At 69.9% G+C, this 56,072-nt stretch carries 54 protein-coding genes (1 of these 54 running past the window's edge); 14 read left to right on the top strand and 40 right to left on the bottom strand.

All coding sequences use genetic code 11. The features are described from left to right. A partial coding sequence (locus H7965_RS14270) for a transposase (protein WP_261394202.1) occupies positions 1–530 on the top strand: 530 nt, incomplete at its 5' end. A gap of 80 nt (positions 531–610) precedes the next feature. On the opposite strand, the gene nfi is transcribed toward H7965_RS14270, so the two are convergent. From nfi to H7965_RS14285, 3 genes are all read right to left on the bottom strand, one after another. Further along, on the bottom strand, positions 611–1,315 hold the full coding sequence (gene nfi / locus H7965_RS14275) for a deoxyribonuclease V (protein WP_186771262.1): 705 nt from the start codon (positions 1,313–1,315) through the stop codon (positions 611–613). Positions 1,316–1,330: 15 nt separating this feature from the next. Continuing rightward, positions 1,331–2,242: a metal ABC transporter solute-binding protein, Zn/Mn family gene (locus H7965_RS14280; RefSeq protein WP_186771263.1), complete on the bottom strand. Its 912-nt coding sequence runs from the start codon at positions 2,240–2,242 to the stop codon at positions 1,331–1,333. Between the two features lie 180 nt (positions 2,243–2,422). Further along, complete coding sequence (locus tag H7965_RS14285) at positions 2,423–3,178, bottom strand: hypothetical protein (protein ID WP_186771264.1); 756 nt, start codon at positions 3,176–3,178, stop codon at positions 2,423–2,425. Positions 3,179–3,389: 211 nt separating this feature from the next. On the opposite strand from H7965_RS14285, the gene pip reads away from it, so the two are divergent. Beyond that, positions 3,390–4,340: a prolyl aminopeptidase gene (gene pip / locus H7965_RS14290; RefSeq protein WP_186771265.1), complete on the top strand. Its 951-nt coding sequence runs from the start codon at positions 3,390–3,392 to the stop codon at positions 4,338–4,340. Between the two features lie 114 nt (positions 4,341–4,454). Here the strand turns inward: pip and H7965_RS14295 are convergent, their stop codons facing one another. Next, positions 4,455–4,964 (bottom strand): ferritin-like domain-containing protein, encoded by a 510-nt coding sequence (locus H7965_RS14295; RefSeq protein ID WP_186771266.1) that lies wholly within the window; start codon positions 4,962–4,964, stop codon positions 4,455–4,457. A gap of 222 nt (positions 4,965–5,186) precedes the next feature. On the opposite strand from H7965_RS14295, the gene lepA reads away from it, so the two are divergent. Next, the gene (lepA, locus tag H7965_RS14300; protein ID WP_186771267.1) at positions 5,187–6,992 is read left to right on the top strand and encodes a translation elongation factor 4; all 1,806 of its coding nucleotides are present in this window, start codon (positions 5,187–5,189) and stop codon (positions 6,990–6,992) included. 91 nt (positions 6,993–7,083) lie between these two features. Continuing rightward, entirely contained in the window at positions 7,084–8,064 is a 981-nt protein-coding gene (locus H7965_RS14305; protein ID WP_186771268.1) for a tripartite tricarboxylate transporter substrate-binding protein, read from the top strand. A gap of 121 nt (positions 8,065–8,185) precedes the next feature. On the opposite strand, the gene H7965_RS14310 is transcribed toward H7965_RS14305, so the two are convergent. Continuing rightward, positions 8,186–9,166: a Bug family tripartite tricarboxylate transporter substrate binding protein gene (locus tag H7965_RS14310; RefSeq protein ID WP_186771269.1), complete on the bottom strand. Its 981-nt coding sequence runs from the start codon at positions 9,164–9,166 to the stop codon at positions 8,186–8,188. A gap of 337 nt (positions 9,167–9,503) precedes the next feature. Between H7965_RS14310 and H7965_RS14315 the strand changes: the two genes are divergently transcribed. Further along, positions 9,504–10,388 (top strand): VOC family protein, encoded by an 885-nt coding sequence (locus H7965_RS14315; RefSeq protein WP_222440614.1) that lies wholly within the window; start codon positions 9,504–9,506, stop codon positions 10,386–10,388. 29 nt (positions 10,389–10,417) lie between these two features. Here H7965_RS14315 and H7965_RS14320 read toward each other — a convergent pair whose 3' ends face one another. Beyond that, positions 10,418–11,392 (bottom strand): Gfo/Idh/MocA family protein, encoded by a 975-nt coding sequence (locus H7965_RS14320; protein WP_186771270.1) that lies wholly within the window; start codon positions 11,390–11,392, stop codon positions 10,418–10,420. A 103-nt stretch (positions 11,393–11,495) separates the two neighbouring features. Here H7965_RS14320 and H7965_RS14325 point away from each other — a divergent pair, with 103 nt between their 5' ends. After that, positions 11,496–12,446: a tripartite tricarboxylate transporter substrate binding protein gene (locus H7965_RS14325; RefSeq protein WP_186771271.1), complete on the top strand. Its 951-nt coding sequence runs from the start codon at positions 11,496–11,498 to the stop codon at positions 12,444–12,446. A gap of 1 nt (position 12,447) precedes the next feature. On the opposite strand, the gene H7965_RS14330 is transcribed toward H7965_RS14325, so the two are convergent. Continuing rightward, positions 12,448–13,188, bottom strand: a complete 741-nt coding sequence (locus H7965_RS14330) for an enoyl-CoA hydratase/isomerase family protein (RefSeq protein WP_186771272.1) — start codon at positions 13,186–13,188, stop codon at positions 12,448–12,450. After that, complete coding sequence (locus H7965_RS14335; protein WP_186771273.1) at positions 13,185–13,841, bottom strand: enoyl-CoA hydratase/isomerase family protein; 657 nt, start codon at positions 13,839–13,841, stop codon at positions 13,185–13,187. Before H7965_RS14335 ends, H7965_RS14330 begins: the two co-directional genes overlap by 4 nt. A 78-nt stretch (positions 13,842–13,919) precedes the next feature. On the opposite strand from H7965_RS14335, the gene H7965_RS14340 reads away from it, so the two are divergent. After that, on the top strand, positions 13,920–14,876 hold the full coding sequence (locus H7965_RS14340; protein WP_186771274.1) for a Bug family tripartite tricarboxylate transporter substrate binding protein: 957 nt from the start codon (positions 13,920–13,922) through the stop codon (positions 14,874–14,876). A 15-nt stretch (positions 14,877–14,891) separates the two neighbouring features. Here the strand turns inward: H7965_RS14340 and H7965_RS14345 are convergent, their stop codons facing one another. Together H7965_RS14345 and H7965_RS14350 are read right to left on the bottom strand one after the other, a co-directional pair. Continuing rightward, entirely contained in the window at positions 14,892–15,872 is a 981-nt protein-coding gene (locus H7965_RS14345; RefSeq protein WP_229682617.1) for a hydroxymethylglutaryl-CoA lyase, read from the bottom strand. Then, entirely contained in the window at positions 15,869–16,729 is an 861-nt protein-coding gene (locus H7965_RS14350) for a CoA-binding protein (protein WP_186771275.1), read from the bottom strand. Before H7965_RS14350 ends, H7965_RS14345 begins: the two co-directional genes overlap by 4 nt. A gap of 12 nt (positions 16,730–16,741) precedes the next feature. Here H7965_RS14350 and H7965_RS14355 point away from each other — a divergent pair, with 12 nt between their 5' ends. Next, positions 16,742–17,866, top strand: a complete 1,125-nt coding sequence (locus H7965_RS14355) for an ATP-grasp domain-containing protein (RefSeq protein ID WP_186771276.1) — start codon at positions 16,742–16,744, stop codon at positions 17,864–17,866. A gap of 166 nt (positions 17,867–18,032) precedes the next feature. On the opposite strand, the gene H7965_RS30370 is transcribed toward H7965_RS14355, so the two are convergent. Both H7965_RS30370 and H7965_RS30375 read right to left on the bottom strand, forming a co-directional pair. Further along, positions 18,033–18,476 carry a thiamine pyrophosphate-dependent enzyme gene (locus H7965_RS30370; protein WP_222440615.1) on the bottom strand — a complete coding sequence of 148 codons (444 nt, stop codon included), beginning with the start codon at positions 18,474–18,476 and terminating at the stop codon, positions 18,033–18,035. Positions 18,477–18,606: 130 nt separating this feature from the next. Next, positions 18,607–19,119: a GNAT family N-acetyltransferase gene (locus H7965_RS30375; RefSeq protein WP_222440616.1), complete on the bottom strand. Its 513-nt coding sequence runs from the start codon at positions 19,117–19,119 to the stop codon at positions 18,607–18,609. A gap of 68 nt (positions 19,120–19,187) precedes the next feature. On the opposite strand from H7965_RS30375, the gene H7965_RS14365 reads away from it, so the two are divergent. After that, entirely contained in the window at positions 19,188–19,862 is a 675-nt protein-coding gene (locus H7965_RS14365; protein WP_186771278.1) for an RraA family protein, read from the top strand. Between the two features lie 70 nt (positions 19,863–19,932). Here the strand turns inward: H7965_RS14365 and tsaA are convergent, their stop codons facing one another. From tsaA to H7965_RS14405, 8 genes are read right to left on the bottom strand one after another with little or no spacing between them, the layout of a single operon-like run. Next, a complete protein-coding gene (gene tsaA, locus H7965_RS14370) occupies positions 19,933–20,394 on the bottom strand; it encodes a tRNA (N6-threonylcarbamoyladenosine(37)-N6)-methyltransferase TrmO (protein ID WP_186771279.1) in 462 nt (153 codons plus the stop codon). A 39-nt stretch (positions 20,395–20,433) separates the two neighbouring features. Then, entirely contained in the window at positions 20,434–21,666 is a 1,233-nt protein-coding gene (locus H7965_RS14375; protein ID WP_186771280.1) for a CaiB/BaiF CoA transferase family protein, read from the bottom strand. Then, the gene (locus H7965_RS14380; RefSeq protein WP_186771281.1) at positions 21,663–22,511 is read right to left on the bottom strand and encodes an FAS1-like dehydratase domain-containing protein; all 849 of its coding nucleotides are present in this window, start codon (positions 22,509–22,511) and stop codon (positions 21,663–21,665) included. Before H7965_RS14380 ends, H7965_RS14375 begins: the two co-directional genes overlap by 4 nt. A gap of 54 nt (positions 22,512–22,565) precedes the next feature. After that, entirely contained in the window at positions 22,566–22,838 is a 273-nt protein-coding gene (locus H7965_RS14385) for a hypothetical protein (protein WP_186771282.1), read from the bottom strand. A gap of 30 nt (positions 22,839–22,868) precedes the next feature. Continuing rightward, positions 22,869–23,369, bottom strand: a complete 501-nt coding sequence (locus H7965_RS14390; RefSeq protein ID WP_186771283.1) for a sarcosine oxidase subunit gamma — start codon at positions 23,367–23,369, stop codon at positions 22,869–22,871. Continuing rightward, a complete protein-coding gene (locus H7965_RS14395) occupies positions 23,362–26,172 on the bottom strand; it encodes a 2Fe-2S iron-sulfur cluster-binding protein (RefSeq protein WP_186771284.1) in 2,811 nt (936 codons plus the stop codon). The genes H7965_RS14390 and H7965_RS14395 overlap by 8 nt, the downstream gene beginning before the upstream one ends. Beyond that, positions 26,169–26,441 (bottom strand): sarcosine oxidase subunit delta, encoded by a 273-nt coding sequence (locus H7965_RS14400; RefSeq protein WP_186771285.1) that lies wholly within the window; start codon positions 26,439–26,441, stop codon positions 26,169–26,171. Before H7965_RS14400 ends, H7965_RS14395 begins: the two co-directional genes overlap by 4 nt. Position 26,442: 1 nt before the next feature. Further along, the gene (locus tag H7965_RS14405) at positions 26,443–27,717 is read right to left on the bottom strand and encodes a sarcosine oxidase subunit beta family protein (protein WP_186771286.1); all 1,275 of its coding nucleotides are present in this window, start codon (positions 27,715–27,717) and stop codon (positions 26,443–26,445) included. A gap of 86 nt (positions 27,718–27,803) precedes the next feature. On the opposite strand from H7965_RS14405, the gene H7965_RS14410 reads away from it, so the two are divergent. Beyond that, positions 27,804–28,649 (top strand): TauD/TfdA dioxygenase family protein, encoded by an 846-nt coding sequence (locus H7965_RS14410; protein WP_222440617.1) that lies wholly within the window; start codon positions 27,804–27,806, stop codon positions 28,647–28,649. Positions 28,650–28,739: 90 nt separating this feature from the next. Here the strand turns inward: H7965_RS14410 and H7965_RS14415 are convergent, their stop codons facing one another. The 3 genes from H7965_RS14415 to H7965_RS14425 are packed head-to-tail and all read right to left on the bottom strand — an operon-like array spanning position 28,740 to position 32,218. Further along, positions 28,740–29,957, bottom strand: a complete 1,218-nt coding sequence (locus tag H7965_RS14415; RefSeq protein WP_186771288.1) for a CaiB/BaiF CoA transferase family protein — start codon at positions 29,955–29,957, stop codon at positions 28,740–28,742. 19 nt (positions 29,958–29,976) lie between these two features. After that, complete coding sequence (locus tag H7965_RS14420; RefSeq protein WP_222440618.1) at positions 29,977–31,083, bottom strand: amidohydrolase family protein; 1,107 nt, start codon at positions 31,081–31,083, stop codon at positions 29,977–29,979. Positions 31,084–31,096: 13 nt separating this feature from the next. Continuing rightward, the gene (locus tag H7965_RS14425; RefSeq protein WP_222440619.1) at positions 31,097–32,218 is read right to left on the bottom strand and encodes an amidohydrolase family protein; all 1,122 of its coding nucleotides are present in this window, start codon (positions 32,216–32,218) and stop codon (positions 31,097–31,099) included. 177 nt (positions 32,219–32,395) lie between these two features. Here H7965_RS14425 and H7965_RS14430 point away from each other — a divergent pair, with 177 nt between their 5' ends. Continuing rightward, on the top strand, positions 32,396–33,361 hold the full coding sequence (locus H7965_RS14430) for a Bug family tripartite tricarboxylate transporter substrate binding protein (RefSeq protein WP_186771290.1): 966 nt from the start codon (positions 32,396–32,398) through the stop codon (positions 33,359–33,361). A gap of 22 nt (positions 33,362–33,383) precedes the next feature. Here the strand turns inward: H7965_RS14430 and H7965_RS14435 are convergent, their stop codons facing one another. Beyond that, positions 33,384–35,342 (bottom strand): elongation factor G, encoded by a 1,959-nt coding sequence (locus H7965_RS14435; protein WP_229682618.1) that lies wholly within the window; start codon positions 35,340–35,342, stop codon positions 33,384–33,386. A gap of 317 nt (positions 35,343–35,659) precedes the next feature. On the opposite strand from H7965_RS14435, the gene H7965_RS14440 reads away from it, so the two are divergent. Beyond that, the gene (locus tag H7965_RS14440; RefSeq protein WP_186771291.1) at positions 35,660–35,878 is read left to right on the top strand and encodes a hypothetical protein; all 219 of its coding nucleotides are present in this window, start codon (positions 35,660–35,662) and stop codon (positions 35,876–35,878) included. A gap of 64 nt (positions 35,879–35,942) precedes the next feature. Further along, the gene (locus tag H7965_RS14445; RefSeq protein ID WP_186771292.1) at positions 35,943–36,716 is read left to right on the top strand and encodes an SDR family NAD(P)-dependent oxidoreductase; all 774 of its coding nucleotides are present in this window, start codon (positions 35,943–35,945) and stop codon (positions 36,714–36,716) included. Between the two features lie 136 nt (positions 36,717–36,852). Here H7965_RS14445 and dnaE read toward each other — a convergent pair whose 3' ends face one another. After that, on the bottom strand, positions 36,853–40,305 hold the full coding sequence (dnaE, locus tag H7965_RS14450) for a DNA polymerase III subunit alpha (RefSeq protein WP_186771293.1): 3,453 nt from the start codon (positions 40,303–40,305) through the stop codon (positions 36,853–36,855). Positions 40,306–40,406: 101 nt separating this feature from the next. Here dnaE and H7965_RS14455 point away from each other — a divergent pair, with 101 nt between their 5' ends. Further along, complete coding sequence (locus tag H7965_RS14455) at positions 40,407–40,823, top strand: hypothetical protein (protein ID WP_186771294.1); 417 nt, start codon at positions 40,407–40,409, stop codon at positions 40,821–40,823. Between the two features lie 10 nt (positions 40,824–40,833). Here the strand turns inward: H7965_RS14455 and H7965_RS14460 are convergent, their stop codons facing one another. From H7965_RS14460 to nuoG, 15 genes are all read right to left on the bottom strand, one after another. Beyond that, complete coding sequence (locus tag H7965_RS14460) at positions 40,834–41,514, bottom strand: ABC transporter ATP-binding protein (protein ID WP_186771295.1); 681 nt, start codon at positions 41,512–41,514, stop codon at positions 40,834–40,836. Next, on the bottom strand, positions 41,507–42,760 hold the full coding sequence (locus H7965_RS14465; RefSeq protein WP_186771296.1) for a lipoprotein-releasing ABC transporter permease subunit: 1,254 nt from the start codon (positions 42,758–42,760) through the stop codon (positions 41,507–41,509). Before H7965_RS14465 ends, H7965_RS14460 begins: the two co-directional genes overlap by 8 nt. After that, the gene (gene proS / locus H7965_RS14470) at positions 42,760–44,070 is read right to left on the bottom strand and encodes a proline--tRNA ligase (RefSeq protein WP_186771297.1); all 1,311 of its coding nucleotides are present in this window, start codon (positions 44,068–44,070) and stop codon (positions 42,760–42,762) included. Before proS ends, H7965_RS14465 begins: the two co-directional genes overlap by 1 nt. A 452-nt stretch (positions 44,071–44,522) precedes the next feature. Further along, a complete protein-coding gene (locus H7965_RS14475) occupies positions 44,523–44,786 on the bottom strand; it encodes a DUF1467 family protein (RefSeq protein ID WP_186771298.1) in 264 nt (87 codons plus the stop codon). A 79-nt stretch (positions 44,787–44,865) separates the two neighbouring features. Continuing rightward, positions 44,866–46,536, bottom strand: coding sequence for a ribonuclease J (locus H7965_RS14480; protein WP_229682619.1), 1,671 nt, complete (start codon positions 46,534–46,536; stop codon positions 44,866–44,868). A 188-nt stretch (positions 46,537–46,724) separates the two neighbouring features. Continuing rightward, complete coding sequence (locus tag H7965_RS14485) at positions 46,725–47,528, bottom strand: type III pantothenate kinase (RefSeq protein ID WP_186771299.1); 804 nt, start codon at positions 47,526–47,528, stop codon at positions 46,725–46,727. Between the two features lie 6 nt (positions 47,529–47,534). Further along, positions 47,535–48,305: a biotin--[acetyl-CoA-carboxylase] ligase gene (locus tag H7965_RS14490; protein ID WP_186771300.1), complete on the bottom strand. Its 771-nt coding sequence runs from the start codon at positions 48,303–48,305 to the stop codon at positions 47,535–47,537. Positions 48,306–48,312: 7 nt separating this feature from the next. After that, positions 48,313–49,734, bottom strand: coding sequence for an NADH-quinone oxidoreductase subunit NuoN (gene nuoN / locus H7965_RS14495; protein ID WP_186771301.1), 1,422 nt, complete (start codon positions 49,732–49,734; stop codon positions 48,313–48,315). Between the two features lie 4 nt (positions 49,735–49,738). Continuing rightward, positions 49,739–51,250, bottom strand: a complete 1,512-nt coding sequence (locus tag H7965_RS14500) for an NADH-quinone oxidoreductase subunit M (RefSeq protein WP_186771302.1) — start codon at positions 51,248–51,250, stop codon at positions 49,739–49,741. 2 nt (positions 51,251–51,252) lie between these two features. Next, entirely contained in the window at positions 51,253–53,163 is a 1,911-nt protein-coding gene (nuoL, locus tag H7965_RS14505) for an NADH-quinone oxidoreductase subunit L (protein ID WP_186771303.1), read from the bottom strand. Between the two features lie 5 nt (positions 53,164–53,168). After that, a complete protein-coding gene (gene nuoK, locus H7965_RS14510) occupies positions 53,169–53,495 on the bottom strand; it encodes an NADH-quinone oxidoreductase subunit NuoK (RefSeq protein WP_390624569.1) in 327 nt (108 codons plus the stop codon). Next, on the bottom strand, positions 53,479–54,165 hold the full coding sequence (locus H7965_RS14515) for an NADH-quinone oxidoreductase subunit J (protein ID WP_186771304.1): 687 nt from the start codon (positions 54,163–54,165) through the stop codon (positions 53,479–53,481). The genes nuoK and H7965_RS14515 overlap by 17 nt, the downstream gene beginning before the upstream one ends. Before the next feature lie 43 nt (positions 54,166–54,208). Beyond that, entirely contained in the window at positions 54,209–54,697 is a 489-nt protein-coding gene (gene nuoI / locus H7965_RS14520) for an NADH-quinone oxidoreductase subunit NuoI (RefSeq protein ID WP_186771305.1), read from the bottom strand. 8 nt (positions 54,698–54,705) lie between these two features. Next, positions 54,706–55,716: an NADH-quinone oxidoreductase subunit NuoH gene (gene nuoH / locus H7965_RS14525; RefSeq protein ID WP_186771306.1), complete on the bottom strand. Its 1,011-nt coding sequence runs from the start codon at positions 55,714–55,716 to the stop codon at positions 54,706–54,708. A gap of 5 nt (positions 55,717–55,721) precedes the next feature. Next, positions 55,722–56,072, bottom strand: partial view of an NADH-quinone oxidoreductase subunit NuoG gene (gene nuoG / locus H7965_RS14530; RefSeq protein ID WP_186771307.1) — the 3' end only. Its footprint extends 1,674 nt past the window's final position; only the last 351 of its 2,025 coding nucleotides appear in the window; its start codon lies beyond the right edge, outside the window; it ends in the stop codon at positions 55,722–55,724.

Genomic DNA, 56,072 nt, shown 5'->3' on the forward strand with positions numbered 1-56,072 from the left:
ATCCCGAGAGCCGGATCATGAAGGGCCGCGACGGTTTCGTGCAGGCCTACAACGCCCAGGCCGCGGTGGACGCGACCGCGCAGGTCATCGTGGCGCACCACCTGACCAACAGCGCTGCCGACCAGGACGCCTTGAGACCGCTGCTCAATGCGGTCACCGCCAACACCGAAGCCACGCCGGCCGAGGTCTCGGCCGACAGCGGCTACTGCTCCGAAGCCAACCTCGCTGACCTCGCCGGGCGCGGCATCCGCGGCTACCTCGCCACCGGCCGCGCCAAGCACCCCGACGGCGGCGAGGAGCAGCGCCGAGGCCCATTGGTCTCGGCCATGCGCCAGCGGCTCAGACGCGCTGGCCGGCGCAGCCGCTACCGATTACGCAAGCAGGTCGTCGAACCCGTCTTTGGACAGATCAAGGCAGCACGAGGGTTCCGGCAGTTCCTGCTCCGCGGCATCAAGAAGGTGAAACACGAATGGGCGCTGGTCTGCACCGCCCATAACCTCACCAAGCTCGCCAGGGCAGCCGCTGCCTGATGCACGGCGGGCGCGCCGGCGAGGAATACCGCTCCGCCCCAGCGGCGGTCAGTCCGAAATGCGGTTACCGGGACGCGCTCCTAGCCCGTCAATGGCGGCATGGCCATTGTGGCGGCGCGGCGTGCCGCATTCGCCGCCAGATGCGCCTGCCGCGTCGGCTCCGGCAGGCGGTAGCCGGTTGCGGCCCGCTTCACCCATGCGACGGCGCCTGCCAGCGACACCCGATGGCCGACCGAGATATAGAGCGGATTGGCCCGCTGCCGGGTGCGCAGCACGGTGCCGAGCACCCTGCCCTTCCAGGCCAGCGGCACCTCGGCCCCTGGCGCCTCGCCCAGCGGCGCCTCCGGCTGTCCGACCAGCCGCGATTTGGCGACGCCGATGCTCGGGATGTCCAGCACAACGCCGAGATGCGCGGCGATGCCGAGCCCGCGCGGGTGCGCCAGCCCGTGGCCGTCCACCATCACCAGGTCGGGCTTCACCGCCAGCTGCTCCCACGCCGCCAGCAGCGCCGGCACCTCGCGGAAGCCGAGGAAGCCGGGGATGTAGGGCAGGCTGGCGCGCCGCACCGCCGAGGCGGTGGCAACCACCTCGAGTTCCGGGAAGCGCAGCACGACGATGCCGGCATAGACCCGGTTCTCCGGGTCGAAGCGGGTGTTGCTGACATCGACGCCGCCGAGCAGCCGCACCGGCCCATGCGCATCCTCCGCCACCACCCGGGCGGCGAGCGCCACCTGCGCCGCCCGGGCGGCGGCGAGATCAGGCGGGTTGAGCCAATGCTCGGGCATGGATGCGGCACGCACTCATCCTCCAAGCATGGCCGTGACCATCAGTTCCACATTGTGCCGCATCATCGCCTCATAGCCAGGCGCCGGCCCATCCGGCGCGGAGAGGGTGTCGGCGTAGAGCCGGCCACCGACCCTCACCCCGGCATCCCGGGCGATCTGGCGCATCACCATCTGGCTGCCGGGGCCTTCGAGGAATACCGCGGTGATCGACTCCTGACGGATCTGCCGGATCAGCGCCGCGACCCGGCCGGCTGCGGGCTGGGCGCCCGCCCCCATGCCCTGCGGCGCCAGCACCCGCACCCCGTAGGCGGCGGCGAAATAGCCGAATGCGGCATGGCTGGTGACCAGCACCCGCCGGGCCGGCGGCACGCTGCCGAGGCGCTCCCGCACCCAGCCATCCAGCGCCGCCAGCCGCGCCGCATAGGCTTGGCCGGCCGCCTGGTAACGCGCGGCGCCGGGCGGGTCGGCGGCGATGAGCCCGGCCAGGATCGTCTCGGCATAGGCGGCGGCGAGGCGGACATCCTGCCAGGCATGCGGGTCCGGCGCGCCTGCGGCGTGGCCGCCCGCCGCCGCCTCGGTGCGGCGTGGCGTGATGCCCTTGGTCGCCGTCACCACTACGCCGCGGTAGCCGGTGCTGCGCAGCAACCGGTCGATCCAGGGATCGAAGCCCAACCCGTTGCGCAGCACCAGGGCGGCGCCACGCAGGGCCTCGGCATCCGAGGGGCGGGGCTGGAAATGATGCGCATCCGTCTCCGGCCCGGCCAGCACCCGGACCTCCATCGCCTCCCCGGCCAACTCCCGCAGCATGTCGCCGAGGATGGAAAAGGAGGCGACGGCAAGCGGGCGGGGCTGGGCCCGCGCCCGACCTGCGGTCAGGGGCAGCGCCGCCAGCGCCAGCAGGCCGCGGCGGGGAAGAATGGAGGTCATGCGGTTTGTTATATTATAACGCCACCAAAGGCCAGATGGCTTGGAGGGTCCCTCAAAATAGGGCGCTTCCTGATGTCCTCCGCGGCTTTGCCGCAGAAGCTTTCACCGAAGCGCTGATCGGGACGGATCACCGCCCTCCCCTCTCCCCGCAAAACTGTGAAGCGGTTTTGCCGGGAGGTCTCAGCCGCGGCGCAGCCAGCGCCGCAGCTTGGCGAAGATGCCCTCCCCCTTTGCGGCGATGCGGTGATGCGCCGCATGCGGGCGCCGGGCGGGCGGCGGCAGCGCCGTTGCCACCGTGTGCCGGCCCGAATCCCGGGCGGCGATCAGCCGCTGCTCCAGCGCCACCACCTGGGCCACCGCCTCGGCCGGCTCGCTGGCGCTCAGGGTTTCGGCAGTCAGCTCGGCATCGCCCCAGGCCTCAGCCCTGCGCAGCGCGTCGATCACCCGGACGGTCTGTTCCGCATCCAGCGGCGGTCCGCCACGCCACGATGCCACCGCCTCCAGCCGCCAGTGCCGGGCGAGGTCTTCCTTGCCCAGATCATCCGCCACCCAGGCGGCGTGCAATGTCGCCTCGGCAGCGGCATGCAGCGCCCCGGTCTCCTCCAGCACATGCGCCCAGGCGAGGAAGCGGCGGGCCAGCGGCGGATAGCTGCTGTCCGCCAGCAGGGCGCGGAATGGGGCCGCCGCCACCGCCTGCGCCGCGGCCGGATGGGCCCGGGTGATATTCGGCGCGGCATAGCCGCAGCTCGGGCATTGCTGCAGCCAGCGGGCCATGGTGGAGCGGACCGGCTCGCCGGGCCGCAGATCGAGGTCCGGTGCCTGCTCCGGCGGGCTCGGCCGGAACGGCGGCTGCCGGCTGCCGGTGCCGCAGACGGCGCAGCGCGGCAGGGCATCGGTCGCGGGCGGTCGCGAACTGGCTGGAGACGGAACGGACATCGCCGCAAAGTTAGGCATCCTCGAGCCAAAGGCGAAGGGGGCAAGGCCGCTGCCGGGCAGGCCGTCACGCGATTTCGTCGCTTTCCGCCGCTTTTCATCACCTTTGCCCATGGCTGTGTCCGACGTGCCGCCGGTCGTTCCACGAAGCGTCCGTCAGGAAGTCGCAACGCGCCTGTTGCCGGAAGCGCTTCGCCTGGGGATAGTGCGACCCATGCCGCGCGGCGACCTCTTCCCCGATATCGCACCCTATGAAACGGGTTTGCTGCCCTTGTCGGGCGGCCACGTCATGTATTGGGAGCAGGTCGGCAATCCACGCGGCCAGGCGGCGCTGTTCCTGCACGGGGGCCCGGGCGCGGGTGCCGGCGCGGTGCATCGCCGCTTCTTCGACCCCAGCCACTGGCGGGTGGTGATCTTCGACCAGCGCGGCGCCGGACGGTCCCGCCCGCTCGGCGAGCTGCGGGAGAACTCCACCCCGCATCTGGTGGAGGACATCGAGGCGCTGCGCCGCTTCCTCGGCATCGAGCGCTGGCTGCTGTTCGGCGGCAGCTGGGGCAGCACCCTGGCGCTGGCCTATGCGCAGGCGCATCCGGAGCGGGTGCTGGGCTGCGTGCTGCGCGGCGTCTTCCTCGGCCGCCAGAGCGAGGTGGACTGGTTCCTGACCGGGCTGAAGCGGGTCTTCCCCGATGCCTGGGCGGCCTTCGCCGAGCACCTGCCGCCGGAGGAGCGGCACGACCTGCTGGCTGGCTACCTGAAGCGCCTGTGCCATCCCGATCCGCTGGTGCACCTGCCGGCGGCGCGGGCCTGGAGCCAGTACGAGGGCAGCTGCTCCACCCTGCTGCCGAGCCCGGAGACGGTTGCAAGCTTCGCGCAGGACCGCACCGCGCTCGGCCTGGCGCGGATCGAGGCGCATTACTTCGACAACCGGCTGTTCCTGCCGCCGGGCGGGCTGCTCGCCCACATGGACCGCATCGCCCATATCCCGGCGGAGGTCGTGCAGGGCCGCTACGACATGGTCTGCCCACCGGAGACCGCCTTCGAACTGGTGGCGGCCTGGCCCATGGCGCGGCTGACCATCATCCCCGACGCCGGGCATTCCGCGCTGGAGCCCGGCGTGCGGACTGCGCTGGTGAGCGCGGTGGAGCGGTTCCGGCGGCGGAGCTAGGGCGGAGCGCCGCAGGGCGGTCTCGCCTGGAGGCGCTCATCCACTCTGCCAACAACAGGCTACAACGGATTGGCGTTCAGACATGAACGCAATCCCCTGTAATCTCACCGTCGATCAGCGCCCCGAGGTCTTCCCCTGGGTCTCCAGCCGCATGTAGGTCCGGATCGTCTCGGGCAGGTTCTGCTCGATCCACTGCGCCATGCGGATCTCCTCATCCAGGCTCTGCTTCAGCAGCTTCGGCCCGGCTTGGTCGCCGGCCGCTTCCGCCATGACCAGAAGGGCGTTGTAGGAGGCGATCTCGTAATGCTCGAAGGCGAAATTGGCGAAGCTGTTCTTCAGCACCTCATCCTGCATCGGCGCATGGGCAAGCGCGGCCACATTGCCCATGAAACCGGTCATCATGTCCTTGAAGGTGGATTCGCTGGTGCCGTGGCCCCGCAGGATCTCCTCCAACCGGGCAGATTGGTTGCGGGATTCCTCGATGTGCTGGCGCATCCGCTCGGCCATCTGCGGATAATTCTCCAGCCGTTCCACCTGACGCTCGAGCAGCTGGATGGCCTGGACCTCCAGCGCATGCGCGTTGCGCAGGCCGGTGGTGTAGATGTCGGCAATTGAGCTGGCCATGGATGGCGTCTCCGGGGGGGGTGAGAGCAAGGCCAACACCGCGGGCAGGGCGTGGTTCCTTGCGCAGGCGGTATCGGTCGGGTCGCCGGTTCTTGGCCCCCCATCACCCCGGCCGGACCGCCACCTGGGGTGTCCGGCGCATGCAAGGCTTTGACTTGGCCGCCGTCTGGCTTATCTCCCGCAGCAACAGGCCGGACCCCTGCCCCGTGCCGCCGGAATCCCATGCCCGACACCCCGTTGAACCGCATCCGCAACTTCTCGATCATCGCCCATATCGACCATGGGAAATCCACCCTGGCCGACCGGCTGATCCAGGCCACCGGCACGGTCGCGCTCCGGGACATGAAGGAGCAACTCCTCGACAACATGGAGCTGGAGCGGGAGCGCGGCATCACCATCAAGGCGCAGACCGTCCGACTGTCCTACAAGGCGCAGGACGGCGAGACCTACGTCCTGAACCTGATGGACACGCCCGGCCACGTCGATTTCGCCTATGAGGTCAGCCGAAGCCTCGCCGCCTGCGAGGGCAGCCTGCTGGTGGTCGATGCCTCCCAGGGGGTCGAGGCGCAGACGCTGGCGAATGTCTACCAGGCGATCGACGCGAACCACGAGATCGTGCCGGTCCTCAACAAGATCGACCTGCCGGCCGCCGAGCCGGACCGGGTGAAGCAGCAGATCGAGGACGTCATCGGCCTCGACGCCTCCGACGCCGTGATGATCAGCGCCAAGACCGGGCTGAACATCGAGGGCGTGCTGGAGGCGATCGTGACACGCCTGCCGCCCCCGAAGGGCGAGCCGGATGCGCCGCTGAAGGCGCTGCTGGTTGACAGCTGGTACGATGCCTACCTCGGCGTCGTCGTGCTGGTGCGCGTCAAGGACGGGCATCTGCGCAAGGGCCAGAAGATCCGCATGATGTCGAACGGCTCGGTCCACACGATTGAGCAGGTCGGCGTCTTCACCCCGAAGATGGTGCAGGCCGACAGCCTCGGGCCGGGCGAGATGGGCTACGTCACCGCCGCCATCAAGACGGTGGCCGACACCAACGTCGGCGATACCATCACCGAGGACCGCAACCCGGCCGCCGAGGCGCTGCCGGGCTTCAAGCCCTCCATCCCGGTGGTCTGGTGCGGCCTCTACCCGGTCGATGCCGATGATTTCGAGAAGCTGCGGGAATCGGTCGCCAAGCTGCGGCTGAACGACAGCAGCTTCCACTACGAGGCGGAGAACAGCGCCGCCCTCGGCCTCGGCTACCGCTGCGGCTTCCTCGGTCTGCTGCATCTGGAGATCGTCCAGGAACGGCTCTCACGCGAGTTCGACCTCGACCTGATCGCGACCGCGCCTTCGGTCGTGTACAAGATCCGCAAGACCAACGGCGAGCTGTTCGAGCTGCACAACCCGGCCGACATGCCCGACCCGAGCGTCATCGACGAGATCGAGGAGCCCTGGATCAAGGCGACGATCATGGTGCCGGACGACTACCTCGGCCCGGTGCTGACCCTCTGCAATGAGCGCCGTGGCCAGCAGGTGGAGCTGACCTATGTCGGCACCCGCGCCATGGCGGTCTACCGGCTGCCGCTGAACGAGGTGGTGTTCGATTTCTACGACCGGCTGAAGAGCATCTCCCGCGGCTATGCCAGCTTCGACTACACGGTGGATGGCTACCAGGCGGGCGAGCTGGTGAAGATCTCCATCCTGGTGAATGCCGAGCCGGTGGATGCGCTGTCCTTCATGGCGCACCGCAGCCAGGCCGACCGCCGCGGCCGGCAGATCTGCGAGAAGCTGAAGGAGCTGATTCCGCGCCAGCTCTTCAAGATCCCGATCCAGGCGGCGATCGGCGGCCGGGTGATCGCGCGCGAGACGATCAGCGCCATGTCGAAGGACGTGACCGCCAAATGCTACGGCGGCGACATCAGCCGCAAGCGCAAGCTGCTCGACAAGCAGAAGGAGGGCAAGAAGCGCATGCGGCAGTTCGGCAAGGTCGAGATCCCGCAGAGCGCCTTCATCGCCGCCCTCAAAATGGATGCGTGAACCGCGGCAGCTGCAACCCCGGGGCATCAATGCCGCTTGATACGGCATGGTCCCTGCCTCAATAGGGCGCGACCTGCCCCGAGAGGAATTCATGCCCCGTTTAGCCCGCCGTGCGCTGCTCGCCCTGGCCGGCCTCGGCCTTGCCGCAGCGCCAGCCGCCGCCCAGCCGTTCCCGAACCGCACCGTCACCATCGTCGTCCCCTTCGCCGCCGGCGGCCCGACCGACACGGTCGCCCGGCTGGTCGCCGAGGCAATGGGCCGCGAGCTCGGCCAGACCGTGGTGGTGGAGAATGCCGGCGGCGCCGGCGGCACCATCGGTGCCCAGCGCGTGGCCCAGGCGCGGCCGGACGGCCATACCCTCCTGCTGCATCACATCGGCATGGCGACCACGCCGAGCCTCTACCGCCGGCTCGCCTATGATCCGATCGGCGGCTTCGAGCCGGTCGGCCTGATCACCGAAGTGCCGATGACCCTGGTGGCGAAGAAGGATTTCCCGGCCAATACCCTGGCCGAGGCCATCGCCGTCATCCGCCAGCGCCGCGACGCGCTGAACTACGCCAATGCCGGCATCGGCGCCGCCAGCCACCTCTGCGGCCTGCTGCTGATGAAGGCGGTGGACACCGCGATGACCACCGTGCCCTTCCGCGGCACCGGCCCGGCGATGCAGGAACTGCTCTCCGGCCGCATCGACCTGATGTGCGACCAGACCACCAACACCACCGAGCAGATCAACAGCGGCGCCATCAAGGCCTTCGCGGTGACGACGCGGGAGCGCGTGGCCTCCCTGCCCAACCTGCCGACCTCGGCCGAGGCCGGGCTGCCTGCCTTCGAGGTCTCGGTGTGGCACGGCCTCTACGCGCCGAAGGGCACGCCGGCGGAGATCACCCGGCGGCTGTCCCAGGCGCTGCAGGTGGCGCTGCGCGATCCCCGGCTGGTGGCGCGTTTCGCCGAGCTCGGCACCACGCCCGTGGCGCAGGACCGGGCGACGCCGGAGGCGCATCGGGCGTTCTGGATGGCCGATATCGCCAAGTGGCAGCCGATCATCCAGGCGGCTGGCCAGTACGCCGACTGATCCGGCCAGGCCAGCCCGTCCCGTTCATGTCCGCCGCCCCCGAGGTGCTTCCGCCTCGGGGGCTTTTCGTCCGGCCTACAGCCCGTGGCCGGGCGCCTTCGCCGGCGGAGCCGGTCTGGCGCTATTCCACCCGGATCCCTGCCTCCCGCACCACCCGGCCCCAGCGTTCGCGCTCGGCAGCGATGAAGCTGCGGGTCTCGTCGGCGTTGCGGAAGCGGGCGGCGACGCCCTGCTGGGCGAAGGCCTGCGGCAGGTCGGTCTCGCGCAGCGCCCATTCCACCGCCGCCTCCAGCCGGCGCAGCGCTGGCACCGGCGTTGCCGCAGGGGCCACCAGCGCGTGCCAGGACCCGGCCTCGAAGCCGGGCAGCCCGGCCTCGGCGGTGGTCGGCACCGCCGGCAGGATCGGCTGGCGTGCCGCGGCCGCCACCGCCAGCACCCGGGCCCGGCCACTCTCCACCGCGCCGCGCATCAGGCTGTAGCCGTCCAGCAGCAGCTGAATCCGCCCGCCTGCCAGATCCTGCACCGCCGGCGCGCTGCCGCGGTAGGGCACATGGACGATCTCCGTCCCGGTCTGCCGCTTGAACAGCTCCAGCGCCAGGTGCGACGGCCCGCCTGCCCCGGCCGAGCCGGCGTCCAACTTGCCGGGATTGGCCTTCGCATAGGCGATCAGCTCGGCCAGGCTCCGCACCGGCAGGCCATCCGCTACGGCGATGACCAGGCTGCTTTCCATGGTCTGGGCGATCGGGACGAAGTCGCGCAGCGTGTCGAAGGGCAGGCTATGATACAGCGCGTTGGTGACGCCGAGATTGCCGACATTGCCGTAGAACAGCGTGTAGCCATCGGCCGGGGCCTTCACCGCCGCCTCCATGGCGATGTTGCCATTGGCCCCGGCGCGGTTCTCCACCAGCACCGGCTGACCCAGCCGCTCCTGCAGCTTCGGCGCCAGCAACCGGCCGACGATGTCGACGCCGCCGCCGGGCGGGAAGCCGATCAGCATGCGGATCGGGCGGCTGGGGTAATCGGCCTGGGCGGCCGCCAGGCTGGGCGCCACCGCCGGGGCGGCGGCGATCGCCCCCAGCAGGGTGCGGCGGGACAAGGGCATCTGGGGTCCTCCCGGATCATTCTTGCCGGCGATGCTCGCCGCCTTCCACGGGTGGACGCAACCCCGCTTTACGGCCCGCCATCCTGCGTGCGAGCCTGCGCCCCAGCGCCGGCCCGGACCCGATGCGCGTCGATGATCGTCGCCACGACCCGGGCCCGGCCAATGTCTGACCGGCAGCGTCCGAACCTGACTGCGCCCAGCCAGGTGGCCGCTGCGTTCGGAGCGGTTTCCACATGCCGTTGCCTGCGGAACCCGCTCCTGGCTTTGATGTGTCGAGTGAATAGCCTCCGCGGTGGGATCCACCCCGGGAGGTTCGCCTGAGGGAGAGGAAATCGCCATGGACGGCCTGACCAAGATCGAATGCCCCTGGAACCGCACCACGGAATCGCTCGGCAATGTGGTCGAGCTGCAGCATGTGAACCTGCGGGTGCCGGACCAGCTCAAGGCCACGGCCTTCTACATCTCGGCGCTCGGCCTGACCCGTGACCCCTACCTTGTCACCGGCATCGACAACATGTGGGCCAATGTCGGCGTCAGCCAGTTCCACCTGCCGACCGGGCCGGCGCAGAAGCTGCGCGGCATCGTCGGGCTGGTGGTGCCGGACCGCGCCCAGCTGCTGCACCGGCTGCAGAACGCCCGGCGCTGGCTGGACGGCACGCAATACGGCTTCGAGGAAGCGGCCGACCACGTCGACGTCACCTGCCCCTGGGGCAACCGCATCCGCGTCCATGCACCGGACGCCGAGCGCTTCGGCCGCATCAACCTCGGCATGCCCTATGTCGCCTTCGACGTGGCGCCCGGCACCCTGCCCGGCATCGTCCGCTTCTACCGGGACATCGTCCAGGCGCCGGCCAGCCTCGAGAACGACGAGGCCCGGGTGCTGGTGGCGAACGGCCAGTACCTGCTGTTCCGCGAGACCGACGCGCCGCAGCCGGAGTACGACGGTCACCACATCCAGCTCGCCTTCGTCGATTTCGGCGGGGTGCATGCGCGGCTGGCCGAGCGCGGGCTGATCAGCCAGGAAGACAGCCAGCACCAGTACCGCTTCATCGACATCGTCGACCCGGAGAACGGCAAGCTGCTGTTCCAGGTCGAGCACGAGATCCGCTCGATGACGCACCCGCTGTTCATGCGGAAGCTGGTCAACCGCAACGCCGCGGTGACCAACCTGATCTATGCCACCGGCCATGAGTCGCTGGCCTGGGCGATGCCGCCGGAATAGGCGGCAGCGTCCTGTGGGGTAGGCCGCGCCTACCCCTCCACCGCCGTCGGCGCCCCGCCGGCGGCGAGGGACCGGACGATCGCCTCGAAGGCCGCGACATTCGCCACCGCCTGGTCGGGCGGCAGCGGATAGGGCGCGCCGCCACCGGCCGCCTCGGCGAAGGCCTCCAGCTCGGCGCGCAGCGTATCGACCGGCGGTGCGGTGATCAGCTCCGGCGCCCGGCCGCTCTCGCGCAGCACCACATCGGTGTCGTTCACCGCCTCCACGCTGCCGCGCTCGCCGAACAGGTGCAGCCGCCAGAAGCGCGGCGTCGCCCGCACCATCGACAGCGTGCCGGAGATGCCGCAGGCGAATTCCAGCATGACCGAGAAGCTGTCCAAGGCCCCCGGCGGCGGCTTGCGCTGCACCAGCAGGGTCGAGACCCGCGTCGCCGGCCCGACCAGGGCGGTGAAGCTGTCGATCACATGCACGCCGGTGCCGGTCATGCCGCCGGCCGGGGATTCCGCCGGATCGCTGCGCCAGGGGGCGAAGTTGCGCGAGGAATTCTCGTTGCTCGAATGCCCCTCGATATGCAGCAGCGTGCCCAGCCGCCCTTCCGCCAGCACCCGCTTCATCGTCGCCAGGCTCGGCAGGAAGCGCCGGTTGTGGCCGACCGCAAGCGGCACGCCGGCGGCGGCGCAGGCCGCGATGGCGGCGACCGCATCGGCCCGCGTCAGGGTCAGCGGCTTCTCGCAGAACACCGGCAGCCGGCGCGCGGCGACCGCCTGGATCAGCGCGAGATGCGCGCGATGCGGCGCGGCGATGACCACGGCCCGCACCTCCGGATCATCCAGCATCGCCTCCAGGGTGGAGGAGAAGCGCAGCCCGTATTCCGCGGCGACCGGCGCGCCCGCCCCGGCATGGCGGCTCATCGCATGAACGAAGCGGATCCTGCCGCTGCCGCGCGCTGCCTGCAGCAGCTCGCGCCCCCACCAGCCAGTGCCGATGATGCCTGCGGTGATCATGCGTCGTTTCCCTTTCTCTCGTTGCTGCTAGGCTAGAGCAAACACTCCCGGCTGGCTGCACAGGGGGCGACGGAATCACCCGTCGGATGGAGGAGACACCGGAATGCGCATTCTGCTCGCGCTGCTGCTTGGCTGCACGATGGCCGCGCCGGCGGGCGCCGCCTGGCCGGAGCGGCCGGTCACCATCGTCGTGCCCTTCGGCCCCGGCGGCGGCGCCGACATCGCCGCGCGCAGCATCGGCCGCTGGCTGGAAGGGCGGCTCGGCCAGCCCTTCGTCATCGTCAACCGGGGCGGCGCCGGCGGCGAGATCGGCTTCACCGCCACCGCCCGCGCCGCGCCGGACGGCTACACCATCGGCGTCATCACCATGCCGAACCTCGTCACCATCCCGATCGAGCGCCGGGCGCAGTATGCGGTGGAGCAACTCGCCCCGGTGGCGAATCTGGTGGATGACGTGGGCGGGGTCTTCGTCCGCGCGGATAGCCCGTTCCGCAGCCTCGCCGACCTCGTCGCTGCGGCGAAGGCGAGGCCCGAGGCGGTGTCCTTCGGCACCACCGGCATCGGCACCTATGCGCATTTCGGCATGCTGGCGCTGGAACGGCAGGCTGGCATCTCGCTGACGCCGGTCGCCTACGGCGGCACCGCGGCGATGCGGGCGGCGCTGCTGCAAGGCGGGCTGCAGGTGGCCGGTGTCAGCATGACGGATGCGACGGCCGAGATGCAGGCCGGCCAGGTGCGCGCGCTCGGCCAGATGGCCGCCCGGCGCTGGTCCGGCACGCCGGATGTGCCGACCTTGCGGGAACAGGGCTTCGATGTGGTGCTGAGCTCCATGCGCGGCTTCGCCGCCCCGGCCGGCACGCCGCCGGAGATCCTGCGCCGCCTGTCGGATGCGATCGGCGCGGCAGCGGAGGATGCGGAGTTCCGCCGCATGGCGGAACGCCAGGCGATGCCGCTGCGCTTCCTCGACTCCGCCGCCTTCGCCGCGGAGATCGCGGCGCAGCAGACGCAGTACCGCACCCAGTGGCAGGCGCAGCCGTGGCGGGAACGCGACTAGGCTATTGCTTGAAACTGGCCATCGCCGTCCGCCATTCGGCGGCGGCGAGATTCTCCTCGATCGCCAGCAGCTCGGTCGCCAGCGCGCCGCGCGGGTCGCGGTCCAGCCCCTCCTCGATGCAGCGCTTGGCCATGCGCAGCGCGGCCGGCGGGGCCTTGGCGATCACCGCGGTGATCTCCTCCACCGCCGCCGCCAATGCTTCCGGCGCAACGAGACGGGTGACCAGCCCATGCGCCAGCGCCTCCGCGGCAGTCAGCGTGCGGCCGGTGAACATCAGATCCTTCGCCAGCCGCTTGCCGAGCACCCGCGGCAGCCGCTGGGTCGCGCCCACGGTGCCCCACAGCGCCTCCGGCGTGCGGAAGCTCGCGGCCGGGGTGGCGATGATGAAGTCGCAGGCCGCGGCGATCTCGACGCCGGAGCCGACCGCCGGCCCCTCCACCATCGCCACCGCCGGCATCGGCAGCGCCTCCAGCGCGGCATAGGCGGCGAAGCCCTTGACCCGGCGCGCCCGCACCTGGTCGTCGCTCATGCCCTGGCGTTCCTTGAGGTCAGCACCGGCGCAGAAGACCGGCCCCTCGGCCCGCAGCACCACCAGCCGCGCCGCATCCTCCGTCGCTTGGCGACAGGCCATGACCAGCGCCTCGGCCAGCGCGACGTTCAGCGCATTGCGCGCCGCCGGCCGGTTCAGCGTAAGGGTGACGACGCCGCGCGCATCGGCGGCATAGCGAACCACCTCGGTCATGTGGTGAGGCCGGAGGCACCGATCATCGCCTTGATCCGCCGCATCGACTCCGCGCCGTAGAGCGCGGCGCCCTCGGCCAGGGCGCAGGCGGCATCAATCAGCGCCTCGCGCGGCACCACCTGGTTCACGAGGCGCAGCGCGCGGGCCTCCGCCGCCTCCACCGCCCTGCCGGTCGCCAGCAGCTCGAAGCAATCCTTGGGGCCGAGGTGGCGCAGCAGCATCGGCGCGACCAGCGAGGGGAAGATGTCGTGCCTGGCTTCCGGGTAGGAGAAGCGCGCATCCTCTGCCGCCACCACCAGGTCGCAGCACAGCGCCAGCGAGGCGCCGGCGCCGACCACCGCGCCATGCACCGCGGCAACCACCGGCTTGCCCATCGCCGCCGGCGCCGCCAGCAGCGCATCCGACAATGCCGAGCGCCGCTGCCGCGCCGCCTCATCCGCCGCCAGCACCGCGCGCTCGCCGAGATCAGCGCCGGCGGAGAAGCCTGGCCCGGCGCCGGCCAGCACCACGGCAGCGACATCGGCCGCGGCGTCGGCAGCCTGCATTGCCTCGACCAGCGCGGCGCAAAGCCCGGCGTTCAGCGCATTGCGCTTCTCCGGCCGGTCCAGCCGCAGCACCCGCACCCGACCGCGATCCTCAACCTGCAAGACCAACGTCAGCTCTCCCGCGGCAATGGCTTGGCGAAGCTAGTCACGTCGCCGATGCTGTCAACCAAATCACGGAGGACGTCCATGCCCGCCAGCCGTCGTGCCCTACTCGCCACCGCCCTGCTTTGCCGGCCCGCCGTGGCACAGCCCGCCTGGCCAAGCCGAACCATGCGCTTCATCGTGCCCTTCGCCCCGGGCGGGCCGGTGGAGATCCCGGCCCGCTTCATCGCCGAGCAGCTGGGGCCGAAGCTCGGGCAGAACATCATCGTCGAGGCCAAGCCCGGCGCCGGCGGCGCGCTCGGCATCCAGGCGGTGGTGCAGGCCAATGATCCGCACATGATGCTGGTCACCACCAGCGCCGTCGCCATCCTGCCGGCGCTGATGCAGGACCCCGGCTTCGATCCTCTGGCCGACCTCGTGCCGATCTCGCTGCTGACCGATTCGCCGATGGTGTTCCTGGCCCGGCCCGACACCCCGATCCGTGACCTGGCCGATCTGCTGGCCCGCGCCCGGGCGGCGCCGGGGCGGATCAGCTACGGCTCCTCCGGCGCAGGCTCCACCACCCATTTGGGCGGCGCGCTGTTCTGCAGCATGGCCGGGGTGGAGCTGCTGCACGTGCCCTATCGCGGCGCGGCCCAGGCGGTGAACGCGCTCTATGCCGGCGATACCGACCTGATGGTCACCGGCATGGGCGAGGGCATGCCGCATCTGCGTGACCGCCGGCTGCGCGCCCTGCTGGTCACCGGCCGGGAACGCCTGGCCGAGCTGCCGGATGTGCCGGCGGCGGCGGAACTTGTGCCGGATTACGCCATTTCAATCTGGTACGGCATGTTCGGCCCGCGCGCGACGCCACCCGCGGTGGCGCAACGGATCGCCACGGAGATCGCCCCGCTGCGCACCGGCAGCGCCCTGGCGGAGCGGCTGCGGGGCTCCGGCGTCAACCTGCTGCTGGCGCCACCGGAAGTGCTGGCCGCGCGCATGGCGCGGGAGGTCTCGCAGTGGAAGCAGGTTGCCGCCGCGGCGAAGATCCGCGCCGACTGAAGCGGCCGGCCACCATCAGGCCGAACTCGCCTCGGCCATCCGCAACGTGCGGCTGTGCAGGACCCGGCCGAGCAGCCGCTCCGCCTCCAGCCCGGCCGCGCGTACCGCGCCGAGGTTGAGGCCGGTGTCGAAGCCCATCGCCGCCAGCGCGGTCACCAGATCCTCGGTGCCGGTGTTGCCGGTGAAGCCCTCGCCATAGGCGATCTTCGCCGGATGCCCACCGGTGCCGCCCAGTGCGGTATCGGCATGGGTCAGCCCGGCCTCGATGGCGGCCAGGGTATTGGCGATGCCGGTGCCGCGGCTGTCGTGGAAATGGGCGATGAAGGTCGCGGTCGGCAGCGCGCCGTGCAGCCAGCCGATCAGGTCACGCACCCGTGGCGGCGTGGCGCTGCCGATGGTGTCGCCTATGGCAATGCGGGTGACGCCGAGATCGGCGAATCGCCGCGCATCCTCCAGCACCCGCTCCGCCGAGGTCGGCCCGTCGAAAGGGCAGTCGAAGGCGACGGAGATGGTGCCTACCATCACGAAGGCGTCGCGCGCCAGCGCCGCCATCTCGGCGATGTTTTGCCACTGCTCCTGCCGCGTGCGGCGGAGGTTGCGGGTGGTGTGGCCTTCACTGGCGGAGACCAGCAGGGAAATCTCCTCCGGCCCCCAGCCGCCCTGCTGCGCCGCCAGGGCGCGCTGCACCGCCTGCGGATTGGGGCAGGTCGCCTTGAACAGCACGCCAGGGCGGCGGCGGACGCCCTTCAGCACCGCCTCGGCATCGGCGAATTGCGGCACATGCTTCGGATGGGCGAAGGAGGTGATCTCGATCCGGCGGAAGCCGCAATCGGCGATGCGATCGATCATCGCAATCTTGGCCTCGGCCGGGATCAGCGTGGTCTCATGCTGCAGCCCGTCGCGGGCGAAGCATTCGCAGATCACCACGCCAGGCGCCGCGGGGGCGGCGGCGCCGGCGATTTCCTCCATCTCCTCATGCGTCGGCAGGTCGCTCATTGCAGCATCTCCTTCAGGATGCCGATGGCCTCCGCCGGGTCGCGCGCGGTGCGGGCGCCGCCGGCGGCCAGGGCGGCGAGCTTGGCAGCGGCGGATTCGCGGGCGCCGCCGACCAGCGCGCCAGCATGGCCCATGCGCTTCTCGGCGGGCGCATGGCGGCCGACCAGCATGGTGACCACCGGCTTCGGGCAGGCGCGGATGGCCTCAGCCAGGGCGTATTCCTTGTCGCCGCCGATCTCGCCGCAATAGAGGACGGCGTCAGTCCGCTTATCCGCCGCCAGCGCGGCCAGGTACTCATGCGGGTTGCGGCCGGCGATGGTGTCGCCGCCGATATGCATCACCGCGCGCTGGCCGATCCCCGCCGCGGTCAGCAGCCGGGCCATGGTCAGGGTCAACGTGCCGCTGCGGCACATCACCGCGACCCGCCCGGGCGTGCAGAAGGAGGGCGCGATGGAGCCGAGCAGCCCTTCCTCCGGCACGCAGAGGCCGAGGGTGTTCGGCCCGACCAGCCAGGAGCCGGCGGCACGGGCCGCCTGCGCCGCCCGCAGCGTGTCGTGCACCGGCACGTATTCGGCGGCGACGACGATGGTCGGGATGCCGGCGGCGGCGCGCACCGCATCCAGCACGCCTTCCGGCGGGGTGTAGATCACCGCCGCATCGGCCGGCTCCGGCAGCTCCCGCACATCATCGTAGAGGGCCAGCCCGTCGAGGCTCTCCCCGCCACGGCCGAGGGCGATGCCGCCGATCAGATGGGTGCCCGCCTCGCGCATCGAGGCGACCTGGGCGGTGGCGTAACGGCCGGTCGGGTTGAACACCACGACGCGACGGGGGAAGCTGGCAAGGAATGGTGCGATCATCAGGAGGCGAGCGTGCGACTGGCGGAGCATGATGGCAAGACGCTGCTGCGCGGGCATGGCGTGGCAACCCCACGCGGCACGCTGCTCAGCGGGGAGATCAGCGGCGAAGGCGTGCTGAAGGCGCAGGTGCTGGAAGGCGGCCGCGGCAAGCGCGGGCTGGTGCGCCGCGTCACCGCCGCCGAGGCGCCCGCCGCGGCGGCAGCGATTCGCGCCGCGCTCGGCGATCCGGCAGCGCCGCTGCTGCTGGAAGCCGCGGTGCCGATGGCGCGGGAGGTCTATCTGGCGCTGCGCATCGACGGCACGGCGCAATCGATCGAATTGCTCTGCGCCCCGGAAGGTGGCGTCGAGGTGGAGCAGGCCGGCGCCCTGCTGCGCGGCCCGCTGGAGCCGGAGGCGCCTGGCGCGCTGGAAGATGCCTTCGCCATCCTCCGCCCCGGCTTTCCGCCCGATCTGGCGGCCCGGCTGGCGCGGCTGGCGGTGCGGCTGGCCCGGGTGATGCGGGCCGAGGATCTGGAGCTGCTGGAGATCAACCCGCTGGCGGTGACGCCCGACGGCAAGCTCATCGCCTGCGATGCCAAGGCGGTGCGCGACGATTCGGCGCTGTTCCGTCACGCCTCGCCCGCCTTGTCGGCAGCACTGGAGGCAGCGGCGCTGACCCCGCTGGAACGGCGCGGCCGCGACCAGGGCTTCCAGCTGGTGGAACTGGAGGGCGGCACGGTGGCGATGATCACTGCCGGTGCCGGGCTCGGCATGCTGATGCTTGACCTGCTGGCGGATGCCGGCTGCCCGGCCGCCTGCTTCATGGACAATGCCAATGGCGGCCCGGCCGAGACCATGCCGGAACGCCTGGCGCTCGCCTTCGAGATCGCCGCGCGGCCGGAGGTGAAGGCGGTGATGTTCTTCACCACCCTTGCCTCCCGCGGGCTGAAGGCGCGGGTCGAGGCGCTGGCCGCGGCGCTGCGCGCCAACCCGCCGACCAAGCCCTTCTTCGCCGGCATCGCCGCGGGGCATGCGGCGCTGCGCGGCTATTCCATGGAGCAGGCGCGTGCCGCGCTGGCCGAGGTCGGCGTCGCCGCGCTGCACGACAACCCGCATGCGCTGGTGAATGCCGTGGCCGAAGCGGTGAGGAAGGGCTGAGGCGGAGCCACGGCGGATCGACGTTCATGCCCGAAGGCGCTGCGGCGGGCGATCCGGATGTGCATTCCTGCCTCCTCCCTTACGGCACCATCAGCGGGCCTTGGGCAATGCGAGGAACTCCCAGGGACTGGGGAATGCACCGACCGGCACCTCGATCAGGGTCGGGTCATCGGTCCTGGCGAAGCCGCGCTGCAGCGCAGCCGTGCGGCGCCTCGGGCGCCGTCGCGCGCAGCCCCCCGGCGCCGAAGCTTTCGGCGAGGCGGACGAAATCCGGGTTGCGCAGCTCGGAGGCGATGGTGCGGCCGCCGAAATTGCTCTTCTGGATGCCCTTCACATTGCCGTAGGCGCCATCGTTGAACACCACGGAGACGGTGGCGATGCCGTGCTGCACCGCGGTCGCCAGCTCCTGCACATTGAACATGAAGCCGCCGTCGCCGTTGACCGGGAGCACCGGCCTGTCCGGGCAGCCGGTCTTCACGCCGAGCGCGGTGGCGAAGCCCCAGCCGAGCGTCCCTTGCAGCCCGGTGCTGAGGAAGCTGCGCGGGTGGTAGACCACGCGCAGCCGGTCCCGCGCGTGGTAGAGCGCGTCGAAGAACCGGTCGTTCTGCACGCCGGGCAGGGCGTAGAGCGTTTCGATGCCATTGGCGGTCAGGCCCTCGACCAGCGCTGCGCCGTGTTCCGCTGCTCCGCCATGCCGCCTCTGCCCGCTGTCGGGGGCTTCGCGGGGATGGTGGCACGGATCAGCCGCGCAAGTCGAGCGCGCGCAGCTCCTCGTCGATGCGGCGCCCATCCGGCAGCCGCAGCGCCGCCTGCTCGATGCCATAGGGCAGGAAGCCGAGCCGGCCGTACAGCGCCTGCGCCGCGGCATTGCCCACGGTGACGGTCAGCAGCAGCCGCTCCAGCCCCGCACTGCGCGCCTGGGCGATGGCCCGCTGCATCAGCCGACCGGCAATGCCCTGGCCACGCGCCGCGGCCTGAACATAGACGCCCCAGATGGCGCCCTTGTGCCGCACCTTGGCCGGCCGATGCGCGAAGAAGCCGGCCATGCCGACCAGCGCATCCCCCGCGAAGGCGCCGAAGATCGCATCCGGCGCCTGCTTCGGCATGCCGGCGGCGAAGCCGGCGGCATCGATGCGCTCGGCGTCCTCGGCCGAGGCACCGAAGGCTTCGGGGTGCCGCCGCAAGGCCTCGATGCGCAGGCTGCGGAAGGCTGCGGCATCCGCCGTCGTCAGCACCCGGATCCCCGTTTCCATCCCACTCGCCCTCGACAGCGCTACCGGTGGAGGCATGATGCCCGCCGGAATCCCAGGAGGACATCAGCATGACACTCGGCTTTCGCATCAAGCCCGTGACCACGCGGGTCGATGCCGCGCTCTGCGCCCGCGCCGCCAGGGTGCCGGCGGCGAATCTCGGCGATGTGGTCAATCGCATCCAGACCATGCGCGGCGGCTTCCGCGCCTTCGGCGGCCGACGCGCGGTGGCCGGCCCGGCCTTTACCGTCCGCGCCCGCTCCGGCGACAACCTCATGCTGCACCGCGCCATCGACCTGGCGGAGCCGGGTGACGTGATCGTGGTGGATGCCGGCGGCGACCTGTCCATCGCCATCACCGGCGAGCTGATGATGGGCTGGGCGGCCAAGCGCGGCATCGCCGCCGTCGTCATCGATGGCGCGGTGCGCGACGTGGCGCAGCTCGGCACCATGCATCTTGGCGTCTGGGCCTGCGGCGTCACCCCCTCCGGCCCCTACAAGGACGGCCCGGGCGAGATCGGCTATCCGGTCTCCTGCGGCGGCCAGGTGGTGATGCCGGGCGATCTCATCATGGCGGATGAGGATGGCGTGGTCGTGCTGCCCGCCGCCGATGCGGAAGCCGCGATCGCTGCGGGCGAGGCGCATAACGCGAAGGAAGTGCGGGCGCAGGCGGCGATCGATGCCGGGACCTGGGAGCGTGGCTGGGTGTTGGAGTCGCTGAAGGCGAAGGGCTGCGAGGGCGCTTGATCCTGGGGAAGGCGCTGCCTTCCCCAGGCTCCATCCGCCAGGGGGGCGGGCGCCCCTGGACCGGCCCGAGTTAGCGTCGGGATGTCGCGTGCGAGGTCAGCCAGCCCATGGCAGCATCCGGCTCCGCATCCGTCGTCGGCAGATAGGGCTTGATGTCCAGCAGCGGCGTGCCGTCGACGCAATCGAGGTTGCGTACCCGCAGCACGCCTGGCGCCGCGAAGCCCTCGAAGCGCACCACGGAAAGCGCGATGGGGTTCGGCCGATGCGGCGCACGGGTGGCGAAGATGCCGCGCGGCTCGCCATCGAAGGGTGGGGAGACGCGCAGCGCCGGCGTCCGCACCTGGTGCATCCAGTACAGCAGGATGAGATGGCTGAACCCCTCCAGCGCCAGCAGCCCATCCTGGAACGCCGGCGCCACCACGGCGCGGCATTCCGGCGCCGGGTCGGGTTGGCGGCCGTTGCGCGGACACTCCGCCGGGGTGGCCCAGGGGGTCTCGAGATGGCCGATCGGCGTCACGGCGTAATCGGGCATCAGGGACCCCCAGCTCTGGCATCGGATGCGGGGTGCGCGTCACCCCTTGCCCGGCGGCGCCAGCACCGGGCCGCCGAGCAGCGCGGTGAGTTCCGCCTCGGTATAGCCGGCATCCGCCAGCACGCTGCGCGCATCGGCTGATAGCCTTGGTGCGAGCGGCAGCTCATCCGGCCCGGCGGCGGAGAAGCTGACCGGGCGGCCAAGCCCGATCATCGCCCCTTCGGTCGGGTGCTCCTCCCGCCGCAGCATTCCGGTTTCCCAGAGATGCGGGTCGTCCAGCAGCCCGTCGATGGTGGCGAAGGGCATCGCCGGGATTTCGCGTCGGCGGAACTCGGCGGCCCATTCGGCGGTGGTGCGGGTGCGCAGCGCCTCCGCCCGCAGGGTGAAATAGGCGTCCACGTTGCGGAAACGGGCGACCACGCTGTTGAAGCGCGGGTCGTCCTTCAGCTCCGGCCGGCCGATGGCCTCGAAGAAGCCGAAGGCCTGCGCATCGGTATTGGCGGAGAGGGCGATGTAGCCATCCTTGGTCGGGATCGGCTTGGCATCCGGGTTCATCACCCGCGGGTCGCCGGTCGCCCCCGCCGGGTCGAAGGTCCGGGTGAACATGTGCTCGGTCAGGACGAAATGCGCCATGCTCTCGTACATCGGCACCTCAATCGCCTGGCCTTCGCCGGACTTCTCGCGGGCGTAGAGCGCGGCGGTGATCGCCTGGCTGGCGATGATGCCGGTGATGTGGTCGCACAGCACGAAGGGCGCGTAGCGCGGCTCGCCCGTAACCTGGCCGAGCGCCGCGGCAAAGCCCGACATGCCCTGGATGATGGTGTCGTAGGCCGGGCTGTCGTGATAGCGGCCGCGCTTGCCGAAGCCGGCGATGACGCAGAACACCAGCCGCGGATTGCGCGGCCGCAGCGCCTCCCAGGTGATGCCGAGCCGGTCCAGCGCGCCGCCGCGCATGTTGGTCACCAGCACGTCGGCCTGCTCGGCCAGCCGGGTCAGCACCGCCATGCCTTCGGGGGTCTTCAGGTCGACGGCGATGCTGCGCTTGCCGCGGTTGAAGTGGATGAACTTCGGCGACATGTCGGGCGAGGGCGCCGGTCCGCCCAGCTTGCGCAGCAGGTCGCCCTCCGGCGCCTCCAGCTTGACGACATCGGCGCCCTGCTCGGCCAGGGTCAGGGTGCAACTCGGCCCGACCACCACGGCGGTCAGGTCCAGCACCTTCACCCCGCTCAGCGGGCCTTGGGGTCGCGATGCAGCGCGATCAGCGGCGCTCATGCCGCGCACTCCGCGACGGATTCAAAGGCCAGCCGGCCGCTGTCGTCCAGCGCCCAGAGCCGGACCTTGCCCGGCGCCTCGACATGCGCGGCGAGGGTCACCGGCCGGCCGACGAACAGCGGCCGCCCCGCCCTTGTGGTGATGCTGCGCAACGGCCCCGGCAGGTGGCGCTTGGCCAGTTCCGACAGCTTGGTCGTGGTGATGCCGCCATTGACCACCAGCGCGGGGTAGCCTTCCTCCGAGCGGGCGTAATCGGCGTCGTAGTGGATGCGGTGGCCGTTGTTGGTGACCGCGGAGTAGCGGAACAGCAACCTCGTATCCGGGGTGAAGCTCTCACGCTGCGCCGCCGCGGGCAGTTCGGGCAGCGGCGGCTCGGTGGGGGTGGCGCCCGGCGTCGCCGCGGCGCGGTAGACCAGATCCTGCTCCTCCACCACGCATTCGCGGCCCTCGCTCTCGATGCCGTGGCGGATGGTGACGAAGACCATTTCGCCGCTGCGGCCCCGCTTCGGGGTGATGGCAGTGACGCGGGAGACACGCCGCACCTCGGCGCCGATGGCCAGCGGCGCGTTGAACCAGGTGCGGCGGCCAGCGAACATGCGGCGCGGCAGCGGCACCGGCGGCAGGAACTCGCCCTTCGCCCCATGGCCGTCCGGCCCCAGGCCGGATTGCCGGGCCAGCGGCGCGAACAGCACCACATGCCAGCCCTCCGGCATCGGCGCGCCGCGGCTGAGCGCCAGCGGATCAAGGTCGAGCAGCGCGGCCAGCCGGCGCAGCAGCACCAGGCTGACCTCATCCTCGGCCGTCTCGCTACGGCCGATCCACCCGTTCAGTTCAGCGTCATCCATGAGTATTCCCCCTGCCCGCCATCATCCGGCGGGGCGGGGCGGCGTCAACCGGGGTCAGCGCGGCTGGACGCGCGGGTCGCCCCCCGGCGTGCCGGGCGGCGGGATGACCGGCGTGGTGTTGGGGTGCGGCTCCGGCACCGGCGCATGGATGCCGGGATCGACCCCCGGCGGCGGCCTGATCACCGACGGCGGCGGCGTGATGATGGGCGGCCCCTGCGGCACCTCCGGTGGCGGCTGCGGAGGCGTGGAGGGCGGCTGAGGCGTCTGCGCCAGGGCAACCGTCGCCGCCATGGCCAGCAGCCCGGCAAGCACGAGCGCACGGGTCATTGCCGCATAACGCTCTCGCCGCCGCCCGGTTCAGCCATCGAGGTCGGCGAGCGCCTCGGCCAGATGCGCGCCCAGATGCGGCGCCAGGGACCGCGTCGTCTCGATGTGCCAGCGCGCCGCGCCGCGCCGCCACAGCACCACCTCCACCTTGCCGAACAGCGTACGGGTGCAGGCACCGGGCGGGAACGCCGGGTCATAGAGGTCGAGCGGACACCCCTCGGCCAGCAGCAGCGGCGCCGCCGCGCCCTCCAGCGCGAAGCCGGCTCGCCCGGCGGAAACCTCGACGATCGAGGCCGGCGCCGCGCCCCGTGCCGCCTCCAGCGCGGCGAGGTCAACCGCATCCCCGGCCAGCAGCAGCCATTCATCCGGGCCCAGCCAAAGCGCGGCGCGCGCCCCGGCTGCCTCGGCGCACAGCGGCACCTCAGGCAACGCCACGCCAAAGGCGGCGCCGAGCGGGACCCGTGCCTCCGGGCCGCAGCGCAGCGAGATCCGCACCAGCGGCGGCAGCGGGTGCAGCGTGACCTCAGCCATGCAGGCGCTTCCCCTCCGGATCCCAGAACACCGGCGAGACCACCTCCAGCGGCTGCGGCACCCCGTCCAGCCTTGTGGCGAAGACCGTCTCCCCCAGGCGCGCCCGGCCGGCGGAGAGCAGGCCCAGGGCGATCGGCCGGCCGAGCGCGGCGCTATGGTAGGCAGAGGTTACATGCCCCTGCGCCTCCCGCCGGTCGGCGCCGGCGAGGAGCTGCGCCCCCTCCTCCGGCACGCGCGCATCGCGCGGCGCCAGACCGACGACCTGCCGCCGGTCCGGCCGCAGCATCTCCGGCCGCGCCAGGCTGCGCTTGCCGATGAAGTCGCGCTTCGCCTTGCCGATCGCCCAGCCGAGCCCGGCATCCTCGGGCGTGACGGTGCCATCCGTCTCCTGGCCAATGATGATGAAGCCCTTCTCGGCGCGCAGCACATGCATCGCCTCGGTGCCATAGGGGGTGGCGCCGGCGGCGATCAGCCGCTCCCACAGCGCCGCCAGGCGGTCGGCGGGAACATTGACTTCGTAGCCTGCCTCGCCGGTGAAGCTGACGCGGAACAGCCAGGCCGGGATGCCGGCCACCTCGGCCTCGGCGACGGCCATATGCGGCAGGGCGGCAAGATCGATCCCTCGCACCAGCGGCGCCAGCATCGCCCGCGCCGCAGGCCCCTGCAGCGCGGCGACGCCCCAATGCTCGGTGTTGGAGGTGAGCCAGACCCGCAGCTCGGGGAACTCGGTCTGCAGGTAATCCTCCAGCAGGTGCAGCACCCGGGCGGCGCCGCCGGTGGTGGTGGTGAGGTGGAAGCGGTCCTCCGCCAGCCGGGCGATCACGCCATCGTCGTAGAGGAAGCCATCCTCCCGCAGCAGCAGCCCGTAGCGGCAGCGGCCGGGGCGCATCCCATGGAAGGCGTTGACGTAGCAGCGTTCGAGGAATTCGGCGGCATCGGGGCCGACCACCTCGACCTTGCCGAGGGTGGAGGCGTCCAGCAGCCCCGCGGCATTGCGCACCGCCAGGCATTCGCGGGCGACGGCGGCCGCCATATCCTCCCCGGCCCGCGGGAAATAGCGGGCGCGCTGCCACTGGCCGACAGGCTCGAACACTGCGCCCTGCGCTTCCGCCCAGGCATGGGTGGGGGCGGTGCGGACCGGGTCGAACAGCGCGGCGCGGTGGCGCCCGGCCAGGGTTCCGAAGCTCACCGGCGTGTAGGGCGGGCGGAAGGTGGTGAAGCCGACCTCGGGGATCGCCTGGCCGCGCGCCGCGGCGGTGATCGCCAGGCCAAGCATGCCGCCGATCTTGCCCTGATCCGTCGCCATGCCGGTGGTGGTGTAGCGCTTCACATGTTCGATGGAGCGGAAGCCTTCCCGCACCGCGAGGGCGATGTCGCGGGTGGTGACATCGTTCTGCGGATCGACGAAGGCCTTGCGCGCGCCGAGGCTGCCGGCGGCGATGGCGGCCAGGGGCAGCCCCGGGCCGCGGCCGGTGGCGCAGGCGCCGGCGCATTCCAGCGCCTCCGCCGTCTCGCCAGGCAGGAAGGCGTCGGCGGCCGCATCCCAGCGCAGCCGGCCGCGCGCCTGGGAGAACAGGGCAAGGTTCGGGGTCCAGCCGCCGGCCATCAGCACCAGGTCGCAGGCCAGGGCCTCCGCGCGGGCGGCGTCGGGGCTGCCATCGGGGCGGAGCGGTGCCGCCAGCACGCCGGTGACGCGGGCGCCGCCGCGGGTGGCGGCGATGCCATGCGCCGGGCGCACCGCAATGCCGCGCGCGGCGGCTGCTTCCCGCAGCGCCGCCGGCGGCGCAGCCCGCAGGTCAAGGATGGCGACGACGCCGGCCCCGGCATCCTGCAGGGCGAAGGCGGCGTCGTAGCCGCTGTCATGCGCCGCCAGCAGCACGGCGCGACGGCCGGGCAGCACCGCCCAGCGCGCCACATAGGCACGGGCGGCATCCGCCAGCATCACCCCGGGGCGGTCGTTGCCGCTGAACGGCAAGAGGCGCTCCAGCGCGCCGGTCGCCAGCACCACCCGCCGCGCCCGCACCCGCCACAGTCGCTCCCGCAGCCCATCCGGCCGGTCCAGCACCTCGGCCAATGAGACGTAGTTCTGCAGCCCGTAGTGGAAGGCGGTGGTGCGGGTCAGGATGCGCAGGCGCGGCTGGGCGCGCAGCGCCTCCAGCCCCGGCACCGGGCCAGGGAGCAGCAGCAGCCGGCCGCCGGGCTCGGCCTGCTCGTCGCAGAGGATGACGCGATCCCCCGCCTCCGCCGCCGCCAGCGCCGCGGCGATCCCGGCCCTGCCGGCGCCGATCACCAGCGTCTCGCAATGGGCGTGGCGGTTGCCGTAGCGGTCCGGGTCGGGCGCCTCCGGCGCACGGCCGAGTCCGGCCATGCGGCGGATCAGCGGTTCCCAGCGGCGGTACCAGGCATCCCGCCCCGGGCCGAGGAAGGTCTTGTAGTAGAAGCCCGCCGGCAGCAGCGGCGCCCCCAGGCCGGCCAGGGCACCGAGGTCGAAACCAAGTGATGGCCAACGGTTTTGGCTGCGCGCCACCAGCCCCTCGGTCAGCGGCACCATGGTGGCGCGGGTGTTCGGCTCGCGCCGTCCGGGGCCGCGGTCGAGCTCGACCAGCGCATTCGGCTCCTCGGCACCGGCCGAGAGGATGCCGCGCGGGCGATGGTACTTGAAACTACGGCCGATGAGCTGGACGCCATTGGCCAGCAGCGCCGAGGCCAGGGTATCGCCGGCGAAGCCCGTATAGGCCCGGCCGTCGAAGCTGAAACGCAGGGGGCGACTGCGGTCGATCCGGCCGCCCGTGGCGAGCCTCATGCCGGCGGCTCCTCGCCAGGGCGGTAGGTGCCGGCGAAGCGATCCGTCAGCGTGTGGCGTTGGGCGTTGAAGAAGCGGCCGCAGCCGTGGATATGGCGCCAGCGCTCGCGGTAGTCACCGCGCGGATTGGCGCGTTCGTAGAGGAAGCCGGCCCATTCGGCATCGGTCAGCATGGCCGGATCGGCCGGGCGGGCGATATGCGCCTCGCCGGCATGGCGGAATTCCACCTCCGGGCGGTCGCCGCACCAGGGGCAGCGGATCAGCAGCATGTCAGTGCGCCACCGCCGCCGCCGCGGCCTCGTCGATCAGCCGCCCCGTCGCGAAGCGGTCCAAGCTGAAGGGTACGGCGATGGGATGCGGTTCGCCGCGGGCGATGGTGGCGGCGAAGACATGGCCGGAGCCCGGTGTCGCCTTGAAGCCGCCGGTGCCCCAGCCGCAATTGACGAACAGCCCCGGCACCGGCGTCAGCCCGATGATCGGCGAGCGGTCAGGCGTGACATCGACGATGCCGCCCCAGGACCGCAGCATGCGCATGCGGCGGAAGATCGGGAACATCTCGCAGATCGCCTCCAGCGTATGGATCAGGATCTGCACCCCGCCGGCCTGGGAGTAGGAGGGATACTGGTCGGTGCCGGCGCCGATCACCAGCTCGCCCTTGTCCGACTGGCTGATATAGGCATGCACCGTGTTGGACATGACGACGCAGGGGAACACCGGCTTCACCGGCTCGCTCACCAGCGCCTGCAGCGGGAAGCTTTCCAGCGGCATGCGCAGCCCGGCCATGGCCATGACCAGGCTGGTGCTGCCGGCGGCGACCACGCCCAGCCTGCCGCAACGCACCGCGCCCTTGCTGGTCTCGACGCCGGTGACGGCACCGCTGGCGGGGTCGCGGGTGATGCCGATGACCTCGCAATTCTCGATGACGTCGACGCCGAGGGCGCTGGCGGCGCGGGCATAGCCCCAGGCCACCGCATCGTGCCGCGCCACCCCGCCGCGCCGCTGCAGGGCGCCACCCAGCACCGGGTAGCGGATGGCGGGACTGGTATCGAGCGGCGGGCAGAAGGCCTTGCACTGCGCCGGCGTCAGCCATTCATTGTCCACGCCGGCCAGGCGGTTGGCATGGACGTGCCGCATCCCGCTCTGAACGTCGTGATGGCTGTGTGCCAGCATCAGCACGCCGCGCGGGCTGAACATGACGTTGTAGTTCAACTCGGCCGAGAGGCCTTCCCACAGCTTCACCGCATGGTCGTAGAGCGCGGCGCTTTCCGGGAACAGGTAATTGCTGCGGATGATGGTGGTGTTGCGGCCGGTGTTGCCGCCGCCGATCCAGCCCTTTTCCAGCACCGCGATGCGGCCGGGGCCGAGGGACGCGCGATGCTCCTTCGCCAGGTAATAGGCGGTCGCGAGGCCATGCCCGCCGCCGCCGAGGATGACGGCGTCATAGGCTGGCTGCGGCCGCTCCGGGCTGCGCCATTGCGGTGCCCAGCCGGCATGCCCGCGCAATGCCTCCCGCGCCAGGGCGAAGACAGAGAAGCGTCGGTCCATGAATGCATCTATACATACCGGGCATCAGCGTTGACAGCAGCCTCGCGCCGGGCGGAGCATTCCGCAAATGCTTCGGGAGGCTGGTCGTGCGGAACAGTCGTATCAGCGTGCAGCCGATCGCCGGCGCGGTCGGCGCCGAGATCACCGGCGTCGATGTCGCCGCCGAGCTGGATGAAGGCGTTGTCGGCGAGATCCGCGCCGCGCTGAACGCGCATGGCGTGGTGTTCTTCCGGGACCAGCAGCTCGACACCGAGCGCCACAAGGCCCTCGCCCGGCGCTTCGGCGAAATCTTCATCCACCCGAATTTCAAGGGCAGCGGCGCCGATCCCGAGGTGGTGGTGATCCGCCGCGAACCGGGCGATACCTCGGTGGTCGGCGAGGAATGGCATGCCGACACCACCATGTGCGCGGCACCGCCGATGGGCGCCATCCTCTATGGCGTCGAGGTGCCGGAATGGGGAGGCGACACGCTCTTCGCCAGCCAGGGTGCGGCCTATGAGGCGCTGTCACAAGGCATGCAGCGGCTGCTGGAGGGGCTGCGGGCGGTGCATTCCGACCGCCGCGTGGCCGGCCCGCGGGCCGGGCTGAACGCCCGCCGCGCCACCAAGGTGCGGGAGGACGATGCCTGGCGGGAAACCATCAGCCTGCATCCGGTGGTCCGCACCCATCCCGAGACCGGGCGCAAGATGCTCTTCGTCAACCACAGCTACACCGTGGGCTTCGAGGGCATGACCGAGGCCGAGAGCCAGCCGCTGCTCGACTTCCTGCTGGCGCATGGCCACCGGCCGGAGTTCACCTGCCGCTTCCGGTGGCGCACCGGCTCCATCGCCTTCTGGGACAATCGCGCGGTAAAGCACATCGCGCTGAACGATGCCGGGCCGCAGCGGCGGGTGATGCGGCGGGTGCAGATCGCGGGAGATGTGCCCTGTTGAGGGTCCGCATCTGGCAGACTCCCGCGATCCGACGCGCCCCGACCCCGTCATGCGCGGGCCTGACCCGCGCATCCAAATGTTCGAGCCCCCTCAGCGTTCCTCCACAGCCTGCCATCTTCTGACGGCGCCGCCTTCCAGCAGCGTGGCGATCTCCGCCTCGGAGTAGCCTGCCTCGGCCAGGATCTCCACGCTGTCCGCGCCGAGGCGCGGCGCCGGCCGCCGTTCGCCGGGCTGGGTGGCGGAGAAGCTCATCGGCACCGCCATGCGGGTGACCTTGCCCTCGCTCGGGTGCGCCTCGGTGCCGAAGAAGCCGGTGGCGAGCAGGTGCGGATCCTCGAAGATGCTCTCCAGCGTGTGCACCGGCGTGACCGGCAGGTCGGCCTCGGCCAGCAGGGTCAGCCATTCCGCGGTGCTGCGCTTGAGGAATTCCTCGGCCAGCATGCCCAGCACCGCATCGATATGGGTGGTGCGCGTGGCATGGCTGGCGAAGCGCGGATCGGTCGAGACCAGGTCCGGCCAGCCGACCGCGGCGCAGAAATTGCGCCATTGCCGGTCGTTGTAGATCATGGTGCAGACATGCCCGTCGCGTGTCCGGTAGGGCCGCCGGTCGGGCGAAAGCAGCCGGCCGTAGCCGCCGGCATCCAGCGGCGGGTCGAAGACCTTGCCGCCCAGATGGTCGCCGAGAACGAAGTTCAGCATCATCTCGAACATCGGCACCTCGACCAACTGGCCTTCGCCGCTGCGCTCGCGGTGGAAGAGCGCCGCGTTGATGGCGCCGAAGGCAGCGAGGCCGGTGATGCGGTCGGCCATGGCCAGCGGGACGTAGCGCGGCTCGCCATTGCCGACCCGGGCATTCATGGCGGCGATGGTGGTGGCGCCCTGCATCAGATCGTCATAGGCCGGGCGCGGCGCATAGGGGCCATCCTGGGCATAGCCGAGCACGCCGGCGTAGATCAGCCGCGGATTGACCGTCCGCAGCGCCGGGTAGTCGAGGCCGAGCCGGCCCATCGCCGCCGGGCGGATATTGGTCACCAGCACATCCGCCGCCTCGGCCAGGCGCAGCAGCACGCCGCGCCCCTCCGGCCGCTTGAGGTCGAGGACGATGCTGCGCTTGCCGCGGTTGATGGTCAGGAACATGCAGCCCATGCCTGGGCTGCGGGTCGGGCCGATGAGGCGGACCACATCGCCCTCCGGCGCCTCCACCTTGGTGACCTCGGCTCCCGTTTCCGCCAGGAGCTGGGTGCAATAGGGGCCGACGAGGACAGTGGTCAGGTCGAGCACGCGGATGCCCGCGAGTGGTCCGGGCATCCCAGCCTACTCCCGTTGTTCAGCCCAAGCCGTACACCGCCCGGGCATTCTCGGCAAAGATGCCGCGTCGCTCTGATTCGGTCATCTGGATCTTGAAGGCGTAACGGGGGTCGTCCGAATCCCAGTGCGGGTAATCGGTGGCGAAGAGCAGCCGGTCCCAGCCGATCCAGTCGATCACTTGGCGCAGATGCTCGGGCTGCTCCGGCTCCTCCACCGGCTGGGTGGTGAACCAGAAATTGCTCCTGAGGTATTCCGAGGGCTTCTTGGTCAGATGCGGCACCTCGGATTTCAGACTGCCCCACAGCCCGTCCATCCGCCAGCCGAGCGCCGGCACCCAGCCGAAGCCGCCCTCGATGATGACGATCTTCAGCCTCGGGAAGCGTTCCAGCGCGCCCTCCAGGACGAAGCTGGCGCACATCGCCGCCATGCTCATCCCCACCGCCTGGTGCTCCTCGAAGTAGAAGCTCGGCCAGCCGCCGCCCGTCACCGCATGGCCGCTGGTGCCGAGGCTGTGCAGGCCGAGCGGCAGGCCGTAATGCTCCGCCGCCTCGTAGATCGGCCAGTAGCGCTGGCGGCCGAGCGGCTCCAGCGCCCGGGTCACCATGGCGATCTGGACGAAATCCTCCTGCCCCGCCCAGCGCTCGATCTCCTTGACGGCGGCGGTTGCGTCCTCGCCGGGAATGGCAATGGTGGCCTTGAGGCGGGGCTCCTTCGATGTCCAATCCTCGCGCATCCACTCGTTCACCGCGGTGCTGACCGCGGCGGCGTAGCCCGGGTTGCGCTCATCCATGCCGCGCGCCGCCAGCGGCTGCAGCATGCCGTATTCGATGTCGAGCAGGTCGAGGTGCTGCTCCCGCATGAAAGCCAGGTCGCTGCCCGGCGGCCCGCCATTCGGCGGCCAGCTGTCGAAGCGGGAGAGTGCCGGCGTCGCCTTCGGATAGGGGTAGGTGTTGGTAAAGGGCTGGCGCAGCCGAAGGCCGTATTCCCGGCGGTGGTTGCGCCAGCGCTCCGGCAGCCAGCGGTCCAGCTCCGCCATGCGGCGCAGCGCCGGGTGGATGTCGCAATCGATCAGCCTGAGGCGGGTCCTGGCCGGTGCCTCGGGATGCGGGAGGGTCGTCGCACTCACTGCACGGTCTCCTTCAGATAGAGGCCGGCCGCTTCAGCGCTTCGGGCGCAGCCGCCCCTCGCGCATCGGGCGAGCTCAGGCGAGGGTAGGTAGCCAAGGCGTTTTCGCGCAGCACCCTTGCATGCAGCCGCGCCGGCAGGGCGGGCGGCAGCGCAGCAGTGCCTTCGAAACGGGCATGTGGGTAGTCGGTTGCGAAGAGCAGAAGGTCGTCGCAGCCGATCATTTCCAGCAGCGCCTCCATCCCCTCGGCATCCGTCGGCGCATCGGCCGGCTGGATGGAGATACGCACGCACTCCCGGAAGATCTCGGCCGGGGAGCGGTCGACCCAGGGAATCTCCTTCCGCATCGCCCGCCACATCTTGACGCCGCGCCAGAGGAAATTCGGCACCCAGCCGAAGCCGCTTTCCAGCAGCACCACCTTCAGCCGGGGGAATTTCGTGAAGACCCCCTCGCCGATCAGGCTGAGCAACTGGCTCTGGAAGGTCTGAGCGAAGGCGACGTGATCCTCGATCAGATAGGTCGGCCAGCCGAGCGCGGTGGGGGCGTTGCGGGCGGCGCTGCCGGTGTGCAGGGCGATCGGCAGGCCGTGCCGCTCCGCCGCGGCGTAGATCGGCCAGTTGACCCGGCGGCCGTAGAGCGTCTCGGCGGCACCGAACAACAGCACCTGGACGAAGCGCGGGTCACTGGCGCGGCGCTCGATCTCCTCCACCGCCAGCTCGGGATTCTCCACCGGCACCAGGATGCCTGCGCGCAGCCGCGGCTCCGGCTCCAGCCAATTCGTGACCATCCAGTCGTTGGCGGCGCGGCACAGCGCGGCCGCCAGATCGGCGTTGTGCAGCGCCGGCGCGCCGAACAGCGGGTTGCAGATGCCAATGCCGGTGCCGAACGGGTCCAGCGCCTCGCGCCGCAACGCCTCCAACGAGCCGCCGGGCAGGCCCTGCTGCGGCCGCCAATCGCGCCGCGCGGTGAGCGGCGCGCCGCGCGGAAACAGCGCGAGGTCGAGGTCGTCCAGGCCGCGGTTGGTGATCACCTCGCGCCAATGCGCGTCGAGGTGCGGCAGCAGCGCCATGCAGCCGGGCAGCGCCGGGTGCAGATCGCAATCGATGGGCGGACCGCCCGCTAGGTCGAGGGGCACGGACATCCTCCTGTGCCCGATCTCCTGCGCGCAACCGCCGGCCGGGCTTTCCAGGCGAGCCTGCGCGAGGGTCCGGGTGGGGTCAAGCCGGCGGGTGAATCTGCTTGACCCTCGCGGCCGCGCGCCGGTTCCATCCCAGGCAAGCGGCAGCAGGCCGCGTCCGAGGAGATGTCCGCGATGCCGATCCGGCTCCCGCTTTCGCGCCGTGCCGTGCTGACCCTGCTCGCCGCCCCCACCGTGGCGCGGGCCCAGGCGGAATTCCCCAGCCGCCCGCTACGCCTGGTGCTGCCCTTCGGCCCGGGTGGCGTCTCCGACACGCTGGCGCGGCTGATCGCCGAGCAGGCTAGGTCGCAGCTCGGCCAGACCGTCGCCATCGACCCGAGGCCCGGCTCCAACGGCGTGATCGCCACCGAACACGTCGCCCGCGCGCCGAAGGATGGCTACACCGTGGGCTACATGGCCTATGGCTCGATGGTGACCGGCCCGGCGCTCGGCCAGCCGCTGGGCTACCGGATGGAGGAGTTCCAGCTTCTCACCGCCATCTTCCGAGCGGCGCAGGTGCTGGGCGTGGCCCGCAGCGTGCCGGCGCGGAACGTGGCGGAGCTGGTGGCGCTGTCGAAGGGCCGGCCGATCGCCTATGGCACGGTCGGCCGCGGCGGCCCGGGCCACATCCTGATGGAGATGCTGGCCGGCGCCACCGGCGGCCGCTTCGAGAACGCCGTCTACCGCACCGAGGCAACGGTGGTGCAGGACATGATGGGCGGCGCCATCCCCGGCTTCATGGGCAGCCTGATGCCGATCCTGCAGCAGCATCTGGCACGCGAGGTGCGCCTCCTGGCGGTCTCCACGCCGGAGCGCATCTCCGCCCTGCCCGATGTCCCGACCTTCCGCGAGCTGGGCCTCGACGCCCTCACCTTCATGTACTGCCACGGGCTGGCGGTACCGGCCGGCACGCCGCGGCCAATCGTGGAGCAGCTGCATGGCGCATTCAGCACGGCAATCCTGAGCAGCGCGGTCACCTCCCGCATGACCCCGGACATGGTGCCGGATGTGACGACGCCCGAGGTCTTCACCGCCAATATCCGCCGCGGGACGGAAGCCCTGGCGGCGGTGATCCGGGAACGCGGGATCACCGCCGGCTAGAAGGTGCCATCCCGGCTACGCGCTATTTGCCGCGTGACTCCGCCAGATGGTCGAATCGCCGCACATAGGTCCCGAGCCCCTGGGTTTGGCTGCGCAGCTCGATGATCAGGTCGGGCAGTTCCGCCTGCGGTACCAGCGCCTCCACAGCATCCCAGCCGGGGCGGTCCTCCATGGCGGCATAGCCGAGGATCTGGCCGCGCCGCCCGCTCAGCAGCCGCTGCGCGCCCGGCGTGTATTCGGAGGGCACGTTGACCGTGACATGGTCGATCGGCTCCAGCTGCACCGGGTCGGCCTTGGCCAACCCTTCCTGCATCGCCATGCGCGTTGCCGTGCCGAATGCCATGTCGCTGCTGTCCACAGAATGGAAGGTGCCGTCCAGCAGGGTCACCGCGATATCCACCACGGGATGGCCAAGCGGTCCCTTCTTCGTCGCCTCCTCCGCCGCGGCAGCGACGGCGGGGATGAAGCGCTTGGGCACCGCGCCGCCGACCACCTTCTCGTCGAAATGGAAGCCGGCGCCCCGCGGCCGCGGGGTGATCTCCAGTTTCACGTCTGCGAACTGCCCGTGCCCGCCGGTCTGCCGCTTCAGCCGGGCATGCTGCACGACGCCGCGGCGGATAGTCTCGCGATAGGGGATCTGCGGCCGCACCGCCTTCAGCTTCACCCCGGCACTCGCGGTCAGCCGCTCAAGCACCGCGCGCAGGTGGATCTCGCCCTGGCCGGAGAGGATGGTCTCGGCGCTCTCGGGGTCCAGGGTAACGGTCAGCGCCGGATCCTCATCCGCCAGCCGCTGCAGGGCGGTGGAGAGCCGGACCTCGTCCTTGCGGTCCTCCGGCGTGATCGCCAGCGCATGCACCGCCGGCGGCGGCTGCGGGAAGTCGATCGGCGGGCCGCCGAGCGTCGCGCCAGTGCTCACCCCCTCCAGCCGGCCGAGTGCGACGATGTCGCCGGCCATGGCCTCCGGCACCTTCTGCGCCTCGCCGCCGGGGAAGCGGTGCAGCCCGCCGACCCTGTGGCCATCCAGCGCCGCGCCATCGCGCAGCGGCCCACGCCATAGCCGCGCCCAGGACAGCCGCCCGGCGTGGCCGGCGTGCAAGGTGCGGAACACCTGCGCCAGCGGCCCGCCCTCGGCCGGAATGCCGCGCCGTGCCGCGGTCTCGGCCACGCCCGGCACGTCATGCCGCAGCGCCTTCCACAGCCGCTGGATGCCGTTGCCATGTTCGGCGGCGCCAATCAGCACGCTGACCACGGCGCCGCTGGCCTCGCTGGCATGCAGCGGACGGTAGATCTCCTCCGGTGCCGGGGCCATATCCTCCAGCACCTTCTCCAGCAGCGCGTCGTCGTGATCGGCGAGGGCCTCCAGCAACTCGGCCCGCGCTTCGGCCTCGCGCTCCCGCATCGCCTCCGGCACCGGGATGCGCTCGGAGGCCTCGCCGCGGCGGTAGCGGTAGGCGCGTTCGCTGACCACGTCGACATAGCCGGTCACCGCCTCGCCCTCGCGGATCGGCACCTGGCGCAGCACCAGCTTGCGGCTGGTCTGCGCCTGCAGCGCCGCCAGCGTGTCGCGCACCCGGCCGCTGAGCTGGTCGATCTTGTTGATGAAGACCAGGGCGGGGATTCCGGCCTCCTCCAGCCGCCGGAACAGCGGGCCGAGCGCGGTGGCACGGGCCGGCGATGCCTCGGTCACCACCACGGCGAGGTCGGCGACTGCCAGGGCACAATCGGCATCATGGGCGAACTCGACCGAGCCGGGGCAGTCGATGATCGCCCAGCTCTCGCCCATGAAGCTGCCATGGCCGAGGCGCAGCTCGGTGCCCATGCCACGGTTGGCGCCACGCCGCGTCGGCGCGCCGGCGGCGGCCAGCATAGCCTCGAAGAGAGTGGATTTGCCGCTGCCCTGCGGCCCGACCAGCGCGATGGAGCGGGGCGAGGCCCCGCCGGGTCCTCTGCCGGCGTTGTCTGGCACGAATGTGTCTGGCACGGACGCTGCCCTCCGGTTGCTTGGCGACCGGTGCTCGGCGGAGGGGGCGCCGGGCAGCCGGCCGGCCTTGGGCCTTTGCGGCCCCGTTACACCCGCCGCGGCGGGGCCGCAGCGTGCCAGGGCAGCCTACGCGGTTTCGGGGCGAAAAGGGCGGTTGAAGTGCCATCGGCCGCTCACACCGGCGCGGCTACGCAGGCGGATCGAGCCGCTATGCAAATTGCGCATAAGCTTCGAGATAGCCCCGACAATTTGGCAATGGATTATGCTGCGCTGCAGCATCATGCTGCATTGCAACATCGCTGAGGGCGAGGTGCATCATGAAGCTTCACACCCCGATCGCCGCTTCCTTGGGCCTGTCAGCCTGGGCCGGGCCGCTGTCCCTGGGCCTGGTCACGGGTGCCGGTGCCATGCTGTTGCCCGGCGCAGTGCTGTTCGTCGCCGGGCTGGCGGGCGTGCTCGGCGCCGGCATCAGCGTTGCCGAGGCGCGCCGTCACAGCGAGGCTGGCGCACCCACCCTGCCCTTCGGCGGCGTCTGATCCACCCGCTGTCCTCCCCGGCCCGCTTCCGGTAACACGGAGGCGATAAAGCGGAGAGGGCGCCATGAGCGAGGCACGGGCAGGCAATCTGGGCGAGTACCAGTTGGCCGGGAAGGTCGCCGTCATCACCGGCGGCAGCAACGGCATCGGCGCCGCCACGGCGCGCCGCCTGGCCGCCGCCGGGGCGACGGTGGTGGTCGGCTACAACGAAGGCGTCGAGCGCGCCACGGCGCTCGCCGCCAGCCTGCCCGGCAGCGGCCACCTCGCCCTGCGCACGCCGATGGAGGACAGCGCCGCGCTGCGCGCCGCCGCCGCCGAGGTGCAGGCCAAGCTTGGCCGCTGCGATATCCTGGTGAACTCCGCCGCCACCACCCGCGCGGTGCCGCATTCGGACCTCGAGGCGCTGGACGACGCGCTGATCGACCGGGTGCTGGTCACCAATGTCCGCGGCCCCTTCGCCACCATCCGCGCCTTCGCGCCGATGCTGAAGGCGAGCGGCGATGCGGTGATCATCAACATCTCCTCCCTCGCCGCCATCACCGGCACCGGCAGCAGCATCATCTACGGCGCGTCCAAGGCGGCGCTCGACACCATCGGGACGTCACTGGCGCGGGTGCTGGGGCCGGAGATCCGTGTGGTGTCGATCTCGCCCTCCGCCGTCGCCACGGATTTCGTCCCCGGCCGCAGCCGTACCGCGGTGGAGAAGCAGGCCGCCAGCTCGCCGCTGCAGCGGGTGACCGAAGCTGATGACGTTGCGCTGGCCATCATGGCGACGGTGACGCATCTACGGCTGACCACCGGCAGCGTCATCCTGGTGGATGGCGGCAAGCACCTGTAGGCGGCGGCGACAGCGGCCTGGAAGCGCCGCCCGCTATCCTTCCGCAGCTCTGCCGCGGAAAGCTGTGTCAAAGCGCAGGTCCGGAGGGACCATTCGGCCCCCCCCGCAAAACGAAGAAGCGGTTTGGTAGGAAGTCCTACACCGCTTCGGCGTCGGCGACGCCAGGGATAACCCGCATCTCCTCCACCAACCGGGGCGAGACGTTGAAGCCGCCCGGCAGGGCGACCTCCACATCCTGGCCCTGGCCGGTGCGGGCGATCACCACCACCCGTCCCTTGCCGCGCCCCTCGCGCGTCAGCACGGCGCGAATCTGGTCCACCGCTGCGGTCCCCTCGAGCCAAAGGCGGATGCCCTGGCCGACCCCCTGCGCTGCCTTCTCCAGCCCCTCCACCTCCTGCGCGGTCAGGCGCAGCGTCTCGCCTTCCAGCCGCGCCTCGGCGGTGACCAGCACCGCGGTGCCCTCGGAGAGCAGGTCACGGCAGCGCGACAGCACCTCGCTGAACAGCGTCACCTCGATGCTGCCGGTGGAGTCCGACAGCGTCACCCAGGCCATGCGGCTGCCGGTGCGGGTCGGGCGTTCCTTGCTGGCGACGACCGTGCCGGCCAGCTTCACTCGCGCCGCGCCGGTCCGCGCCCGCTCCGCAACCCGCGCCGCCGGCGTCGCCCCCAGCCGCTGCAGCACCGCGCGATAGGTGTCGAGTGGATGCGCCGAGAGGTGGAAACCCACCGCCTCGGCCTCATAGGACAGTTTCTCGAGTTGCGGCCAATCCGGCACCTCCGGCAGGCGCAGCGGCTCGGGCGCCGCCCCGGCGCCGCCGAACAGGGCGATCTGGGCACTGGCGCGGTCCTCGGCCGTGGCCTGGGCGCGGCGCAGGACGGTCTCGGCGCCGGCCACCAGCCGGGCTCGGTTCGGCTCCAGCGTGTCGAAGGCACCGGCCTTGGCGAGATTCTCGATCTGCATCTTGTTGAGCAGCTTCGGATCGACCCGGGCGGCGAAATCCGCGACCGAGGCGAAGCGGCCGACCTTGTCCCGCGCCGCCACCAGGTCGCGCATCGCCTGCGCGCCGACCCGCTTCACCGCCGCCAGGGCAAAGCGGATGGCCGGCTTGCCGTCCTCCGCCTGGTCCACCAGGAAGGCGGCGCCGGAGCGGTTCACATCCGGCGGCAGCACCGGAATGCCGAGCCTCGTGGCTTCCTGCATGTGCCCCGCCAGCTTCTCGGTCTTGTCGAGGTCGAGGGTCATGGAGGCGGCGAGGAAGGCGACCGGATGGTTGGCCTTCAGCCAGGCGGTCTGGTAGCTGACCAGCGCATAGGCCGCGGCGTGCGACTTGTTGAAGCCGTAATCGGCGAATTTCTCCATCAGGTCGAAGATCTCGCCGGCCTTGCCCGCATCGACGCCGTTCTTCACCGCGCCCTCGGTGAAGATGACGCGCTGCTTCTCCATCTCGGCACGGATCTTCTTGCCCATGGCGCGGCGCAGCAGATCCGCGCCGCCGAGCGAGTAGCCCGCCAGCTCCTGACTGATCTGCATCACCTGTTCCTGGTAGACCATGATGCCGTTGGTCTCGGCCAGGATGTGGTGGATCTTGGGATGCGGGCTCTCCCAGGGCTCGCCGTGCTTGCGCTGGCAATAGGCCGGGATGTTGGCCATCGGGCCCGGCCGGTAGAGTGCCACGGCGGCGACCAGATCCTCGAAGCGGTCGACCTTCATTTGCCGCAGGCAGTCGCGCATGCCCTGGCCTTCGAACTGGAACACCCCGGCCGCATCGCCCTTGCGCAGCATCTCGTAGGTCGCCGCGTCATCCAGCGGGATGGCGGCGATGTCGATCTCGATGCCCTGCCCCTTCAGGATCGCCAGCGCCTGCTGGATGACGGTCAGGGTCTTCAGGCCAAGGAAGTCGAATTTCACCAGCGACGCCTGCTCGACGTATTTCATCGAGAACTGGGTGATCAGCATCTCGGAGCGCGGGTCGCGGTAGAGCGGGACGATGTCGAGCAGCGGCTTGCGGCCGATGACGACGCCCGCGGCATGGGTGCTGGCGTTGCGGTAGAGTCCTTCCAGCTGGTTGGCGATTTCCAGCAGCCGCGCCACCTGCTCATCGGCATCGCGCATCTGCTGCAGCCGCGGCTCGCCCTCGATCGCCTGCGCCAGCGTCACCGGCTTGGCCGGGTTGAAGGGGATGAGGGAGGCAATGCGGTCGACCTGGCCATAGGGCATGCCGAGCACCCGCCCGACGTCGCGCACCGCCGCCTTCGCCTGCAGCTTGCCGAAGGTGATGATCTGGGCGACGCGGTCGGCGCCGTATTCCCGGCGGACGTAATTGATCACCTCGTCCCGGCGGTCCTGGCAGAAGTCGATGTCGAAATCCGGCATCGAGACGCGTTCGGGGTTGAGGAAGCGCTCGAACAGCAGGCCGAAGCGCAGCGGGTCGAGGTCAGTGATCAGCAGCGCCCAGGCGGCGACCGAGCCGGCGCCCGAGCCGCGCCCCGGCCCGACCGGGATGCCCTGCGCCTTCGCCCATTGGATAAAGTCGGCAACGATGAGGAAGTAGCCGGAGAAGCCCATCTGCTCGATGACGCCGAGCTCGTAGTCGAGCCGCTTGTGGTAGGTGGCGCGGGTTTCGGCATCCGCCGACATGGCATCTAGCCGGGCATCCAGGCCGCGCCGGGCCATGTCGCGCACCGTCTCCGCCTCGGTCATGCCGGGCTGCACCTTGGGGCAGACCGGCAGCTCAGGCGCCTTGGTCTCCGCCATCACCGCGCAGCGCCGGGCGATGGCCAGGGTGTTGTCGCAGGCCTCCGGCAGATCGGCGAAGAGCTTCCGCATGGCGGCGGCGGGCTTGAACCAGTGCTCCGGCGTGACCCGGCGGCGCTCGGTCTCCGCCATGGTGCGGCCCTCGGCAATGCAGAGCAGCGCGTCATGCGCCTCATGCATCGCGGGGGTGGCGAAATAGACATCGTTGGCGGCGACGATGGGCAGTTCCAGCTCATCAGCCAGGGCCAGCATGGCCGGCTCGATGATCCGCTCGATGTCGAGGCCGTGGCGGTTCAGCTCCACCACCAGCCGGTCGCCGAAGCTTTCCTTCAACCTGCCGAGCAGCGTGGCGGCCGGCCCCCGCCGCCCCTCCGCCAGCAGCCGGCCAAGCGGCCCGAAGGTGCCGCCGGTCAGCAGGATGATGCCGGCGGCATGCGCCTGCAGCACCGCCAGCTTGAGGCAGGGGCGGCCGGAGGGATCGCCGGCGAGGAAGCTCTGCGACGACAGGCGCTGGAGGTTGTCGAGCCCGGTCGCATCCATCGCCAGCGCCACGATCGGGTCGGGCGGCAGGCGCTCGGCCTCGGGCCGGTCGTCGGTGGCGGTGCGGGAGAGGAAAAGCTGGCAGCCCATGATGGGCTGGATGCCCTTGCCGGCGCAGCTCTGGGAGAATTCCAGCGCGCCGAACAGATTGGCGCTGTCGGTCAGCGCCACCGCCGGCATCCCCCCCTCCTTCGCCAGGCTCGCCAGCTTATCCGCCTTGATGGCGCCTTCGCTCAGCGAATAGCTGGAATGGACGTGGAGGTGGATGAAGCCGCCGGACACCGAGTCGCTCATGCCGGCAGTCTACCACGGCCGCCGTGGCGGCGTGACCTGGGTCACAGCCCGGTCCTGGTGCCCTGCCCTATGTGGCCGTTCCGCAAACCGGAGGATTGACCATGTCGCGCCTGCCTGTCCTGTTCCTCGCCACCGCCGCCCTTTGCCTCGTCGTGGGGGTTGCCATGGGAATCGCCATGGGCATCGCCCATGATTTCCACCTCGCCCCGGTGCATGCGCATCTGAACCTTCTGGGCTGGACCTCGCTGTCGCTGATGGGCCTGACCTACCGGGCCTATCCGGCACTGGAGGCGAACCGGGTGGCCGCGGTGGGGCAGTTCGCCCTTTCGGCCGGCGCGGCGATGGCGTTTCCCTTCGGGATCTGGCTGTCGATCGAGCATAACCAGCCGATGCTGGCGATCGCTGCAGCCGTGGTCTGGTTCGTCGGAGCGTTGCTGTTCCTGGTGCGGCTGGTGATGCTGCTGGCGCCGGCGCGGCGCGAGGCGCACGAGCCCTCAGGGATGCTCGCAGCGGAATGAATGGTCGCGGTCAGCCCGCAACCACCCGCCCTTCCGCCAATGTGACAACCCGGTCCATCCGCGCCGCCAGGGCCGGGTTGTGGGTGGCGATCAGCGCCGCAACGCCCTGGCCGCGCACCGCCTGCAGCAACTCGCCGAAGACCAGGTCGGAGGTCCCGACATCGAGGTTTCCGGTCGGCTCATCGGCCAGCAGGATGCGCGGGCTGTTGGCCAGCGCCCGGGCGATCGCCACCCGCTGCTGCTCGCCGCCGGAAAGCCTTCCGGGGCGGTGGTGCTCCCGCCCGGTCAGGCCGAAGCTGGCGAGCAGGCGGCGGGCCCGCGCCGCCGCCGCACCGCGCGCCACCCCGGCCGCCTGCTGCGGCAGGATGATGTTTTCCTCGGCGGTGAACTCGGGCAGCAGGTGGTGGAACTGGTAGACGAAGCCAATGGTGGTGCGGCGGATGGCGGTGCGGGCATCGTCCGAGAGCGTGCCGGCGGCGCGGCCACCGACGAAGACCTCGCCGGCATCGGGGCGTTCCAGCAGCCCGGCCAGGTGCAGCAGGGTGGATTTGCCGGTGCCGGAGGGCGCCACCAGCGCGACGATCTCGCCGGCCTGAAGCTCCAGTTCGGCGCCCTGCAGCACCGGCAGCTCACCCGCCTCGGTGCGGTAGCGGCGCTCGACCCCGGCGAGGCGCAGCGGCGCGTCACTCATTGCGCAGCGCCTCCACCGGGTCGAGCCGCGCCGCGCGCCAGCTCGGATAGATGGTCGCCAGCAGCGACAGGCCGAGGCCCATCCCCACCACCTGCGCCACTTCATTCGGGTCCACCACCGCCGGCAGCTGGGAGAGGAAATAGACCTCCGGGCTGAACAGCTCGGTCCCGGTCAGGGATTGCAGTGCCTGACGGATGCTCTCGATGTTGACGCAGAAGGCCATGCCGAGGCCGAAGCCGATCATCGTGCCCATGACCCCGACCGAGGCGCCGCAGAGCAGGAAGATGCGCAGCACATTGCCCCGCGTCGCCCCCATGGTGCGCAGGATGGCGATGTCCCGCCCCTTGTCCTTCACCAGCATGATCAGCGAGCTGATGATGTTGAAGGCGGCGACGATGATGATCAGGGTCAGGATCAGGAACATCACGTTCCGCTCGACCTGCACCGCGTTGAAGAAGCTGCTGTTGGAGTCCTGCCAATCAACGATGCGCAGCGGCTGCTGCGGCAGCGCCCGGCGGATCTCCAGGTTGACCGCCCGTACCCGGGTCGGGTCCTGGACAAAGACCTCGATTTGCGTCGCCGCATCCGGGGTCTGGAAATAGAGCTGCGCCGCCGCCATCGGCATGTAGACGAAGCTGCTGTCGTATTCATTCATGCCGACGTTGAACAGCGCCACCACGCGGTAGGCCCGCACCCGCGGTACGGTGCCGAAGACCGTGGTGCGGCCCTGCGGCGAGACCAGCGAGAGGCGGTCGCCGACACCGATGCGCATGCGATTGGCGAGTCCGGTGCCGATGATGACGACATCCTCGCCGCCGAACTCATCCAGGCTGCCGCGGCGGATGTTGTCGGCGATGATCGACTTGGCGCGAAGATCCTCCGGCCTGATGCCACGCGCGAGGCCGCCGGCGGCGGCGCCCGCCTCGCTGGTCAGCAGCACCTGCCCCTCGACGATCGGGTTGGCCGCGGTGACGCCGGGCAGGCGACGGATCGCCTCGGTCAGCGGGTCGTAGTCGCGCAACGGCCCGCCATCGGCCGCATAGACGCCGAGATGGCCGTTGAGGCCGAGGATCCGCCCCAGCAGCTCCTGCCGGAAACCGTTCATCACGCTCATCACGATGATCAGCGTGGCAACGCCGAGCGCGATGCCGACCAGCGAGAAGATGGCGATGACGGAGACGAAGCGCTCCCCCTTCCGCGCCCGCAGGTAGCGGAAGGCGATGCTGCGCTCGAAGGCGTTGAACATTACGCCCCTTTGATCCGGGTGATCGCGTCCTCGACCGAGAGCTCCTCCCGCTCCCCGGTGGCGCGGCGCTTCAGCTCCACCTTGCCGGCGGCGGCGCCACGCGGGCCGATGACGACCTGCCAGGGATAGCCCATCAGATCGGCATCGGCGAACTTCACCCCGGCGCGGTCCTCGCGGTCGTCATAGATCGCATCCGGGGCGAAGGCGGCGTAGAGCCGTTCGCTCAGCGCATCGGTGGCCGAATCGCCCTTCTTCAGGTTCAGGACCGCGACCTTGAAGGGGGCGACGGCATCCGGCCAGCGGATGCCGGCCTCGTCATGGTTCGCCTCGATGATGGCGCCGACCAGGCGGGAGACGCCGATGCCGTAGCTGCCCATCTCCGGCACCACCGGCTTGCCCTCCGGCCCGTTCACCGAAAGCCCCATGGCGGCGCTGTATTTGGTGCCGAAGTAGAAGATGTGCCCGACCTCGATGCCGCGGGCCGAGACCTGGCTTTCGCCCGGCACCTGCGCCCAGGCGGCCTCATCGTGCTTCTCGTCGGTGGCGGCGTAGCGGCTGGTCCAGAAATCGACGATGGGGGAGAGGTCGCCGTCGTAATCCACCGGTCGCGACAGCACGTCGAACTCCAGCAGGTCCTTATGGAGGTAGACCTGGCTCTCGCCGGTTTCCGCCAGGATGATGAATTCATGGCTGAGATTGCCGCCGATCGGGCCGGTATCCGCCTGCATCGGGATCGCCTTCAGCCCCATCCGGGCGAAGGTCCGCAGATAGGCGACGAACATCTGCCGGTAGCTCTTCTGCGCCCCGGTGCAATCCAGGTCGAAGCTGTAGGCATCCTTCATCAGGAATTCGCGGCCGCGCATGACGCCGAAGCGCGGGCGCACCTCGTCCCGGAACTTCCACTGGATGTGGTAGAGGTTGCGCGGCAGGTCGCGGTAGCTCTTCGCATAGCCCTTGAAGAGGTCGGTGACCATTTCCTCATTGGTCGGGCCGAACAGCATCTCCCGCTCATGGCGGTCCTTCAGCCGCAGCATCTCCGGGCCATAGGCGTCGTAGCGGCCGGACTGCCGCCAGAGGTCGGCGGTCTGGATCGTCGGCATCAGGATCTCCTGGGCGCCGGCGGCGTCCTGCTCCTCCCGCACGATCTGCTCGACCTTCTGCAACACCCGCCAGCCGAGCGGCAGCCAGGCATAGATGCCGGCGCTGGTCTGCCGGACCATCCCCGCCCGCAGCATCAGGCGGTGGGAGGCGATCTGCGCCTCGGCCGGGGTTTCCTTGAGGGTCGGCAGGAAGGCGCGGGAAAGGCGCAAGGCAGGCTCCTGGATGGCGGAATGCGGGCCGGACCATAATGCAGCGTTGCGCCAACCAGAAGCGGAGGGTCGGCGAGAGGTGTTGTCGGTCGCTCCTCAGCACCGCGGCAACTCTCGGGCGAGAAGCTGCGGCGCAATTTTATTACTGCGCTGGACCATGGCGCGAATGAACCATCAATGATCTGGACCGGAAACTGATTAAAATTGCTTGGCTCCGCAGGTCCGATGCGTTAGACGAAAAAAAGGGCCGCGCCCTGCGGCACGGCCCGAGTTTAGGGAGGAAACGCCAGTCACACGGCAGGAAGAGGACCAACCCTCTTCCTTTCAGCATGGTGGCGCGGACCAACAACGCGGCACAACGCCAAACGATGCCGCCAAAGCTGAAAAAATCAGCGCCCAGACCGATTCTGCAAAAAGCGAAGGCGACACCGGAAAATTTCCCGGAAAGTCGCTCAATTTTCGGGCAAAGCCAGCCAGCCGCTGCGGAAGCTCAGCCAGTCGCTGACGATCAATGCATGAACCCCGGCAAAGATCAGTGCGGCTATCACGGTGGTGATCACCACTTTGCGCAGCAGCTGCGGCCGTTGGGGGACACCACGCCAGCCGCCGGTCGCGATGTCGCCCTCAGGGTCAGGCCGGGTGCCAATGGGCAACACGGCGAAGAGCGTGACCCACCAGATCAGGAAGTAAACGACGACGGCACTGAACCAGCTCATGCCGGCACCTGTGGCACCGACGGGCGCGGGCGCAAGCCAGCGCCCGCGTGATTCCAGACAATTGCGGCCGCCATCGGGGTCAGATCCGCAGCAGGTGGACTTCGACGTTCGGCCGCTTGCGCAGCCGCCGGCCGACTGCCTTGCGCAGTACGCTGCGTGCCGCCTCGCGCAGCGCGTCATCCTCCCGCTTCAGCGCGCTTGGCAGCTCGCCCACTGCGCGGGCCAGGTCGGCGGCGAGTTGCGCCGATTCCGGCGTCTCGCCATCGAACAGCCCCGGCGCCGAGACCTGCGGCTGGCCGACCACCCGGCCGCCCGAGTCCACCGCCAGAGAGGCCATGACCACGCCGTTGAACAGCATGCGCTTGCGCGCCGCCAGCACCCCGCCCGAGACCGGCAACAGCCGGCCGTTGTCCACCGCCAGCCGGCCGGTCGGCACGCCCTCCACCACCTCTGGCCGGCCAGGCGAAAGGCGCAGCACGTCGCCATCCTCGACCAGCACGGGCACTGTCTGCAGTGATTTCGCCAGCGCCGCATGCTCGCTCAGGTGGCGCCATTCGCCATGCACCGGCACGGCATATTTCGGCTTCACCAGCTGGTACAGCCGTCGCAGCTCATCCCGCGCCGGATGGCCGGAGACATGCACCATATGATCGTCGGCGGTCATCACCTGGCAGCCGCGGCGGGCGAGCTGGTCCTGCACCAGCAGGATGCCGCGTTCATTGCCGGGAATCATGCGGGAGGAGAAGATCACCGTATCCCCCTCTCCCAGCGCGATCGCCGGATGGGTGTCGGCGGCGATCTTGGCCAGGGCCGAGCGCGGCTCGCCCTGGCTGCCGGTGCAGATGATCAGCAGGCTGTCGTCAGGGATGTAGCCCGCTTCCTCCTCCGGGACGAAGGGCTCCAGTCCGGTCAGGTAGCCGCATTCCCGCGCCGCCGCCTCGGCATTGCGCAGTGAACGGCCGAACAGCGACACCTGCCGCCCAGCCGCCTCGGCTGCCCGGGCGATGCTCTCGACCCTGGCAACATTGGTTGCGAAACAGGTGACGGCGACGCGCCCCTTCAGGCCGCGGATGATGGCGGCAAGGTTCCGCCGCACCTCGGCCTCGCTGCCCGAATGGCCCTCGACCAGCGCATTGGTCGAATCGCAGACCATGGCCAGCACGCCCTCCTCGCCCAGCCGGGCGAAGGCGGCCTCATCGGTCGGCCCGCCGATCAACGGGTCAGGGTCCAGCTTCCAGTCGCCGGTGTGGACCACCAGCCCGTGCCGGGTCCGGATCGCCACCGCCTGAGCTTCCGGCACCGAATGGGCAACGCGAAGGAATTCGAGATCGAAAGGACCCAGCTTGATCCGGCCACCGAGCGGGATGGTGGTGATCTTCGCCTCGCCGAGCAGCCCGGCCTCGCCGAGCTTCCGCCGCAGCACCGCCGAGACGAAGGGGCCGGCGTAGATCGGGCAGCGGAGCTGGGGCCAGAGATAGGCAACCGCGCCGACGTGATCCTCATGCGCATGGGTGATCACCAGCGCGTCCAGCCGGTCGCGGCGCTCCGCCAGCCAGGTCGGGTCGGGCACCATGACCTCGATCTCGGGGTTCTCCGGCCCGCCGAAGCCAATGCCGCAGTCGATCGCCAGCAGCCGGCCGTCGCACCGGTAGACATTGAGGTTCATCCCGATTTCGCCGGTACCGCCAAGCGGGATGAAAGCCAGATCGTCAGCCGCATCAGGTACGGCCGCAGCCATGAAATCGTCCATTCCCAAATCTTCTGGTGCGGGTCCGCAGCGATCCGGCCGCTCACGCGGTCCGGCACCGCTGCAGACCGCGGGGTATAACGTGGATTCCCGCCTCCGGCCGCATCCGGCCCGCGGCGATCCACGCTGGTTTCCTTGCGTCGCGTGGATCGGCGGCGCCGGCCGAGGCCAGCCGGCAGCGCCGGTCCACCCTACACGGGGTCGCGGGGTGTGCTTTTTACCAAGGTGGGGGCTGGGTTGCGCTCCGCCAACAGGCGCAGCCCCTCCAGGGTGATATCCGGATCGATTGTCTCGATCACGGTCGTGCCTTCGGCGAAGAGCGGCGCCAAGCCGCCGGTGGCGACCACCTTCAGATGCGCGTCATGCTCCGCCTGGATACGGCCGACGATGCCCTCGATCAGCCCGACATAGCCCCAGTAGATGCCGGATTGCATGGCGGCGACGGTATCCCGCCCAATCACCGCCTGCGGCCGGCCGATACCGATTCGCGGCAACCGTGCCGCCGCCTTGTGCAGCGCTTCGAGCGACAGGTTGATGCCTGGGGCGATCACGCCGCCGAGATAAGCGCCATCGGCGTCCACCACGTCGAAGGTGGTGGCGGTGCCGAAATCGATGACCACCAGCGGGCCCTTGTAGTGGTGGTGGGAGGCGAGCGAGTTCAGCAGCCGGTCGGCGCCCACCTCCTGCGGCCGGTCGACCCGGATCTCGAAGCCCCAGTCGACGGTGGCGCGCGCCACCAGCGGTTCCACGTCGAACCACTCGCGGGCGAGGCGGCGCAGGTTGTAGAGCGCAGCCGGCACCACGGTGCCGATGACGCAGCGGTCGATCTCGGCCGGCTTCAGGCCGGAATACTGCAGCAGCGCCAGCAGCCAGACGGCGTATTCATCCGAGGTGCGATCGGCCCGCGTGGCGATCCGCCAGCTGCCGCGCCATTCGCTGCCATCGTGCACGGCGAAGACCACATTGGTGTTGCCGGCGTCCACCGCGAGCAGCATGTCCCATTATCCTCCCAACTCGCCGACGCGGATGACGTGGCGGGTCCCGGCCCGTTCGATCAGCAGCGCGCCGTCCTCGGCAAGACCGGCGAAGGCACCGCCGGGCACCGCGCCGCCGCGGAGCGTCAGCGCCTCCCCGAGCGCCGGGCCCCGGGCCAGCCAGGCGGCGCGGATCGGGGCGAAGCCGGCTGCCGCCTGGATGCCGCACCAGTGGTCGAGGCGGGCGATCAGCCTTGCGGCGAAATCCTCAGGCGGCTCAGCGGCCCCGAGGCAGGCGGTCGGCCGGTCGGCCAAGGCCGGCGCATGCCGCAGATTGACCCCAATGCCGAGCGCCAGCCAAGCCAGCCCGCCCTCCGGCGTCAACGCGCTCTCAGCGAGGATGCCGGCGCATTTGGCACCGTGACGCAGCAGGTCGTTCGGCCACTTCAGCCGCAGCGCCGCCGGTTCGGGATCGATCTCGGCCGCTGCCTCAGCCAGGGCGACGCCGGCCAGCAGCGCCCATTGCGCCGCCTCCCGCGCCGGACCGGGCGGGCGCAGCAGGACGGAAAGGTGGAGATTGCCCGGCGGCGAGGCCCAGCCGCGCCCCGCCCGGCCACGGCCGGCGGTCTGCTGCAGGGCCAGCACGGCCAGACCCTCGGGCTCGCCGGCCTCGGCCCGGCACCGCAGCGTATCGGCGGTGCTGGTCAGGCTGGCGTGGCTCTCCAGCCGCCAGCCCGGGGGGAAGCCGCCATGCCGGCGCGACCGATCCGGACCCGCGCGGCCGTCGGGCGCGGTCACGGCAGCATCAGCCGAGCAGCGCTGCCGCCGCGGCCTGGGCCGCCGCCAGCATCGGGGCCGGCCAGAGGACGAACAGCAGGACGAACAGCCCGGAGGCCGCCATCACCACAGTCAGGCTGGCCGGCGCCGGATCCAGCGCACCGGCCGGCTGGTCGAAGAACATCACCTTGACGATACGCAGGTAGTAGTAGGCGGAGACCACGCTGGTCAGCACGCCGATCACCGCCAGGGTCCAGTACCCGCCCTGAACGGCCGCCAGGAAGACGTAGAGCTTGCCGAAAAAACCGGCGAGCGGAGGGATGCCGGCCATGGAGAACATGAACACCGCCATCCACACCGCCATGCCGAGGTCGGTGCGGCCGAGACCGGCGAGGTCATCCACCTGCTCCACCGCACGACCGTCGCGGCGCATGGCGACGAGCACCGCGAAGGTGCCGAGGTTCATCAGCACGTAGATCGCCATGTAGACCAGCAGGCCACGCAGCCCGACGTCGCTGGCGACGGCCAAGCCCATCAGCGCGTAGCCGACATGGCCGATCGAGGAATAGGCCATCAGCCGCTTGATGTTGCGCTGGCCGATGGCGGCGAAGGCGCCGAGGATCATCGACGCCATGGAGATCAGCAGCAGCACCTGCTGCCACTGCGCCACCAGATCGCCGAAGGGGCCGACCAGCACGCGGGCCAGCAGGGCGATGGCAGCGACCTTCGGGGCGGTGGCGAAGAAGGCGGTCACCGGCGTCGGCGCGCCCTCGTAGACGTCCGGCGTCCACATGTGGAAGGGCACCGCCGAGATCTTGAAGGCCAGGCCGGTGATGACGAAGACCACGCCGACGACAACGCCGGCCGAAACGCCGGCATCGGCCGAGAAGGCATCTGCTAGCCGATCGAAATTCGTAGTGCCGGCGAAACCGTAGACCAGCGAGCTGCCGTAGAGCAGCAGGCCGGAGGCGAGCGCGCCAAGGACGAAATACTTCAGCCCGGCCTCGGCCGAGCGGGCATTGTCGCGATGGAAGGCGGCAATGACGTAGAGCGGCAGCGACAGCAGCTCGAGCCCCAGGTAGAGCGAGAGCAGGTCGTTGGCCGAGATCATCACCAGCATGCCGAGGGTGCCGAGCAACACCAGCACCGGATACTCGAATCGGGCGATGCCTTCGCGGGTGTTGAAGTCGAGCGAGAGCAGCAGGCAGATGGCGGCACCGCCGATCGCCAGCAGCTTCATGAAGCCGCTGAAGGCATCGGCGACGTAATGCCCACCGAGCGCCGTGCCCTCCGACTGGCTGAGCACCAGCAGGCCAGCCACCAGCAGCGCGCCGACAGTCGCCATGGTGACCGGGACGAAGGTTTCCTGCTTCGGGATCACCCCGGCGACCAGGATGACGAGGCCGGAGATGGCCAGCACCAGCTCCGGCAGGGCAAGGGTCCAGGACATCGGCTTACATTCCCGCCAGGCGGCTGACGCTGACCGCGGCCTCATGCCGCGCCACCAGCGCCGTCACCGTGGCCTCGAAGAAATCCAGGAAGGGCTGCGGATAGATACCCATCCAGAGGGTGAGCAGGATCAGCGGCGCGAAGGTCGCGTACTCCCGCGGCGAGAGATCCAGCAGCGTTCGCAGGTCGTCGCGGGTGATCCTGCCGAAGATGACCCTGCGGTAGAGATAGAGCATGTAGGCAGCGCCCAGGATCATGCCGAGCGCGGCGCCGAAGGCAACCCAGGGGTTGACCTGCCAGGCGCCGATGATGACCAGGAACTCGCCAACGAAATTCGCGGTGCCTGGCAGGCCGACGGAGGCCATGGTGAACAGCATGAACACCAGCGCATAGGCCGGCATGATCTTGGCAACCCCGCCGTAGCGCAGGATGTCGCGGCTGTGGACCCGATCGTACAGCACGCCGACGCAGAGGAAGAGCGCGCCGGAGACGACGCCATGCGCCAGCATGGTGAAGAGCGCGCCCGAGAGCCCCTGGGCGTTGAAGGTGAAGATGCCGAGGGTGACGATGCCCATATGCGCCACAGAGGAATACGCAATGAGCTTCTTCATATCCTCCTGCGCCAGAGCGACGAGAGAGGTGTAGATCACGGCGACGATCGACAGCACGTAGATCAGCGGCGCGAATTCGGCCGAGGCTTCCGGCAGCAGCGGCAGGCTGAAGCGGAGGAACCCATAGGCGCCCATCTTCAGCAGCACGCCGGCCAGGATGACCGAGCCGGCGGTCGGCGCTTCCACATGCGCATCCGGCAACCAGGTGTGCACCGGCCACATCGGCACCTTCACCGCGAAGGAGGCAAGGAAGGCGAAGAAGATCCAGCTCTGCGCCGCACGCGGCACCTGATACTCGAACAGCTCCGGGATGTCGGTCGTGCCGGCATTGTACCAGAGATAGAGAATCGCCAGCAGCATCAGCACGCTGCCGAGCAGCGTGTAGAGAAAGAATTTGAAGGCGGCATAGACCCGCCGCGGTCCACCCCAGACGCCGATGATCAGGAACATCGGGATCAGCACGGCTTCGAAGAAGACGTAGAAGACGATGAAGTCCAGCGCGGCGAACATGCCGACCATCATCGTCTCAAGGATCAGGAAGGCGACCATGTACTCGCGGACCCGGGTCTCAATCGATTCCCAGGAGGCGAGGATGCAGATCGGCGTCAGCGCGGTGGAGAGCAGGACGAACAGCACCGAGATGCCGTCCACGCCCATGTGGTAGCCGACGCCGAACTCCGGCAGCCAGCTCAGCTTCTCCTCGAACTGGAAGCCGGCGGAGCCGGTGTCGAACTTCACCCAGAGCAGCAGGCTGAGCAGAAACACCAGCAGGCTGGTCCAGAGTGCGGTCCACCGGGCATTGCGGGCGATCACGGCCTCCTCGCCGCGGACCGAAAGAATGATCGCCGCGCCCGCCAGAGGCAGGAAGGTGAGCAGCGATAGCAACGGAAAGCCGGCGGCGTTCATTCTCAGCGCCCGATCAGGAAGAGGGAGACGAAGAGGACGAGGCCGATGATCATGGCGAAGGCGTAATTCGCCACCCGTCCGGTCTGGATGCGCACCGCGCCCCGGGCGACGCCCACGGCGAGCGCCGCCGCGCCATTTGGCATGCCGTCGATGATCCGCGCATCACCGGTCTTCCAGAAGACGGCGGCGAGGCGCTGCGCTGGGCTGACGAAGATCGCGTCGTACAGCTCGTCGAAGTACCACTTGTTGAGAAGGAACAGGTAGATGCCGCGGAAGCGGGTGGCGAGCCACCCGGGGATGCCGGGCGCCAGCATGTAAAAGACATAGGCCAGCGCGATCCCGGCAACGCCCATCACCGTCGGTGCCAGCGGCACCCAGGCGGGAACCTCGTGCATGGCGTGCAGGATGTGGTTGTGCTCGGCGGTGTGGATTGCGCCGCGCCAGAAGCCTGCTTCGTGCTCGCCGATGAACATCGGGGCGAAGACATAGCCGGTCAGCACCGCGCCCGCCGCCAGCAGCAGCAGCGGGATCAGCATGACGGGCGGGCTCTCGTGCACATGCTCCATGGTATGGTGGTCGGCCCGCGGCGCACCATGGAAGGTCATGATTAGCAGCCGCCAGGAATAGAAGGCGGTCAGGAAGGCTGCGATCATGCCGCAGGCAAAGGCGTAGGCGCCGACACCGCTGTGGCTGGCGAAGGCGGCTTCCAGAATGGCATCCTTGGAATAGTAGCCGGCGAAGAAGGGGATGCCGGCCAGCGCCAGGTTGCCGATCCACATCACCGCATAGGTCACCGGAATCTTGGTCCAGATGCCGCCCATGCGGCGCATGTCCTGCTCATCCGACATGGCGTGGATCACGCTGCCGGCGCCGAGGAACAGCAGGGCCTTGAAGAAGGCGTGGGTAAAAAGGTGGAAGATTGCCACCTTATAGGCGCCGACGCCGGCGGCGAAGAACATGTAGCCGAGCTGCGAGCAGGTAGAGTAGGCGATGACCCGCTTGATGTCGTTCTGGACGCAGCCGACTGTGGCGGCAAACAGCGCGGTGCTGGCGCCGACGACGGTGATGATGGCGAGTGCGGTCGGCGCATATTCCATGAGCGGCGACATGCGGGCGACGAGGAAGACGCCGGCCGTCACCATGGTTGCGGCATGAATCAGCGCCGAGACCGGCGTCGGCCCCTCCATCGCATCCGGCAGCCATGTGTGCAGACCAAGCTGCGCCGACTTGCCGCAGGCGCCGAGGAAGAGCAGGACGCAGATCAGCTCCAGCGCCGGGACGCCGGCAAAGCGGTCATCCAGATGCTGCGGCACGGTGGCGAAGATGACATCGAATTCGATGCTGCCGAACACCAGGAAGATCAGCGCCACACCGAGGACGAAGAACACATCGCCGACGCGGTTGACGACGAAGGCCTTGATCGCCGCGCGGTTGGCGCTCTCGCGGTCGTACCAGTAGCCGATCAGCAGATAGCTCGCGAGACCGACGCCCTCCCAGCCGAAGAACAGCTGGGCCAGGTTGTCGGCGGTCACCAGCATCAGCATCATGAAGGTGAAGAGCGAAAGGTAGGCGAAGAACCGCGCCGGCGTCTCGTCATGCGCCATGTAACCCACCGAATACAGGTGGATCAGCGTCGAGATGAAGGTGACCATCGCCACCATGACGACGCTCAGCGTATCGTAGCGCAGCGCCCAGGACATCTCGAGGCCACCGACATCCATCCAGGTGACGATCGGGACGGTGGTGGGCTGGCCGGACAGCGCGACCTGGCCGAAGGCCAGCACGCCGCAGATCGCGGCCAGCACCATGCAGACCACGGTAGACCATTGCGCCGCTTTGGGACCGATCCAGCGGCCGAGGAAGCCGCTGATGCTGGCCCCGAGCAGGGGGAAGAAAATGGCGCCGACGAACATGGCCCTCAGCCCTTCAGGGTCGAGATGTCTTCGACCTCGATGCTGCCGCGGTTGCGGAAGTAGATGACGACGATGGCGAGGCCGATCGCCGCCTCGGCCGCTGCGACGGTGAGCACGAACATGGCGAAGATCTGGCCGGTCAGATCATCCAGCCAGGCGGAGAAGGCCACGAAGTTCAGGTTCACCGAGAGCAGGATGAGCTCGATGCTCATCAGGATGACGATGACGTTCTTCCGGTTGAGGAAGATGCCGAAAACGCCGAGCACCAACAGAATGGCGCCGACGGTCAGATAATGCGCGAGGCCGATCGCCATCTCAGTGGTGCCCCCCATGGTGGGCGTCATGCGTGACGGCGGGCGGCTCGGCCTCCGGCTCCGGCGGGCGGCGGATGCCGAGCGCCCGGATGCCGGCGCCGGTCGGCACCTGCTCCAGCGAGATCGACCCGCTGCGAGCGACCTGGGCCTCGATGTTCTGCCGCCGCGTTCCCACCCGCTCGCGCAGGGTCAGGACGATGGCGCCGATCATGGCGACAAGCAGGATCAGCCCGGAAATCTGGAACAGGTAGACGTAGTCGGTATAGAGGATGCGGCCAATTGCCTCGGCATTGGTCACGCTGGCGCCCGGGTTGGGCGAGAGCCGCAAATCCTCCGACTGGTCGGCGAAAGTCCAGCTGCCGAGCACCAGCAGCAGTTCCAGGAACAGGATGCCGCCGACGACGGCGCCGATCGGGGCGTAGCGCTGGAACCCTTCGCGCAGCCGGGCGAAGTCGATGTCCAGCATCATCACGACAAAGAGGAACAGCACCGCGACGGCGCCGACGTAGACGATGACCAGGATCATCGCCAGGAACTCCGCCCCGGCGATCAGGAACAGCGCCGCGGCGTTGAAGAAGGCGAGGATCAGGAACAGCACGCTGTGCACCGGATTCCGCGCCGTCACCACCATGACCGCGGACGCGATCAGGACGGCGGCGAACAGATAGAAGGCGAGCGCGGCGATCATCGCGTGCCTCGGCCGATTGGGATCATGGTCGGTCCAGTCCGGTTCAGCGATACGGGGCGTCGAGCTCGAGCCGCTTCGCCAGCTCCGGCTCCCACCGGTCGCCGTTCGCCAGCAGCCGGTTCTTGTCGTAGAGCAGCTCTTCGCGCGTCTCGGTCGAGAACTCGAAATTCGGGCCTTCGACAATGGCATCCACCGGGCAGGCTTCCTCGCACATGCCGCAGTAGATGCATTTCACCATGTCGATGTCGTAGCGCGTGGTGCGGCGGCTGCCATCCTCGCGCGGCTCGGCCTCGATGGTGATTGCCTGGGCGGGGCAGATGGCCTCGCACAGCTTGCAGGCGATGCACCGTTCTTCACCGTTCGGGTAGCGGCGCAGCGCATGCTCACCCTTGAAGCGCGGCGAGATTGCCCCCTTCTCATAAGGGTAGTTGATCGTCACCTTCGGCTTGAAGAAGTACTTCAAGGTCAGCGCCATGCCCGAGACAAGCTCGGACAGCAGCAGGCTGCGGGCAACGCGATCGAGAGTAGCCATGTTACCCCTCAGGCCGGCAGCCAGCCGGTCAGCTTCAGGACGGCGGCGGTGAGGACCAGCCAGAGCAGGCTGAAAGGCAGGAACACCTTCCAGCCCAGCCGCATGAGCTGGTCATAACGGTAGCGCGGGAAGGTCGCCCGCACCCAGATGAAGGTGAAGAGGCAGAGGCAGATCTTCAGCGCGAACCAGATCGGCCCCGGAATCCAGGTGAAGGGCTCCATCTGGATCGGCGGCAACCAGCCGCCGAGGAACAGGATGGTGGTCAGCGCCGACATCAGGATCATGTTCGCGTATTCGCCGAGGAAGAACAGCGCAAAGGACATCGACGAATACTCGACGAAGAAGCCCGCCACCAGCTCGCTCTCCCCCTCCGGCAGGTCGAAGGGCGCCCGGTTCGTCTCCGCCAGCGTGCTGATGAAGAAGATGATGAACATCGGAAAGAGCGGGATGAAGAACCAGACGTTCTGCTGCGCCAGCACGATCTCCGTCAGGTTCAGCGACCCCACGCACATCAGCACGGTGACGATGACGAAGCCCATGGAGACCTCGTAGCTCACCATCTGCGCCGCGCTGCGCAGCGCACCAAGGAAGGCGTACTTAGAGTTGCTCGCCCAGCCGGCGATGATGACGCCGTAGACCCCAAGGGAAGAGATGGCGAAAAGATAGAGGATCCCGACGTTGATGTCGGCGATCGCCCAGCCTTCGTTCACCGGGATCACCGCCCAGGCCAGCATCGCCAGCACGAAGGTCAGCATCGGCGCCATGATGAAGAGGAACCGGCTCGCGCCGGATGGCACGATGGTCTCCTTCATCAGCATCTTCAGGGCATCGGCGAAGGGCTGCAGCAGCCCGAATGGGCCGACCACATTCGGGCCGCGTCGCAGCTGCATCGCCGCCAGGACCTTGCGCTCGGCAAGCGTCAGATAGGCGACGGCGATCAGCACCGGCACCAGCAGCGCCAGGGTCTGGGCAATGGTGATCGCCAGGACTCCGACCGGCGAGGAGAGGAAGCCATCCATCGATCCTACTCCGCCGCCAGCCGCGCCGCCGGCGCACCGTAGACCTTCGCGCATTCCGCCATGGTCGGCGAAGCGCGGCTGATGACATCCGCCTGCCAGTAATTCGCCAGCGCCGGCACGAAGGGCGCATCGGCCACCGCCGCGGGATCGCCGGCGGGGCCGGCGACATCGGCACAGCCATGCGGCGCGAAGCCGGCACCGGCGAAGACCGGGTTCACCTCGGCCAACCGGGCCCTGACGGCGTCCAGATCATCATACGGCAGGCGCTTGCCCAGCAGCTCCGACACGGCGCGCAGGATCTTCCAATCCTCCCGCGCCTCTCCCGGCGGGTAGACCGCCAGCCGTCCGCGCTGCAC

The sequence above is a fragment of the Siccirubricoccus deserti genome (assembly GCF_014283215.1).
Taxonomy (GTDB): domain Bacteria; phylum Pseudomonadota; class Alphaproteobacteria; order Acetobacterales; family Acetobacteraceae; genus Siccirubricoccus; species Siccirubricoccus deserti.

Excerpts from the sequence above, each read along its gene's own strand:
- H7965_RS14395 (WP_186771284.1), bottom strand. The coding sequence starts at position 26,172 with ATGAGGCTCGCCACGGGCGGCCGGATCGACCGCAGTCGCCCCCTGCGT.
- nuoI (WP_186771305.1), bottom strand. The coding sequence starts at position 54,697 with ATGGCTACTCTCGATCGCGTTGCCCGCAGCCTGCTGCTGTCCGAGCTT.
- H7965_RS14320 (WP_186771270.1), bottom strand. The coding sequence starts at position 11,392 with ATGATCACCGCAGGCATCATCGGCACTGGCTGGTGGGGGCGCGAGCTG.
- H7965_RS30375 (WP_222440616.1), bottom strand. The coding sequence starts at position 19,119 with ATGGAAACGGGGATCCGGGTGCTGACGACGGCGGATGCCGCAGCCTTC.
- H7965_RS14305 (WP_186771268.1), top strand. The coding sequence starts at position 7,084 with ATGCCCCGTTTAGCCCGCCGTGCGCTGCTCGCCCTGGCCGGCCTCGGC.
- H7965_RS14350 (WP_186771275.1), bottom strand. The coding sequence starts at position 16,729 with ATGATCGCACCATTCCTTGCCAGCTTCCCCCGTCGCGTCGTGGTGTTC.
- H7965_RS14340 (WP_186771274.1), top strand. The coding sequence starts at position 13,920 with ATGCCCGCCAGCCGTCGTGCCCTACTCGCCACCGCCCTGCTTTGCCGG.
- H7965_RS14385 (WP_186771282.1), bottom strand. The coding sequence starts at position 22,838 with ATGACCCGTGCGCTCGTGCTTGCCGGGCTGCTGGCCATGGCGGCGACG.
- H7965_RS14295 (WP_186771266.1), bottom strand. The coding sequence starts at position 4,964 with ATGGCCAGCTCAATTGCCGACATCTACACCACCGGCCTGCGCAACGCG.
- nuoH (WP_186771306.1), bottom strand. The coding sequence starts at position 55,716 with ATGGATGGCTTCCTCTCCTCGCCGGTCGGAGTCCTGGCGATCACCATT.
- H7965_RS14390 (WP_186771283.1), bottom strand. The coding sequence starts at position 23,369 with ATGGCTGAGGTCACGCTGCACCCGCTGCCGCCGCTGGTGCGGATCTCG.
- nuoK (WP_390624569.1), bottom strand. The coding sequence starts at position 53,495 with ATGGGGGGCACCACTGAGATGGCGATCGGCCTCGCGCATTATCTGACC.
- H7965_RS14310 (WP_186771269.1), bottom strand. The coding sequence starts at position 9,166 with ATGCCCTTGTCCCGCCGCACCCTGCTGGGGGCGATCGCCGCCGCCCCG.
- H7965_RS14415 (WP_186771288.1), bottom strand. The coding sequence starts at position 29,957 with ATGCCCGGACCACTCGCGGGCATCCGCGTGCTCGACCTGACCACTGTC.
- H7965_RS14465 (WP_186771296.1), bottom strand. The coding sequence starts at position 42,760 with ATGTTCAACGCCTTCGAGCGCAGCATCGCCTTCCGCTACCTGCGGGCG.
- nfi (WP_186771262.1), bottom strand. The coding sequence starts at position 1,315 with ATGCCCGAGCATTGGCTCAACCCGCCTGATCTCGCCGCCGCCCGGGCG.
- H7965_RS14375 (WP_186771280.1), bottom strand. The coding sequence starts at position 21,666 with ATGAGCGCCGCTGATCGCGCTGCATCGCGACCCCAAGGCCCGCTGAGC.
- H7965_RS14330 (WP_186771272.1), bottom strand. The coding sequence starts at position 13,188 with ATGACCGAGGTGGTTCGCTATGCCGCCGATGCGCGCGGCGTCGTCACC.
- H7965_RS14485 (WP_186771299.1), bottom strand. The coding sequence starts at position 47,528 with ATGCTGCTCGCGGTGGACGCCGGCAACACCAATGTGGTCTTCGCCGTG.
- dnaE (WP_186771293.1), bottom strand. The coding sequence starts at position 40,305 with ATGAGCGACTCGGTGTCCGGCGGCTTCATCCACCTCCACGTCCATTCC.
- H7965_RS14400 (WP_186771285.1), bottom strand. The coding sequence starts at position 26,441 with ATGCTGCTGATCCGCTGCCCCTGGTGCGGCGACCGCCCGGAGGTGGAA.
- H7965_RS14430 (WP_186771290.1), top strand. The coding sequence starts at position 32,396 with ATGCCGATCCGGCTCCCGCTTTCGCGCCGTGCCGTGCTGACCCTGCTC.
- H7965_RS14325 (WP_186771271.1), top strand. The coding sequence starts at position 11,496 with ATGCGCATTCTGCTCGCGCTGCTGCTTGGCTGCACGATGGCCGCGCCG.
- H7965_RS14475 (WP_186771298.1), bottom strand. The coding sequence starts at position 44,786 with ATGAGCTGGTTCAGTGCCGTCGTCGTTTACTTCCTGATCTGGTGGGTC.
- H7965_RS14315 (WP_222440614.1), top strand. The coding sequence starts at position 9,504 with ATGGACGGCCTGACCAAGATCGAATGCCCCTGGAACCGCACCACGGAA.
- H7965_RS14345 (WP_229682617.1), bottom strand. The coding sequence starts at position 15,872 with ATGAGCGACCTGCCGACGCATGAGGAGATGGAGGAAATCGCCGGCGCC.
- H7965_RS14280 (WP_186771263.1), bottom strand. The coding sequence starts at position 2,242 with ATGACCTCCATTCTTCCCCGCCGCGGCCTGCTGGCGCTGGCGGCGCTG.
- tsaA (WP_186771279.1), bottom strand. The coding sequence starts at position 20,394 with ATGCCCGATTACGCCGTGACGCCGATCGGCCATCTCGAGACCCCCTGG.
- pip (WP_186771265.1), top strand. The coding sequence starts at position 3,390 with ATGCCGCGCGGCGACCTCTTCCCCGATATCGCACCCTATGAAACGGGT.
- H7965_RS14455 (WP_186771294.1), top strand. The coding sequence starts at position 40,407 with ATGTCGCGCCTGCCTGTCCTGTTCCTCGCCACCGCCGCCCTTTGCCTC.
- H7965_RS14285 (WP_186771264.1), bottom strand. The coding sequence starts at position 3,178 with ATGTCCGTTCCGTCTCCAGCCAGTTCGCGACCGCCCGCGACCGATGCC.
- H7965_RS14405 (WP_186771286.1), bottom strand. The coding sequence starts at position 27,717 with ATGGACCGACGCTTCTCTGTCTTCGCCCTGGCGCGGGAGGCATTGCGC.
- H7965_RS14480 (WP_229682619.1), bottom strand. The coding sequence starts at position 46,536 with ATGGACGATTTCATGGCTGCGGCCGTACCTGATGCGGCTGACGATCTG.
- H7965_RS14515 (WP_186771304.1), bottom strand. The coding sequence starts at position 54,165 with ATGATCGCCGCGCTCGCCTTCTATCTGTTCGCCGCCGTCCTGATCGCG.
- lepA (WP_186771267.1), top strand. The coding sequence starts at position 5,187 with ATGCCCGACACCCCGTTGAACCGCATCCGCAACTTCTCGATCATCGCC.
- nuoL (WP_186771303.1), bottom strand. The coding sequence starts at position 53,163 with ATGTTCGTCGGCGCCATTTTCTTCCCCCTGCTCGGGGCCAGCATCAGC.
- H7965_RS14500 (WP_186771302.1), bottom strand. The coding sequence starts at position 51,250 with ATGAACGCCGCCGGCTTTCCGTTGCTATCGCTGCTCACCTTCCTGCCT.
- H7965_RS14365 (WP_186771278.1), top strand. The coding sequence starts at position 19,188 with ATGACACTCGGCTTTCGCATCAAGCCCGTGACCACGCGGGTCGATGCC.
- nuoN (WP_186771301.1), bottom strand. The coding sequence starts at position 49,734 with ATGTCCTGGACCCTTGCCCTGCCGGAGCTGGTGCTGGCCATCTCCGGC.
- H7965_RS14445 (WP_186771292.1), top strand. The coding sequence starts at position 35,943 with ATGAGCGAGGCACGGGCAGGCAATCTGGGCGAGTACCAGTTGGCCGGG.
- H7965_RS14460 (WP_186771295.1), bottom strand. The coding sequence starts at position 41,514 with ATGAGTGACGCGCCGCTGCGCCTCGCCGGGGTCGAGCGCCGCTACCGC.
- H7965_RS14440 (WP_186771291.1), top strand. The coding sequence starts at position 35,660 with ATGAAGCTTCACACCCCGATCGCCGCTTCCTTGGGCCTGTCAGCCTGG.
- H7965_RS14380 (WP_186771281.1), bottom strand. The coding sequence starts at position 22,511 with ATGGATGACGCTGAACTGAACGGGTGGATCGGCCGTAGCGAGACGGCC.